Below are 55,985 nucleotides of genomic sequence, written 5' to 3'. Positions count from 1 at the left end.
GAACAGTGGGAGGGCCTGTCAGAACACCCCTCCCCGCTACAAACGCCGCCGAAGGGTGGCCTGCCAGTACATGGAACAGCAGGCACTGCCGCGGTTCCTTCCGCGGTGGTGTGCTGGATACATGAACACCACCACAGCCGTGCCGCCCGCCCGGGTCCGTCCCGCGGCGATCCTGGCGATCATCCTCGTCGCCTACTTCATGATCATCCTGGATGCCTCGATCATCTTCACCGGCCTGCCCAGGATCCAGGCGGAGCTGGGCCTGTCAACCACCGGGCTGTCCTGGGTGCAGAACGCATACACGCTGGTGTTCGGCGGCCTGCTGCTGCTCGGCGCCCGCCTCGGGGACATCCTGGGCCGGCGCCGGGTGTTCATCGCCGGCCTCGCCGTGTTCGCCGTCGCATCCCTCCTGATCGGGCTCGCCCCCAACGAAGCCTGGCTGATCGCCGCCCGGGCGCTCCAGGGCGTCGGCGCGGCCGTCGTTGCGCCCTCCTCGTTGTCCTTGCTGACGGCGACGTTCGCCGCCGGCCGGGAACGGACCCGCGCCGTCGCAGCCTACGGCGCCGTGGCGGGAATCGGCGCCAGCCTCGGGCTGGTGGTCGGCGGCGCCCTGGCCGAATGGGTGTCGTGGCGGGCTGGCTTCTTCGTCAACGTGCCCATCGGCGCCGCCATGATCATCGCCGCGGTTAAAACCATCCCGGAGTCCCCGCGCGCCACTGGCCGCTTCGACCTCCCCGGTGCCCTGTGCTCCACCCTGGGCATGGGCGCCCTCGTCTTCGCCATCGTCAACTCCACCGACGCCGGCTGGTCCGCCCCGGAAACCATCACCGCCCTCACCGCGGCCGCGGTGCTGCTGACCGCGCTGGTGGTCAACGAACGGAAAGCCAAGCAGCCCATCATGCCGCTGCACCTGTTCGCCAGCCGGGAACGGGCCGGCGCCTACGCCGCACGGCTTCTCTTTGCCGGCACCATGATCGGTTTTTTCTTCTTCACCACGCAGTTCCTGCAGGGCGTCTATGGTTTCAACCCCCTGCAGGCCGGAGTGGCCTTCTTCCCCATGACGGTGGTGAACTTCTTCGTCGCACTGGCCGTCCCGCGGCTCACGCACCGCTTCGGCAACGCCTTCCTGCTGGCGGCCGGGCTCGCCCTGACCCTGGCCGGCATGACCTGGCTCAGCACCATCACCGGCGAAACCCCGTACGTCACCGGCGTCGCGCTCCCCATGGTGCTGATCGGCGTCGGCCAGGGACTCGGGTTCGCCCCGCTCACCTCCGCCGGCATGGCAGGAGCCAGCGCCCACGACGCCGGAGCCGCCTCCGGGCTGGTCAACACCTCGCACCAGCTCGGCAGCGCCCTCGGTGTCGGCGTCCTCGTGGCGGTCTCTGCCAACGCGGGCTCACTCGCCGGGAGCGTCGCCGTCGCCTATACCGGCGGATCGATCATGCTGGCAGCCGCACTGCTCGTGGCCCTGGTGCTCATCGTTCCGGCCGAACAGGCCGCACGCCGCGCCGCCCGAACCGTGCCCTGACAGTCCCTGTTCAGCGGAACCGTTCTGCGGTTACCTGATCAGTAGGACCCGCAAACCACCCCCAACGAAAGGAAACACCCCCATGGCTACCTGGCTCATCACAGGCTGCTCCACCGGACTCGGCCGGGCACTCGCCCAGGCGGTGCTCGCGCACGGGCACAACGCCGTCGTCACCGCCCGGAACCCCGCGACGCTGGAAGATCTTGCGGCCGCCTATCCGGACACGGCCCTGGCCCTGCCGCTCGACGTTACCGACCGGGACCAGATCAGCGCGGTGGTGCAGGAGGCCGCGGCGCGGTTTGGGGGCGTCGGCGTGCTGGTCAACAACGCCGGGTACGGTTACCGCGCGGCGGTGGAGGAAGCGGACGACGCCGACATCCGGCAATTGTTCGACACAAACGTTTTCGGCGCGGTGGACATGATCAAAGCGGTCCTCCCGGGCATGCGTGCGAACAGGTCGGGGTCCATCCTGAACATCTCCTCGATCGGGGCGCGCATCACGCCGGCCGGATCCGGCTACTACTCGGCCACGAAGGCGGCACTCGAGGGCCTGTCCGGCTCACTGCGCAATGAGCTGCGGCCGCTGGGGATCAGCGTCACCGTCGTCGAGCCCGGCGCATTCCGCACCGACTTCGCCGGCCGTTCACTGACGCAGTCGGCCACGCCGATCGCGGACTATGCGGACACGGCCGGGAAGCGGCGCAAGGAGAACGACACGATGGACGGCACCCAGCCGGGGGATCCGGCCAAGGCCGCGGAAGCGATCCTGGCGGTCGTCGACAGCGGGAGCCCGCCGTCGCTGCTGGTGCTTGGACAGGACGCGTTCGGCGCGTTCGGCGCCGTCGCCGAGGCGGAACGCGCCGATCTGGACCGGTGGCGGGATCTCAGCCTCAGCACCGGACTCGAGGACTAAGTAAGTATCGGGGGCCGCACCCGCCAAATCAGGCGGGCGCGGCCCCTGCGATCAGCGCTTCACGGCAGGATCCGGCGCATATTCCTGCAGGGCCGGCAGGGCCCGGCCGTCGAAGCCCAACATGGCCTGGTTCTCCCACGCGTTGCCGGTGGTGGGGTCGGCGGGATCCCAGCCGTTGCCCGGAACCGCGGTCCAGGCCGGTTCCCAGGACACGACGCCGAGTCCCCGGCCGCCGGGCGCGGAGGCCACCACGTCCTGCACGGCCCGGAAGTTGGCCGCCTGTCCCGCGGGGGTTGCCGGGTAGCCCGGGACGAGCTGGCTCTGGCTGCGGATGACGTTCTCCCACGGATCAACGGGATCGTCCTCGAGCGTGAACGGGTAGGAGTTCTCGACGACGATCACGTCGCGGTCGTAGCGGGCGGACAGCGTGGTGATGGCGTGCTGCAGGTCGGCCATGGAGCCGTGCCAGTAGCCGTAGTAGGACAGGCCGATGGTGTCGAACTGGACGCCGCGCTTGGTGACCTCGTCGAACCACCAGGTCAGGCCGCCGATGCCGTTGTTGATGTTGGTCAGGTGCAGGATGACGTCCGTCTGGGCGCTGACGTCCTTGGCTGCGCGGGATCCGGCCGAGAGGAACAATGCGAGGTTGTCCCACTGTGCGCCCTTGACGTCGTCCTGCGGGAAGACGTCCCAGGTCTGGCCCAGCGGCCACAGCATGCCCGGGTTGATTTCGTTGCCCACTTGGACCGAGTCCGCCGCAACGCCGGCGTCCTTAAGCGCGGTCAGCACCTCAAACGTGTGGGCGTACACGGCATCCGCCACACCCTGCGGGCTCAGGCCCACCCACGCGGCCGGCATGCCCTGGGCGCCGGGGTCGGTCCAGCGGTCGCTGTAGTGGAAGTCCACCAGGACCTTCATGCCCGCGGCCTTGGCACGTTTGGCGGTGTCCACCACCTCGTTCGTGGTGTTGTAGCCATCAGCCGGGTCGACCCAGACCTTGAGCCGGACCAGGTTGGCGCCGGCGTCGGCGAAGGCCTGGACGGCGTCCACCTGCCGGCCGTTCGCGTCGAAGTAGACCGCACCCTTGTCCTCGTTCTTGGCCAGGTTGGACAGGTCCGCACCGCGGACCGCGCGCTGGACCGATCCCGGGGTGAGCGTGACGTCGTCCACGATGGCCCAGTCCCCGGCCGTGCCGCGGGTTTCGATGACAATCTCGCAGGAGGCCTTGGTGACGAACGCGTCGGCCGAGATCTGCAGCCAGGCACCGTCCTGCGCGGTGGACGGGAGTACGGTTTCGCCGTCGACCCCGCAGTTCTTCAGCCCGATCCGTGAGGCGCCGAGCGTCCCTTCCGCCTTGACGCGTGCTGACACCGTCCACCAGCCCGCGGCCAGGGTGCCGGTCTTCTGGCGCAGATTGACCGTGCCCTCTGCGCCGAGGCGCTGCATGAGTTGCGCGTTGCCCGCCTCCGCCGTTGTGGTGGTCGACGCCGGGTCGCCGGTGGCTTTCCAGCCGTTCAGTCCCTGCGAAAAATCTCCGTTCACGACGGCGCCTGCCGCCTGGGTGCCGAGCGTTTCGGCAACGGCCGGCGCAAGTCCGGCAGGCAGCGAGACCACCGCAAGCAGCGACGCCGCCACCATCGCGGATCGTCGTTTCCGGTTCCTGGTTTGGTGAGTCTCCGGGGTGTGCTTTTTCATGTCGTCCTCCCTGACGGAATGAATGGGTAACAAGGTCGCCGCGCTTGAACCAGCGCAGCATGACCGTGTGCGCTCCCAGTTTTAGCACACGCCAATGTGTTGCGGATAGAGGCTTTCAAAACCAAGCTTCGAAGAATGCTGTGCTTTGACTGTGATCGCTCCCAGCTTCCGATCGGGCTTGGGTTCGGATTTTGGCACCCGGCCGTTCGCTCGTGAATAGTCCAGTGCGCAGGCTGAACCTTGCAGGAGAATTCGGGATCCTATACCGATTTTTGCTAATGCGGAATTAAGGATCATTTGCGACGGCAACCATCAAGATTGGCTCAAGAATAAATCAAAGTTGACCGAGGATAAGCAAAGTTTCGGAATTACCAGCCACCCGGGAAATAGGCTCCTCAGCAGCAGTAATTGCGGCTTAAGCAAAGGGCCCGGCTAATCGCCGGGCCCTTTATTTATTTGGGGGAAAATTTGTCGAACTATGGGGATCTTTTGGGCCCGGGATTCGTCCCGGGGCCGGCGAGGAAACCACGCGCCTTCACTTTCATGGTCGGCGTCAGGCGGACGGCAGCGGCCGTCGCCGTTGCGGCTTCTTTGGCGCTTGTTGTCGGGTGTTCCGCCGCGTCGCCGGCGGCGACAACGCAGGAGCCGAAGACGGATTCATCGGTGACCGATTCCTCGGCGGCCGCGTCCGAGGCGAGCGCAGCGGCCAAAGCCACGCCGTCGCCGTCGGGCTCTCCGCTTGATCCCGAGACCCCCTTCGTTGTGGCGAACGGCGTCAGCGTCACCGCGCCGAAGACCCAGCCTGCCTTCGCTACCAAGGCGGTCGACCTGCTGGCCACCCTGCCCATCAAGGGCCGAGCACCCAAGACCGGCTACGACCGGGCGCTGTTCGGGCAGGCCTGGGCCGACGTTGACCGGAACGGCTGCGACACCCGCAATGACATGCTCAAACGTGACCTGACAGGCATCGCCTACACCAACAGCGTCCCGTGCAAGGTGCAGTCCGGAAAGCTGGCGGATCCCTACACGGGCACCAGCATCAGCTTTCTGCGGGGGACTGCCACCAGCACTGCTGTCCAGATCGACCATGTTGTTGCCCTGAGCGACGCCTGGCAGAAGGGCGCGCAGCAGTTGACCACGGAGCAGCGGACGGCGTTCGCCAATGATCCGCTGAACCTCCAGTCGACGGACGGCCCCACCAACATGAAAAAGGGCGACGGCGACGCTGCCACCTGGTTGCCGCCGAACAAGGGCTTCCGGTGCGAGTACGTCGCCCGGCAGATCTCGGTGAAGGCCACGTACAGCCTGTGGGTGACCCAGGCGGAGCACGACGCGATGGCCAGGATCCTGGGCGACTGCGCCGGCCAGTTGGCGCCGACCAACGAGCAGGCACCGGCTGCCGCCCCCGCTCCGGCACCCGAACCCGCACCCGCGGTGGCCGCCGCACCGGTGGCTCCGGCTCCGGTTGCGGCCGCACCAGCCCCGGTTGCCCCCGCCCCTGTTATTCCGGCACCGGCTCCCGCAGTTCCGGCCGCCGTCTACTTCGCCAACTGCACGGCTGCCAAGGCCGCCGGCGCGGCCCCGATCTTTGCGGGTCAGGCCGGCTACCGGTCCGCGCTTGACCGCGATTCCGACGGCGTGGCCTGCGAGAGCTGACCACACGACTTGAAATTTCTTCACACCATTTGCATCACCATCACAAACATCCCTGGGGGGAAAATGACAAACAATCCATATGCTCCTGCAGTCCAAAAAGGCCGCTGGAAACCAACCGTGCTTTTCTGGATCGTCGCGGCAATAGTGCTGCTGGTCCTGATTCCTTTCGCCATAGCCGGCGGAGTGGGGATGGCGATGTTCATTCTCGGCCTGGTTGCACTTCTCACGGGCCTTTATGTCTTGCTGTTCAAACGTCGGTCCTGGGTTGGCCTGCCACACCGGAAATCCGGTGGAATCGTGGCAATTGCGGGATTTGTCGCTTTGATTGTGGGCGTAAGCGTGGGTGCTGCTACCGCTGCCCCGGGCGGAAGTACCGAAAATGCTTCTCTGGCCAGTACATCCCAAAAGTCCGCAACGGCCACGCCCACGGCAACCCCGACGAACCCGGCAAACTCCGCTTGCCTTACCGCTGCTGAGACGCGCAAGTACAACAACCAGACGCTCATCTGCACGATGGGGAGCGACCAGCGCTTGGTGTGGATGACAGAGGCAGATTCCAAGCGCGTGGTGGCGGAGAAGGCTGCAGCTGACAAGGCGGCAGCCGAAAAGGCTGCTGCTGAGAAGGCTGCGGCAGAGAAAGCGGCCGCTGACAAGGCTGCGGCAGAGAAAGCGGCCGCTGACAAGGCTGCGGCAGATGCGGCTGCCGCGAAGCTGGCCGCCGAACAGGCTGCTGCCCAGAAAGCGGCCGCCGATCAGGCGGCGGCACAGCAAGCGGCGGCACAGCAGGCTGCTCAGCAGGCACCAGCTCCGGCTGCCCCCGCGGCGCCGGGCTACGTCACGCCCGGGGCGTTCTGCAACGGCACAACTGGCGTGAGCAAAACGGGCAAACCCATGGTTTGTGCCCCCGCCACCGACGGACGCATGCGCTGGCAGGGAATGTAGCCCCAATATCTCTGGGCAAACCGCCCTGCTCTTGTCTAGGCCCCGCGGTTCAATTCCGCGGGGCCCGCCGTCTTTCTCGTCAGACCGCCAGCGCTATCAAGGCCACCAGTGCAGGGACGGTGGCGCCAAGGGTGCCGGGGATGCTCTCGCCCTTCCGGGGGTAGTGGCCCAGGGCGTCCGCCAGCAGCATGGTGGAGCCGCTGAGCACCATGTTGGCGCAGCAGTAAATCACCAGCGTGTAGCCAACCACCACGTACCCCAGGTTCACCGCAACCACTCCGGCGATGACGCCCAGCCCGATCAGCAGGTTGCGGAACCCGGTGGGGATGGCCCACATCATCACGGCGGTCACGTTCTGGGCCGGCGTGCTGAGGAACTTCTGCGCCCCCGGCCGGTGCATGAAGAAGCTCTCCAGCGGGAACACGGCGATGTGGATCAGTGCGGCCAGCACCGCGAAAACCTGGGCTACGGCGTTCATGAGTGAAACGTACGACGGCGGCACCCGCCGCCGCGATCCCCTCACCGGGGGTTTGGGCAGACGCCCTCAATCCCCGGTTTGGGGGATTGCGGACCGCCCGTCCGGCCGGATACTGGAGGTATGTGGGAGGAGCGCGCCGAGCGTGCCCGGCGGGAGATCGCGGCCCTGGCCACCAGCGGACTGGACCTGGCCGATCTTTATGCGTCCGCCATGGCCGTGGTGAAACAGGCGGTGCCGTTCGAGCAGGCCTGCTGGGCCGCCGTCGACCCCGACTCCCTGGGCATGACGTCCGTGACCAACTGGCGGCCGTGGCCGGTGACGGACGAGCACGCCGCCCGTTTCGCGGAGTCGGAATACACCGGCCGGGAACCCAATACGTTCGCTGAGCTGCTGCGGCGCCCGCGGCCGGTCGCCCGGATTTCCGATGCCCCACACCGGGAGGTGGTCCGCAGCATCCGGATCAACGACCTGCTGCAGCCGCTGGGCCTGGACCACGAGCTGCGCGCGGCGTTCCGCGTGGACGACACATGCTGGGGAGTTGGCAGCCTGTTCCGGGAGGCCGGGCACGACTTCACTGACCGCGAAGTGGAATTCCTGGCCGCCGTGACGGCGACGCTCGCGGCCGCCAGCCGGATCGCGGTGAGGGCTGCGCACCAAGCTCGGCCGGCCGCCGTCGGGCCCGTCATTGTCCTGGCCGGACCGCACGGTGAACTGCGGGCAGCCACTCCCGCCGCCACCTCCTGGCTGGCCGAAGTAGAGGACGCGGCGCCCGGCCGGTTCAGCATGACGCTGTATGCCGTTGTGGCGCAGGCCCGCACGGCGCCGTCGGGGACGGCGCGGGCCCGGATGCGCGATGCCGGCGGCACCTGGGTGGTGCTGCAGGCCAGCCGCCTTATCACCGGCGACGACCCCGAACAGATGGTGGTCACGGTGGAACCCGCCACCACCCAGGATCTGGTCGGCATGCTGCTGGCGGCCTACGGGGCCACCGCCCGGGAGCGGGACGTCTGCCTGGAGGTCCTGTCCGGACGCGCGACGGCGGACATCGCCCGGCACCTCTTTATCTCCCCGCACACCGTGCACGACCACCTGAAGGCTCTCTTCGGGAAGGTGGGCGTGGGCAGCCGCGGCGAGCTGGTGGCCAAGCTGCTGGTGTGAAGAATGTCCGTCAGTTTTCGGCGAGACATTGTGTTTCGGCTGCTGGCGGCATTGAAGTTTGAGTCAAGAGTGTGGATGGCCTGCGGTTGCAGTCCGCCCCGCCATCCCTCAGCCGGCGTCGGTGGGGTTCTCGTCCCGCTTCATCTCGATCAGTTGGATGAGGTTGCCGCATGTGTCATCAAAGACTGCCACGACAGCGTTGCCGATGTCAGTCGGCGGCTGCGTGAACACCACGCCCTTGCTGGTCAGCCTGGCGTGCTCGGCCGCGATGTCCTCTACAGAGAATTGAGCGAGGGGGATGCCGTCTTCGGCAAGGGCGTCCCGGTACGGCTTGACTGCCGGGTGGCCCGACGGTTCCAGGAGCAGCTCAGGACCGTCAGGGGATTCGGGCGATACAACGGTGAGCCAAAAGTCTTCGCCGAGGGGGATGTCGTGGCGCTTCGTGAAGCCGAGCACGTCGGTGTAGAAGGCCAAGGCCGCCCGCTGGTCGTCGACAAACAGGCTCGTCAGGGCAATTTTCATTGTTCGGTCCTCTTTCTGGTGGTCCATCGGGTAGTGATCGCGGCGAGTGGCTCGGGGTTGAAGTAGTGGAACTTGGAACGTCCGCGCCGCTCCGTCTCGACAAGGCCGGCCGACTCGAGCACGCCGAGGTGCTGCGAGATCGCCTGGCGTGAATGGCTGAGGCCATGCCGCATGGTGAGCAGGGAGCAGATCTCGAACAGGGTCTGGCCGTCGCGCATCGACAGTTCGTCAAGGATGGTGCGCCTGGTCTCATCATCAAGAGCTCGGAACACATCGACCATGGAACCAATATAGGCAAGTGACGGCTTGCATATCAAGGGCAATTACCCGTTTTCGGATCGCGCGGGAGTCGGCCTCAGCCCAAGGAACGCAGGAACGCCGTCGTATCCTCGGCGACCCGCTCCGGGCACTCCCACAGCACCACATGAGCCACGTTGGGATACACCTTCAGTACCGACCCTGCTATCCGGGCCGCCAATGATTCCTGGTCGGCGCGTGGCAGCAGGTTGTCCTCGGCTCCCCACAGGATCAGCGTGGGCGCCAGGATGGTTCCCGATTCCGTGGGTGGTGTGGCCTCGACGAGGCCGTTCAGGATAGCCTTCCACGTGTGTGCAGGCATCCGGACCCCGTCCCGCACGCGGTCGTCGAGGTACCACTCCGGAACGTCGTGAAGCACGGGAAACCACGTCAGTGAATTCCGGACCCAGTCCTCGTCAATGGGGTCGGTGAGTTTATCCACTTCGTCGGCGAAAGCCAGCCGGCCCGTGAGGCTCAAAGGAGATCCCACCAGCACCAGCGCCGCGACCTTTTCAGGATGGACGACGGCGAGCTGCTGGGCCACGTAGCCGCCGCTGGAGGAGCCGACGACGGCGGCCCGCGGCACGTTGAGGGCGTCGAGGATCGCTGCGGCGTCGTCAGCCTGTTCCCCCAAGGAGTAGCCATGCTCCGGTTTGTCCGCCTCACCTTGGCCGCGGAGGTCCGGGGCGTAGATTCTGTAGCCGGTCAGCAGGGGGATCAGGCGGTCAAAGCTTCCGCGGGATTCGCCCCATGCGTGCAGCAGCAGCACCGGTTCGGCGCTGGCTTCGCCCTCGATCCGGCACGGAACCGTGATGCCGGTGCGGAGCTTGAGATCCCGGACTTCAGAGTCCATAACATCAGGGTACGCCGCGGGATCACGGCTTCGAAAACGGGTGCTTCTGCTGACCTTACGGATCATCAACCAGGGTGTAACGCCCCAGTAACGTGCCAATTCCTAGAGTCTTCCTGAACCAGTAATAGTCGCGCCTCCTTCGCGCAGACGGACACCATGTAGGTGCGTCATGAACTTCGATCCGCAGAAATTCTTTATCGGCCTGATGGACTTCTTTTCGATACTGCTGCCGGGCGCGCTCCTGACCTATTTGGTAGTCGACGAGGTGGGCCTGGTCGTGCTGGGGGACCGGTATGACCGGCTCGCCAGCGCGGAAGCCTGGGCGGCCTTTCTGGTGGCTAGCTATCTCGTGGGCCACCTGGTCTTCCTGCTGGGTTCATGGCTGGACGGGATCTATGACCTGCTTCGCAGCCGGACGCTGAATCGCCAGGTTTCGGATGTTGCCAACAGGGGGCGGTTACTGGGCTGGCCCGCACGGGTCTGTGTTGCGCTGGTGTTCAAGCGTGAGCGCAACCTGGCAGTGGACCGCGTCGTGAAGATCAAGGAACAGGCACTTGGTGCCCTGCAGGCGAAGGACGCCATCAACTCGTTCCAGTGGTGCAAGGCCCTGCTGAATGTCGAAAGCCGGGAGAGCCTGGCCGTGGTGCAGCGCTTCGAGGCTGATTCGAAATTCTTCCGGTGTTTCACGGTGGTGCTGCTCATCCTGCTTGCGGCGTGGCCTTTCCACCAGAAATGGACGCCCGCCGCAATCCCTGTTGTCCTTGGCCTGCTCCTGCTGGCGGTGTGGCGCTACATGGAGCAGCGCTACAAGGCCACCAACCAGGCGTACTGGGCCGTCATCACGCTTGAGGCCAGGAAGGGCAAGATCACCATCAACAAAGCGGTGCCGGCCGCCGGCTCTCCTCTGCTTGCGGGCGGTGTGGTGTCCCGGATGCGGCATGGCGAGGTCGAGTATCTGCTGGTGGAGGCGACAGGGGATCCGGCGCAGTGGGTACTGCCCAAAGGGCACGTCGAGGAGGGCGAGCAGCATCGCGAAACCGCCGTGCGCGAGGTCTTTGAAGAAACCGGCGTGTGGGCAGGCGTCGTCGACTTTCTGGACGATGCCGAGTACGTGGTGGATGGATCCGCGGTCACTACGCGCTACTTCCTCATGCGTGCATTGGGGCGCGGGCTGCGCAAGGACAAGGAACGGCGCGCTGAATGGTTGAGCCCGCAGCAGGCAGCAGCCCGGGCGACTTATCCGGAAACACGCAGGCTGTTGGAAGCCGCGGACCGGCGGCGAGCCACCAGCGACGCCGTTTAGGGTGCGACGGCGTGGGTGGCGGGCCGCGGGGCCCTCACTTTCGCGAGCAGCCAGACCGTCCGCGGGACCGGCCAGAGGACTGCCAAGGCGAGGATCGGCACCAGCGAGACGCCGACGTCGGGAAACTGCCGCACGATGACGAAGAGGTGCGTGTCGAACCGGGCCGGTGCGTAGATGAGGCACAGCCACAGGGCGAACCCGTCGAGGGCGAGGGCGACGGCGGCCCACGCCAGGGGTGCCCAGCGCCGCCGGGGCGCGGGATGCCCCCGGAGCAGGAACCGGAGAGCCAGCCACAGGCTCAGCAGCTCCGCCAGCAGAAGCACAAAAGAGACGGCCCAGCTGTAGCGCTGCAGCCAGTCCTCGAACACTACAGCCGGCACGGGGGAGTGCCCGTGGAGGACTCGCAGGAGGTTGGTGTCGATCGCCTTCAGCCGGGACGGGGCAGCGGTGTCGTTGCCGTTGATGACCAGGGCGACGCCGAGGCCGGACTCGGGAACCATCGCCAGGTAGGTGTGGCTGTTGCCCCATTCACCCTGATGTTCGACGAGCCGCGGCAATGCGCCGTCCGGGACAGAAGGTGCCGCGGGATCGGCGGATTCGAAGAGTGGCCGGGTGAACCAGCCCATGGCGTAGCCCTTGGATCCGTCCACCTGCACGCGCGGTTCGAACATCGCCGACACGCTCTGAGGCTGGAGGATCCGGGCGTCGCCGTACCGTCCGCCGTCGAGCAGCGCTGCCAGCTGATGCCCCAGGTCCTCGGCCGAGGCGTACAAAGTGGACGACGGCATTCCGGCGGTGGGTGCGGGCACGTCGGTCTTGAGCCAGAACGAACCGAGCCACCGCGAGTAACCGTCGGCAGCGTTGTCCGCGCGTGCGGCGGCCCGAGTCGGATGGCTGTGCGCCATCTCCAGCGGCCCGAAGACGTGCTGCTTGAGGTAGTCCCCGAACGGCTGGCCGGAGACCGTCTGGACCAGGACGCCCAGGATGTTGAAGTTGGCGCTCGCGTAGTGGAAGGCCGCGCCCGGTTCGCCGGCCAGCGGGGAGCCCGCGAGGGCCCGGACGGCTTCCTCGAGGGCTTCCGGGCGCTGATCGTCGGAGGCCTCGAAGGCCGTGTCCTTCGAGGACATGCCGCTGGCCTGGTGGAGCAGGTGGCGGACCGTGATCGCGGACGAGCGGCCGTCGTTCAGCGTGAACCAGGGCAGGTAGGTCTGCACCGGCGCATCCAGTTGCAGCTTGCCGGCCTCCACCTCCTGCATTACGGCGATGGCCGTCACGGACTTGCTGGTGGAGGCCAGCAGCACCGGCGTCTGGGCGGTCATCGGCCGCCCGGAGTCGTCGGCCTGCCCGAACGTGGCGGTGTGCACTGTCACGCCGTGTTGAACGACGGCGAGGGCGGCACCCGGGATCCCGACGGCGTCGAGCTGGTCCCGCAGGTAGGAGTCCAGCGTCCTGTAGGCCTGCTCGGGATCCGCGGTTTCCGAGGACAACGGACGAGCCGGCGACGGCGTCGCGGCGCCGAGGATCCCCATGGCCAGCAGGCACAACAGGAGCCAGCGCGAAGACCCCGAAACAGTTCGCATGCCCACACCCGCGTTCGGCTGACCGTTCCTTCACGGTAGGACCTGACCGGGCGGAAAACAATCAGTAAAGGATGCGCTGGTACAGGACGTGGTCCTGCCAGGCGCCGGCGATCCTGAGGTAGCTGGTGGCCAGCCCGATCTCCTCAAACCCTGCGCGTTTCAGGATCTTCTGCGACGCGGCGTTGTGGGTGAGCGTTGCGGCCTGGAGCCGGTGCAGCCCCAGCTCCTGCCGCGAGAAGTCAACCGCAGCGGCGATGGCCGCGGAGCCGATTCCCCGGCCGTTGTACTCCTTGTCCACCCAGTATCCGAGGTGGGCGCTGAGGAACGGTCCGCGGACAATGCCGGTGAGGGTGAGCGCCCCGACAACGCGGTCCCCGTCCAGCAGGACAAGAGGAACTTCGGAGCCTGCTGCGTGCTGGGCCAGTTTGGCGGCAATGACCCTGGCCTGTCCTGCCGTCGTAAAGAACTCGTCCGACCGTTCCGGTTCCCAGGGCGCCAGGTGGTCCCAGTTGAGCAGGTAGGCGTCCTTCATCCGCTCAGCGTCGGACGCGCCCAGGAACCGCAGGTGGACGCCGCCGGTCAGGGGATATGTCTTTCCAGTCACCCGGCGACTATAGCGGGCGGCCTCCAGGATGCGGGTCGAGCGCCCGGCCAGGGGGAGGGCAAGCGGCGGGTAGGATCGGAGGATTGCCGCAGGCCGGCCACAGTTTTGGGGGAAACACCGTGAGAATCATGCCACTGCGCCGCGCGTCCGCCGCGGCCTCAGAGACGCACTTCCAGCACCGTACAAACACGCGTATGCGCACCGCGGCCACCGCGCTGCTTGCCGCCGCCGCGCTCCTGCTGGCGCCCGCCGTCGGCGTTCCGGCGGCCGCCGACGACGGGACGATCAAGGGGACGATCGAGGGGACGATGATCGGCAATGGCGTCCAGCCGCTGGGAATCGCGGAGGGGCCGGACGGCACCCTGTACGTCAGCGATTACGACTGGGCGGGCGGCATCAGCGTCTACCCGCCGGGGGAGACGCTGCCCTCCCGCACCATCAACGCAGGGCGCTTCCCGACGTCGCTGGCGATGACCCCGGATGGAACACTGTACGTGGCTCAGTCCGATGACTCCGGGCAGGCCCAGATCGGCGTGGTGGGTCCCGGCGCGGATAAAGCGGACCTGGCCATCGAGGTGACCTCCGGTCGGCACTGGCTCACGGTGGCGCCGGACGGATCGCTTTACATAGTGAACCCGTCCGAGGGGTCCCTGTCCGTGGTCTTGCCGGGCGACGCCTGGGTCAAGCGCACCATCCAGGCCGGGCCGAATCCCGTGGAGGTGGCCCTGGCGAAGGATGGCACCGCCTACGCCACCAACGAGCTGGAGGGCACCGTCACGGTGGTCCCCGCCGGCGCCCCCGTCCCCTCACACACCATCGACGTCGGCGCGAAGGCCCATCCCCACGGGATTGCGGTCGCTCCCGACGGGACCGTCTACGTGGCAAACATCCTCACCAACGAGGTGGCCGTCATCGAGCCGGGCGGCAGCAGCGTGGCGCGGCGGATCCGGGTGGGCACCGCGCCGCAGGAGGTGGTGGCCGCTCCGGACGGAACCGCGTACGTGACCAACAGCCTGGACGATACGGTCTCGGTCATTCCCGCTGGCGCGTCGGCTGCGTCGGACACGGTTCCCACCGGTGACGATCCCGGCCGGATGCTTGTCCGGGCGGACGGCACCGTGGTGGTGGTGAACCGGGGCGGGAGGTCCCTCACTGTGATTCCGGCAGGACCGACGGGGCCGGTTTCACACGCGCCTGCCGAGGGCTCGGCAGATGCCGCGGCGGCGCCGCAAGCGGCTGCCGCGGATTCCGACGGCGGCACGCCGGGTCCCGGCCTCCCTGCGGTGGCCGCGGGGACGGCTGCGTTGCTGCTGGCCGGCGCCGCCACGCTCGTTGCCGTGCTGCGCAGACGGCGCTTAAGGAACCGGGCCGGCAGCCCGGCGTCGGCCTGGACTTTCGAGTAGTCCGTTCGCGGGGCAACCGGCGTGGAATAAGGGGACAAATGCCCCTCGGCAAAACGGGCCACCGCGCGTACGTTTGCCTCATGCAGAAGATATCGATCGATGCCCTGGCCCGCCAGCAGATCACGGCCGCCGTGGCGGCCCCCAGCGGGAGGGCGGCCGACACCGCCTATGGCGGGCATGAGAAGCAACTGCGCCAGACCGTCATGGCCTTCCGTGCCGGAACGCAGCTCAGCGAACACCAGAACCCCGGCGAAGCCACGGTCTTTGTGCTGAAGGGATCGGTCTGGCTCAAGGCGGGCGGCGAGTCCTGGCAGGGCAAAACGGGGGATCTGCTGATCGTCCCGGAAGGCCTGCACAGCCTGGAAGCCGACGAGGACTCCGCGGTGCTGTTCACGGTGGTCAAGACCGGCCGGTAGCGCCAGAGGCTATCCGAGCACCACTTGATTGATTTCCGCCAGCCGGTGAAGCGCTATCCCTGTTCGCTGCTCTTTGACCAACGGGTGGTCCACCGACGGGTCGAGCTGGATGAACGGAACCAGTCCCGGTTCCCTGTTGTGCACCAGGGCTGGAATCGACATCGTTGACGTCTCATAGGGCAGCTCGTTGCACAGCCACCCGAACATCGGCGCCAGGGACGCACGGGCCGGACTTTCCCAGTGGTGGGCGATCTGTTGCATGTTGTCCTCGCTCAGTGAGACCCACGCTGACCAGGCAAAGACGTCTCCGGGGGCGTCGGTAACAGGGATTTCGATGTGTCCCCTGAGGAAGTAATGCCAATCGCCTTCGATGTTGAGCACGCACATGTCGGCGTTCAGTTCGCCGCCTTCACGTGCCGCGGGAGGGGCCTGCAGCCAGGGATCCGGAGCCTGGGCTCCGAAGACCGTCGCGAGTCCGTCATGTTTTTGTGCGCAGATTCCGCATTTCCACATAGCTCTGCCCTGGCCGTCCATTGGTTCCCCCTAGTTCCAGTGTCACGCCTCGCTTCCCGTAGCCTACCTTCGCCCTGCGGCGAAGCTCAACGCATGAAAAAGCCCGGCAGCAGCGTCCATGACGCTGCTGCCGGGCCGGCATTGGAAGCGGCGGGGCTTAGCCCGTCACCCCATACGCCTTCGGCAGCTTCAGGCCGCGTTCCTCCATGAGGGTGCGCAGGCGGGTGGGGTAGTCGGTGATGATGCCGTCCACGCCCAGGTCCATCAGGCGTTCCATGTCCGCGGTGGTGTTCACGGTCCACGGGATGACGGGCAGGGCCAGGCTGTGGGCTTCGGCGATCATCGCGGGGGTGACGGAGCGGAACGTGGGGGAGACGACGTCGTACCCCTGCGCGGCTGCCGCCTGGGGAAGGGAACCGTCGTAGTCGTCGATGTCGATGCCGCCCAGGTTGGGGCTGGCGCCGGGCTGGCCCACGCCCATCCAGGCGTCGCCGCTGGAGAGCGCCACCAGCGGCAGCTCGGGCGAGATCTCCCGGGTGAGGTTCAGCGAGGACCAGTCGAAGGACTGCAGGGTGGTCCGGTCCGCCATGCCTGAGGCCTGGATTTCGGCCACCACGGCGCGGGTGAGGGACTCCATGCCGGCGCCGCCGATCTGGGTGTCTTCGACCTTGGTCTCCACGTTGAAGCGGACCTTGGCGGCGTTGGTGTCGCGGACCAGCTGGTAGACGTCCGTGAGCTCGGCGATCCGGTTGCCCTCGATGACGTCCTGTTCCGGGTAGCCGGGCAGCTGCACAAAGCCGCAGTCGAGCGTTTTGACCTGCGCGAGGGACAGTTCGGCCACGCGGTCGCCGACGTACGGGAAGTCGGGGTCGCCGGCGGTGGCGGGGGCGGTGTCCGCGCACTTGTTGGCCAGGATCGTGTCGTCGTGCCACACGATGACTTTGCCGTCCGCGGTCAGGTGGGTGTCCAGCTCCAGGGTGCTCACGCCCAGCGCCAGGGAGTTCGCGAACGCGGCCAGGGACTCCTCGGTCCATTCGCCGCGGCCGCCGCGGTGGCTCTGCAGGTCGAAGGAGCCGTTGCGCTCGTTCACCTTGATCGCGGACGTGGCGGTTCCGGCAGCGTTCGACGACGGCGTGCCGGCTTCGGCGTTAGGGCTTGCGACGGCGGGGCTTGCCAAGGCGGCGATCAGGGCGGCGGCTGCCGCTGCAGTCAGGACTGGGCGCATGGGTGGTTTCCTCCTGGGATGACGGGGACCGGCTGATGGCCGGTGACCCGACCACGCTAGGGAGGCCAGGTTGCGCGCCGGGTGCATGGAGTTGGAGGGGAGGTTCACTTGGAGCGGAGATCAACGCTGGGTTGTTCGGCCGGCTGTCCGCCGCCATAGACTCGGAGCATGCCAATCTCGCGCCACGACCGAAGAATCCACACTCAGCCGACCGCCCCCGGGCAGTACGGGGCCCACCTGTGAGCGGCGGTCTCGTCGCCCTGCTGGACGACATCGCAGCACTGGCCCGGATAGCGGCCGCCTCGGTGGACGACGTCGCGGCCGGAGCCGCCAAGGCGGGGGTCAAGGCCGCCGGCGTGGTCATCGACGACGCCGCCGTTACCCCGCAGTACGTGTCCGGCGCGGACCCGTCCCGCGAACTGCCGATGATCAAGAAGATCTTCTGGGGCTCGCTCCGCAATAAGCTGCTGATCATCCTGCCGGCCCTGCTGCTCATCAGCGCCTTCATCCCCTGGGCCATCCCGTTCATCCTCATGGCGGGCGGCACCTACCTCTGCTACGAGGGCGCCGAGAAGGTCTGGCACAAGCTCCGCGGCCACCACACCGCTGAGGAAGATGCGCCCGCGGTTGAACGCGGCCCGGAGGCCGAGGCCAAGGTCATCAAGGGTGCCATCACCACCGACTTCATCCTCTCCTGCGAGATCATGGTCATCTCGATGAACGAGGTGGCCCAGGATTCCTTGGTGTCCCGGGCGATCATCCTGGTGGTCGTGGCACTGGTGATCACGGTGGCCGTCTACGGGGCCGTCGCACTCATCGTCAAGATGGACGACATCGGAATGCACCTGGCCGCCAAGGATTCCGCCGGCTCCCAGCGCATCGGCGAGCTGCTCGTCAAGGGGATGCCCGCCGTGCTGGCCGCGATAACCTTCGTCGGGACAATCGCCATGCTGTGGGTGGGCGGCCACATCATGCTGCAAGGTGCACACGACCTCGGCTGGCACGCACCCTATGACCTGGTTCATGTCCTCGAGCACCCCTTCGCCGGGATCGCTGTGGTGGGCGGCTTCCTGGCCTGGCTCGTGAACACCCTGTGCTCGGCCGTCGTCGGACTCGCCTGGGGCCTCGTCGTCATGGCGATCGTGCATCCGCTGCTCAACGCACTGCCGTTCGGCAAAAAGAAGGGCGGGCACCAGGAAGGCGACATCCGCGCCGAACTTGCCGGCTATCGGCCGACGAAACGCGACGAGGACCGAGCCTCCTAGTCCAATAGGCGACCCTTGTGCCGTGAATCAGACGAAACCGAAGAGCGGCGGGAAGACCACCACCACGATCGCCGCCCAGGCCCCGTAGACCGGCAGGTACCGCGTCTGCCAGCGCTCGAGCTGTGCGAAGGCGCGCCGACCGCGCAGGAATCCGACGGCGAGCCAGGCCGCCCGGGCCAGGTGCACCAGCAGCAGCAGGTTCAGGCCGAGGGCGGCGATCTTGTTGGGGCTGAAACCGAATTCGGCAATGCGGGTCAGCATCGAGGTCAGCATCACGACGTCCACCGCGAGGGCCGCGCCGACAAGCACCAGCTGCAGGGCATCCGCCAGCCTGGGCGGTGTGAGCGGATCGCGGGCTGAAAGCGAGTAGAGCAGCAGGCACAGGACCAGCACCAGGATCGCGTCCATGAGGATCAGCAGGTCCCGGTTGACGTCGGCGAGTCCACCGGCAGCCGCGAAGACACCCAGGAGGGTCAGCAGCATAACGACCGTCAGGGGCGTGAACACCCGGGTGAGGACGGGGGCGATGTTCTCGACGACGTTCTGCTTGGCCTCGACGAGCCAGGCGGCGACGATGAGCGCCCCGGGCATGGCGAACGGCAGGATCCATTCGGTCAGGATGGGCTCCAGGTCGACGCCGACAACCCGCAGGGCCATGAACGTGAGCACCACCAGGACGGCACCGCCGAGCGCCAGGAGCGTGTAGTAGATCGCGAGCTCACCGGTGAACCTAGCGAAGTCCATACGGCGGCGGTCCGAACGCCACCTCCCGCCTGCATACGCCACCCCGGCCAGCAGCCACAGAACGATGGGGGCGTGCAGGATGGCGAGAAGCTCGGTGGAACCGCCCGAGGCGAAGGGATAGACGTTGACAACAACCGCCAGCGCGGCGAAGGGGACGAACAGCATCGCCGCCACCCTCGGAGTGAGCCGGCGGGTCCACACGAAGTAGCCGGCGAGGAACGGGAAGACCAGCAGGCCGAGGTTGCGCGCCAGGGTTGCGCCGCCGTCGAGCCAGGCCAGTCCGGCCTTGACCGCGATGCCGGCCCCGACGGCGAACGCGAGCACCACCGCCAGCTCGCGCCACCGTGGCGCCCCGCCGTCGTCGGAACCCTCCGGGACGAGCACGAGCTGCTTCCAGAGCCGGTCGGAGTGTTCGCGGGCAAATTCGCGCGAGACAGCGTCCAGGTTGCCCAGGCGTTTGATCGCGACGAGGAACGCTTCCTCGTCATCGAGCCCGGTGGCCTGGCGGTCGGCGATCTGCCCGCGCAGGTGGTCCTCCAGCTCGTCGATGTCGGCGGCGGAGATCGCCTGGCGGCGCTGGACGTATCCGCGCCACTGCCCGATCTGGGCCTCCAGTTCCGCGTGCTGCTCCATCATGCCCATCCCGCGGCCGGGGCGGGCGGCTGCTGGGCCGTCTGCCACACTTGGCGCAGTGCCGAGGCGACCACGGACCACTGCTCCTGCCGGTCGGCGAGAGCGTCCCGGCCCGCCGGCGTGATCGCGTAGTGCTTGCGCCGGCGCCCGGCCTCGGAGGTGCCCCACAACGACGACACGTAGCCGAGCCGTTCCAGCCGGTGAAGCAACGGATAGAGCATGCCGTCGGTCCATTGCATGCCCCCGCCCGAGAGCTCGCTCACGCGTTTGAGGATCGCGTAGCCGTAGAGGTCGCCCTCCGTCAGGATCCCCAGCACGAGCGGGGTTGCCGACGCGGCGACCAGGTCCTTATCGATGCGCATGGGCACCTCCTATACCTAGAACTGTAAGGCATTGGAGCATAGCAGTTCTAGGTATGCCAGGCGGCGGTCCGGTTAGTGCGTGCCTGCCCGCTCCTCGATGGGCCGCGGACTCTTCCACACCGACTCGCGCGGGCCCGGCGGGTACGCGGCCGTCTTTCCGCCCCAGGCGATCACGAGTGCTGCGATGACAGGGAGGGCCGCGGCGGCCGGGACCAGCAGCGGGCCGGCCACCACGAGGGCGGCGGAGCCGTAGAGGGCGCCGATGGTGATGCCCATCTGGATGGTCAGGACCGTGAGCCCGTTCGCGGCGTCCTTGTTTTCGCGGCCGGCGCGGAGGATTGCCGACTGGTTGTAGATGCCGATCGCGCCCAGCCCGGCGCCCCACACGCTCATCAGCACCAGCGCGAAGGCAAGGCTGCCGCCCACGAACGGCAACAGCAGCATCGAGACGGCGATTGCCGCCGTCGTAATCAAAAGCGAACGGCGCGGGTGCGAGTCAACGGTGAGTCCGGCGATCCAGATGCCAACCAGGCCGGCGACGCCCAGGACGGTGAGGGAGAGGGTGATGGCGTAGTCGGGCAGGCCGGCGTCGCGGATGTACGGGGCGATGTAGGTGAAGAGCGCGAAGTGGGCCAGGACCAGCAGCGGCCAGGCGATGGCCACGGGCTTCACGCCGGGCTGGGCGATGGCCGCGCGCAGGGAGGGCCGGGCGTCGCCGGCGGCGTGCCGGACGGACGGCAGCAGGAAGAATCCGAGGACGGCGAGGACCAGGCTGAAGCCGGCGAGGGCCAGGAACGACGCCCGCCAGCCGAGGAAGCCGCCCAGGGCGGTGCCGATCGGGGCGCCGATGGCCAGGCCCAGGCTGTTGCCGCTGAAGACGATGGCCAGGGCCTTGCCCACTTTGGCGGCCGGGACCACGCGGGCGACGTACGGGGCCATGGTGGTCCAGAGCAGACCGTGGGCGAGGCCGCCCACCAGCCGCGCGATCATGGCGGCGGTGAAGTCGGGCGCGAGGCCCACCATGGCATTGCTGAGCGCGAACGTCAGCACGAGCGCCACGAGCAGGGGGCGTTTCGGGACTTTGCCGAGCAGCCGTGCGGCGGGCACCACGGTGACCACGATGACGGCGGCGTAGGCGGCGGCGAGGTAGCCGGCCACCGGTTCGGAGACGGTCAGGCCGGTGCTGATCTGGGGGAGCAGTCCGGAGGGGAGCAGTTCGGTGGTGATGGCGGTGAAGGCGATGGTGGCCAGGACCATCATGGCGGCCAGCGGGAAACGCTGGGACGCCGGCGCGGAAGTCGCGGAGGACATGGGGGAGTTGTTCCATTCAAGGAGGAGGGGGCTGGAACCGGGCTCTGCGGGCCGAACAATTCCTCCATAAGTTTACCGGGTGAACGGGGTTGTTACGTGCAGTGTCGCAGCTGCCTTTCCCGCCTTATGGCCCCTTGTGTGTCTGCGGGAAGTGGTCAGACTGGAAGCATCGGGAAAGGAAATTTGGAATGCCCAAAGTGGAAGTCGTGGTAGATTCCCGCCTCCCACCGGCGACAGTACGGGAAGCGCTGTTGAACTTCGGCCCAAGTCGGCCGGATATCTGGCCGGGCATTCACGCGCCACTGTACGAGGTGTACGAAGTGGGGGACACCTACGCGGACATCAAGGAAGGGAACAAAGTTCCCGGCGGCGTGATCTGGGCCAAAGAACACTATGACTGGGCGAACCACGACACGGTGACCTGGACAGTCCGCGAGAGTAATTTCTGCGCACCGGGCAGTTACGTGAGTGCGAGGATCACGCCAAACGGATCGAATGGCTCACGGATTCACGTCACGTGGAACCGGACGCCAACGAGCTTGGTAGGACGGGTTGCAGCGTTCATGGTCGTCGCGACGCGGGGAGCCCCCGTGGCAAGCTCCCTCCGTATGGGTCTGAAGCGCCTGGAAGCAAACGGCGTCGGGTAGTACTTGCACTGCCGGCCCATACTTGAGCGTGCTCTCAGGCCATAAAAATGGAGCCACATTAATTCGGAGACAGGGATTGGTCCGGGGCAGCGTGCGGCGCCCTGTCGGAGGAGTGCATCATGGTCAAATCTGCAGAGAGCGTTGTCATCGCCCGCACAGCCGACGAGGTGTTCCACTATGTTGCGGACCTCCGCAATGAGCCTAAATGGCACGTTGACATTCACTGCACTCTGTCGACATTTTCTGAGTCTTAGGCTGAATACATGTCTAGTCCCGAATAAGGGATACCGTCGGAGCTTCGCTTCCGGGGCTGCAGGCCGCCGCACCAGAAATTCGGCGGCCGCCTGAACTTCGCAGCCTTACACGTGCTGTGCGTTGCCGGACATGACGCCCGCGGTCTGCCGTTCCGGCAACGCAGGGCGCTCTTGGAGAAACTCGCCACTGTCTGGTCTCCCCAGTGTCCGGATCGTCGAACGCGAAGCTCCGCGTCTCGACCGCCGTCTGGCGGCCACGGCAAGCCGTTACCGAGGAAGGTCGGCCAAGGCGGCTCAAGAAACGGGTCCCGTGCCACTGAGTGTCATCGTGCTCTCGCGTACAACGAGTGAGGGCCGCAGCAGCACCTGTTCGGGTTTGCTGTCCGGGCTGTTGAGCAGGTCCAGCAGCAGGCGGACGGTGTGCTTCGCGGCGGTTTCCAGTGGCTGCGCGATGCTTGTCAGCCCGGGCGTGACGACGCGGGCACCGAGGCTGTCGTCGTAGCCGGTGATGCCAACGTCGCGGCCGGGTTCGAGTCCTCGTTCCCGGCACGCGCGCATTGCGCCGATTGCCATGGTGTCGCTTGGACAGATGATCCCTGTCGGCGGTGTCTGCCGGTCGAGTAGTTCCCCGGCTAGCCGGCGCCCGGTCTCGACGTCGTCAGGGCCGCGCACAATCATCCCGCGCGTGGGGAGACCGTGCGAGCCCATGGCGCGCTGCCAGCCGGACTCGCGATCCTCGGCCAGGCCGGCCGATTTCTCCCAGCCGAGGTAGGCGATGCGTCGGTGGCCGAGGTCGACCAGGTGGTTCACCGCCTGCTCGAGACCGGCGGCCCCATCGACATCGACCCACCAGCAATCCGACATGGGCAAGCCCCAGGGCCTTCCGAACACGACGAATGGAATCTGGCGCTCGAGCAGGAAAAGCGGGAGTGGCAGGTCGTCGGACGACGGGCAGGTGATCACGAAGCAGTCGACAGTATTGCGACGGAAGGTCTCCTCTATGATCTGGGTCTCTTCCTCGTAGGTCTCGGCCGCGTATGAGAAGACGCCGTAATCTTCCTTACGCGCGGCCGCCGAGAGTTCATAGAGGTAGCTCGCCATCACACCGCCTACGTCACGATCCGCAGGGTACAGCCGGAAGCCGAGAGCTTGCGGGGAACGGGACCTGAGTGATCGGGCAGCCTGGTTGGGTCGATAGCCCAGTTCGTCGACCGCCTTGAGGACCTTGCGCAAGGTAGCCGGGCTGAGCCTGCCCGGGGAGCTCAGCGCAAAGGAGACTGTCTGCGTCGAGACCCCGACCCGCTCGGCAACCATGGCCATCGTGGGCCGCGATGGCCGGGGCTTGCTCCGACTGCCTTCATCCCGGCCGGAGCCGGCCCCCAAAGATGTTTTAGCGTTAAACTTCATTTTCCTATCTTCCTCCGTACTCTTCGTGACGTCAAAGGAAAGCATCCAAGCGCCCGCCTGGGCCGTGTCGGCCCGAATTCCCTGGCCGCTATAGAGAAGCCATCTTGGAGACCGCCACGAAAAGCCTTGACGAGCGTTGGCCTGCGGCGCTATGTTTCTGTTTATCGCTAAACAATGTTTAACGTTAAACAAGGGTTAAGGCTCGGCTCGTATCGTCGCAGAGGACAACGCAGCTGCCTGCCCGCTACCGGCGACCACCCTAGCGTCGGCCGCACCACGTCTGGCTCCGCATTCGACTCCGCCAGCTTGGCACCTCATTTGTTCTAGGCTTCGAAAGGAACGACTACGATGTCCAATTCCCTCTTTCCCTCAGATATTGGCCGCCGCAATGTCCTCAAGGCCGGCTTGTTCGCCGGTTTGGGCCTGGCCGCGGTTCCCTCCCTGGCAGCCTGCTCCGGCGGTTCCGCCGGTGCTTCCGGCGGAGGGTCCGCCGGCGGCCCCATCAAGTGGGCGGGTTGGGACGGACCGCCATCATCGGAGCGGTTCGTTCAGCTCTCCCAGAATCTGACGACGAAACTGGGGGTGCAGGTCACCTACCAGCAGGTTGTGGGTGACTATCTCTCAAAGCTGCTGTCGCAGCTCTCTGCCGGCGCCGCTCCTGACGCCTTCTACGTCGGCGACATCTATATGTCCAAGCTGATCGAGACCAAGCAGTTGCTCGACCTCACCCCGTACCTGGACAGTGGCAGCGCGGCGGTGAAGCTCGACGACTTCTACGAAGGTCTATACCCATGGTGCAGGCCTGCCGATGGCAGCCCCGGGTTGTTCGGGCTGCCGACAGACTGCAACCCGGCCGTTTTCTGGTTCAACAAGGATCTCCTGGCCGAGGCAGGTGTCACCACCGACCCGGCTACCCACTTCGATGCGGGCACGTGGACCCAGGACACACTCACGGACATGTTGGACAAGATCCGCGCCACCAACAAGAAGGGTCTGTTGGTTGGTTCCGGTTGGTTCGACTGGTTCGGGTGGATGAGCACCTTCGGCGGAACGCTCTTCGACGAGTCCGGGAAGGCCGTATTCGACGACGATGCCAGGTCTCAGGAGGCGTTGGCGTGGCTTTTCGAGCAGCTAAAGTCCGGGAACATCAGCTACTCGGGCTCCCTCCCGCAGGGTCAGAGCGGTGACACACTGTTCTACGCTGGCCAGGTTGCGACCTACAGCTCCGCCCGCTATGTCCTGCCGAACCTCAAAAAGCTCAAATTTGGCTATGACATGGCCCCTTTCCCGTCCCTGTCCGGCAAGGACATCATGCCGGTGCCTATCAACACGGCGGCAATGTCGGTCAATATCAATTCCAAGAATCAGGCCAAGGCACTTGAGTTCCTGGGCAACTTCGTGAGCGCTGAAGGACAGAAGTTCCGCCTTTCCGGCGGCGGCAACGCGGTCCCGTCAATCCGGGGCCTTGACGAGATCGTCACTGAGGACAATCTGCCCTCACACGGCAAACTGTTCAATGACATCGCGGCCAAAGGCTACGCCGTTCCCCGGGCGATCATCAGCAACCCTACGGTGGCCACCGAGCTCCCAAAGATGGTGGACCAGATGTTCAAGGCTGGCAACGAGACACCAAAGTCGTTCAGCGGCAAACTGGTCAAGCTGATCAACGGGGATTCTTAATGGCTGTCCTCACAGCCAGTTCCCGGACCCGGCCACAGCAGGGGTCCGGGAACGCTGGCACCCGCCGGCAGCGGCGCCGAAAGGACACCGTGGCTGGATATCTGTTCCTGACGCCGCAACTGCTGGGGATGGTGGTGTTTATGGTCGGCCCGCTGCTCTTCGCCCTCGTGCTGGCCTTCTACCGCTGGGACGGGTTCGGCACTCGCTCCTTCGTCGGCCTGTCCAACTTCGTCGATGTCCTCTCCGACCCTCGCATCCAGCAATCGGCCGTGAACACGGTCTGGTACACGGTGCTGCAGGTGCCGGGACTGATGATTACCGGCCTGTTCTTCGCCGTGCTGATGCAGCGCGCCGGCAAGCTGACCCCTGTGTACCGGGTGGCCTTCTTTGCCCCGGTCATCACCTCATCGGTCGCGGTCGCAGCGATCTGGCTGTGGCTGTTCAACCCCGACATCAGCCCGGTCAACAGCGCCCTGCGCGACATCGGGCTGCCCGCGCCGAACTGGCTGCAGGACCCCCTGTTCATCATCCCCTCCTTCGCGATCGTCGGGATCTGGCAGGCCCTGGGCTACCAACTGGTGATGTTCATGGCCGGCCTGCAGAGCATCGACCGCTCGTGCCTGGAGGCCGCCGAGATCGACGGCTGCTCGGAATGGCAGAAGCTGCAGCGGATCACCATCCCGCTGCTGTCCCCTACCATCCTGTTCCTATCGATCACCTCGATCCTCGGCTCGTTCCAGGTGTTCGACTACATCTATGTCTTCTTCGGCACCACAGCTCCGGACGCCGCCCGCACCATCGTGTACGAAGTCGTCCAGATCGCCTTCCAGGAGTTCAACTTCGGACAGGCCTCGGCTCTCGCCTTCCTCCTGTTCCTGGCCTTGCTGGCGATCACCGGTCTCCAGCTCACAGCACAAAAGAGATGGGTCCACTACTCCGAATGAGCACCTCCCCAGCCACCACCACACGCCCGCTCACGACCGCCAAAGGCGGTCCCCGCTCCCGTCGTCCCGTCCATCCCAAACTGCTGCTGCACGCGGTCCTGATCATCGGCGCGCTAGCAATGGCGCTGCCGTTCGCCTGGATGCTGTTTTCCGCGTTCAAACCCCTGACGGAAATCTTCACGCCGCCGCCCAAGCTCCTCCCCGAGGAATGGAACCTGGACGGCTTCCGTACCGCACTGGGCGGGGCCGACTTCGTTCGCGGGTTCTGGAACAGCACCTACATCGCCGTGACCGTCACCGTGATCTCCCTGCTCACCTCCGCGATGGCCGCGTACGCGTTCGCGCGGATCGATTTCTGGGGCCGCCGTTGGCTGTTCATGCTCTTCCTCGCGACCATGATGATCCCCGGCCAGCTCACGATCATCCCGCAGTACATCATCATGGGCGGGCTGGGCTGGGTGGACACGCACCTCGCGCTCATCGTGCCGCCCGCGCTCTTCAACGCCTTCGGGGTCTTCCTGCTGCGCCAGTACATCAAAGGCATCCCGGTAGAGCTGGAGGAAGCCGCCGAGATCGACGGCGCCGGCCGGATCCGCACGTTCTTGACCATTACCCTGCCGCTGCTGCGCACCCCGCTGACGGCGCTGGGGATCTTCACCTTCCTTGGCCAGTGGAACAACTTCTTCAACCCGTTGATCTTCCTGAACAGCACCGATAATTTCACGCTGCCGTTGCTGGTCAACCAGTTCAAGGGCCAGTTCACGTCCGATTGGCCCGCCCTGATGGCAGCCACGACCCTGTTGGCGGCACCGATGCTGATCCTGTTCGCGTTCGCGCAACGCCAGATCGTCGAAGGCGTCGCCCTGTCCGGCTCCAAATCCTGAGCCACAGCAGCAGTGCCGAGATACACGCATTGACGCGATTTCAGACTCGCATGGCTACGTAGTTTTTTTGTTCATCACGTACTTAGATATGGCGGCATTGATCGCCAGGAAGAAGGCAGCGCATGAGTGCCGACATCACTTTGATCGATGGGTCCACATTTGCCATAAGCGGTGCAGGGGGAGACATCACCGACAGCTCCGCTGTACGGGGCATGTTTGTGCAGGACGTCCGGGTCCTCTCGCGCTGGCGGCTCACTATCAACGGGAAAGCGCCGGAACGCTTGTCAACCGTTGCCGGCGAGCCGTTCGAAGCGAACTTCATCGCCAAGGCCGCCCCGAAGCCAGGTGCCGAGCCCACGCTTGTCCTCGAGCGGTACCGGACTGTAGGGACCGGCTTGCGGGAGGATTTGAAGGTGCGCAACTATAGCCCACAGCCAGCCGAATTCAGCCTCGAGATGGAGGCCGACGCCGACTTCAGAGGCCGGTTCGACCTCGGCGGCAGGCGAATGGGCGGTGAGGGTGACCGGCCGCCGATCGTGTCCGCGAACGGGGACGAGCTGCGGATTTCGAGGGTCGTCAACGGAACAGCCCATGAGGTGCAAATAGTCGCCGAAGGAGCGAACGCCATCTCCGGGAAGCTGCTGTTCCAAGTGAGCATCCCGGCTGGCGGCACCTGGACGGCATCCGTGCATGTTACCGCGTCCACTCCAGGATCCGGCATGGAACCAGGCGCGCTGGCCGACCGGCACGCGGCCCCCAAGCCCCCCGGCACAGGACTTGCAGCCTGGAGGAGCGCCTATCCGGGCTACACGACCTCTTGGGCCCCGCTCCAGCGGGCGCTCTCGTGCTCCGAGCGGGACTTGGGCGCCTTACGGATTACCGTTCCGGGACGCCCGGAGATGGAAGCAGTCGCAGCCGGGGCACCGTGGTTCATGACTCTGTTCGGGAGGGATTCGCTTCTGACGAGCTTGATGATGCTGCCGTTCAACCAGTCCCTTCCCCTCGGAACGCTCCGGGCTCTCGCCGGCTTCCAGGGCCGCAAATCCGACCCGGTCACCGAAGAGCAACCCGGACGGATCCTGCACGAGATGCGCTCGGCCGGATCGGGCTTTCCGCTTGGGGACGGCCGCATCTATTACGGAACTGTCGATGCGACCCCACTGTTTGTGATGCTGCTCGGCGAACTTGAACGCTGGGGCGCGGACAAGGACGAGATCGACGACCTCCTGCCCAGCGCCGACGCGGCTCTGGAATGGATAGAGCGCTATGGCGACCTTGACGGCGACGGGCTGGTCGAATACGAAGTCCGTCTGGAGCCCGGCCGCCTGGCGCACCTGGCCTGGAAGGACGGCAGTGCGGATGCAATCCATTTCGCCGATGGCACTCCCGCAGAGGGTCCGCTCGCCCTGGCCGAGGTGCAGGGATACGTTTACGCCGCATATCTGGCACGGGCAGAGCTAGCGCGCAGGCGAGGAGACAGCGACACCGCCACGCAATGCGCCGAGAAGGCGAAATCCTTGAAGGAACGGTTCAACGAGCGCTTCTGGCTGGCTGACCGCGGATATTACGCAGTCGCACTGGACGGCCGGAAGCAACCTGTAGACAGCCTGGCATCGAACATGGGTCATTGCCTGTGGACTGGAATCATTGACACGGACAACGCACAGGCCGTGGCCGACCACCTGCTCTCATCAGACATGTTCACCGGGTTCGGCGTTCGGACGATGGCGAAGTCGACGCGCTCCTACAACCCGGCCAGCTACCAGCACGGCGGAGTCTGGCCCCATGACAACGCCCTCATCGCCGCTGGCCTGATGCGGTACGGATTTGTCTCGCACGCCCAGCGCATTGCGGAGGGGCTCATCGATGCTGCAGATTTCTTCTCCGGGCGGCTGCCAGAGCTCTTTTGCGGCTTCGACCGCTCCGAATTTGCTACTCCAGTGGAATTCCCTGCAGGCTGCTCACCGCAGGCATGGGCCGCAGCCGCTCCGCTGCTGATCGTACGCACCCTGCTGCGCCTTGAACCCAACATGCGCGACCAAACGCTGACCATAAGCCCGGTGCTTCCAGATGCCTGCCCGGACCTGGAACTAACCAACATGCCGCTAGGCAGATCGCGCCTGACGGTCAGCGCTCGGAGAGGCACCCCCGTCGCCGTGAACGGGCTGCCGTCCCACATCGAGCTGATCACAGAACCGGCAGCCCCCACAGAACCCTACGCAGTGGCCTCGTCTGCGGCCCGATAACCAGGGACGGACAGAACCTCTACCGGCAGCCGTGCAGGCTCGTACATGCCAACCACGCTTGGACGACCCTGCACGGCAGCAGGTGTTCAGAGCCTCCAACTGATCTCGCCAGCGATGGACTCCGTCGACACCACCTCCGGGCCGTCCACCCTCTACGTCGGACGCACTGCATGCTGACAGGCCCCCTGCCAGCGTGCCGTGCACGGCACTCATTAGCGGCCGAATAGACCGTCGCGCCCGAAGTCGCTGCACATTAGCCTCCCGCTTAGACCGCTTCTCTGAAAGGCAATCCTGTCGCCATGGACACAGCAAGAACTACCGCAGGACTCTTGGCCGACTACAAGGACCCCTCGATCCCCACCGCCGATAGGGTCGAGGGCGTTCTGTCTCGGATGACGTTGGCCGAAAAGGTCGGCCAGATGCTCCAGCTGGACGCGCGCGGGGACATCGAGGACCTCGTTTGCGTCAAACTCGGCGGGTCCCTCCTGCATGCCTCGCCCGAGACCATGCTGAAAACAGCCGACCTCGTCGCCAAAACACGCCTGCAGATCCCGTTGCTGATGGCCGATGACTGCATTCACGGACATTCCTTCTGGCCCGGCGCCACCATCTTCCCCACGCAGCTTGGCATGGCCTGCACGTGGAACCCGGACCTTATCGAACGGGGCGCACACGCAGCGGCCGTGGAGATCGCAGCCACGGGGCTGCACTGGACCTTCTCCCCGGTTCTGTGCATCAGCCGGGACCTGCGCTGGGGCCGCGTGAACGAAACGTTCGGCGAAGACCCGCACCTCATCGGGGAACTTGGCGCCGCGATGATCCGCGGATACCAGGGTGAAGGACTCACAGACCGCTCAGCCGTGCTAGCCACCGCCAAGCATTTTGTCGGATACTCCGAAACCCAGGGCGGCCGGGACGCCAGCGAGGCCGATCTCAGCCGGCGCAAGCTCAGGTCCTGGTTCCTGCCCCCGTTCGAGAAGGCCGTTCAGGCCGGCTGCCGGACGTTCATGCTCGGCTACCAGGCCATCGACGGGATTCCCATCACAGCCAACGGCTGGCTGCTCAACGAAGTGCTCAAAGATGAGTGGGGTTTCACTGGAACCCTGGTCACCGACTGGGACAACGTGGGCCGCATGGTGTGGGAACAAAAGGTGTGCGCCACCGACACGGAAGCAGCCTGCGTCGCGGTCGAGGCCGGCAACGATCTGATCATGAACACTCCGCAGTTCTTGACTGCCGCCCAACAGGCAGTTCAGGACGGGCGGCTCAGCGAAACACTCATCGACGACGCAGTGCGCCGCATCCTGACCCTGAAGTTCGACCTCGGCCTCTTCGAAGACCCCCGGCTCCCCGACCAGGACGCCCAGCAAGCACTCATCGGATGCCAGGCGCACACGGCCATCAACCTGAACATGGCCCGTAAGGCCCTGGTCCTGCTCCGCAACGATGGCACCCTTCCGTTGGCCGGCGGACTCAACGCCGGCTCCGATGGCCGCGCCCAGCACCACGGCGCCAAAACTATCGCGGTCATCGGTCCGAACGCCGATGACCCGCACGCCCAACTCGGCGACTGGGCCGGAGCGTCCGGGCAGGTCGACTGGATGCCGGACGGCCACCCCGGGGAACTCATCACCACCGTGCTGGACGGTTTCCGGGAATTCGCACCCCACACCTGGACGATCACACATTCCCGGGGCGCCGACATCGGCGAAGTCCTCCCGGACCCGGCCGGAACCACTTACCCGGACGGCCAGCCGCGGCCACCGCTGTTCCAAAGCGCGTCCGTCAACGGAGCGATGCAGCTCGACGCGATTGAGGCCGCCAACGAGGCTGACTTCATTGTTGCCGTGGTCGGTGACACCGTGGCCCTTGCCGGTGAAATGAAGTCAACAGCAACCCTGGACCTGCAGGGAGGCCAGAACGCCCTGCTTGAGGCACTGATCGCCACCGGAAAACCCGTTGTTGTGGTCCTGATCCAGTCCAAGCCATCAACACTGCCCGACGCCGTCCTGAACGGGGCTGCCGCCATCATTGAAGCCTTCAACCCAGGGATGCAGGGCGGCCGGGCGATCGCCGAACTCGTCCTCGGGCTTATCGAACCCAGCGGTCGGCTGCCTGTCACGTTTGCCCGCCACGCCGGACAGCTGCCGGTCTACTACAACCAGCTGCGCGGGCAGCACGGCAAGCGCTACGCCGACTTAACTCAGGATCCCCTCTTCGCCTTCGGTGAAGGCCTCAGCTACACCACCATCGAATATTCGGACCTGCGGCTCGAATCCGATCGAATCACGTCCGACGGCACGATCAAAGCCCAAGTCACGCTCACCAATACAGGGAATCGCACCGCAACTGAAACAGTTCAGGCCTACATCAGAGACAACGTCACCAGTGTCACCTGGGCAGAACAGGAACTCAAAGCATTCGCCCAGGCGACCATTGCACCAGGGGAATCCACCGACGTCGACATCTCGATCCCGGCCACCGAATGCTCACTGGTCAACGCCAGCGGCCAGCGGGTCGTAGAACCAGGAGCGTTCGACCTGCTCGTCGGCCACAGTTCACGCGACACTGACCTGCTTCGCGCCCCTTTCACCCTCACCCAATGACGCCACACGCCACCCATGGCCGATCGCAGTCCTGTCGAGGGCCGCGCGCTGGACACTTGTTAGCCGCGAGAGTCACAAGGAGTGGCCATCTGGAGATGAGACGTGTGGACCCCGCAGGAACTTGAACCATCGTGACCGGCACTCAAGCGGAGAAAGGTCGATCCCGTACCAGGCAGTGGTCTATCAAATGGACAGAACGTCCTCGCTGCAGGCACCTGTCAGGAGAAGATGTGCATCCACTTCGAGAAACAGACATAACCGTTCAAACGGAGATAGCGCCCACAGGGACTCCCCAGGATCTGTGCCCCAAACCCACGTGAATTTACCCCCACTCGGACCTCTCACCGCGCTCGACAATCCCAGCATATTGACTGCCCGTAGCCCGAGGAATAGCGTCTGCTTTAGCGGGGTCATCCACCCCGTTTCCACGGGATATGGGGCCGGATCTGGGCCGCTCCTGCACGGCGATGGAGCCAGGTGAGGACGATTCTGTGTGGACGCCAGCTGACGGCTTTGAGTGCACCCGGCGCGATGAACAGCCGATGGGATAGGAATCCAGGAAAGGAATGACCATGCCGAAATATATGTTTGAAGCAACCTATGTGGGTGACGGAGTCAAGGGGCTCATGCAGGAAGGCGGCACCAAGCGCCGTGAGGCCCTGACGGAGGCCCTCAAATCTGTAGGCGGCTCGCTGGAGAGCTTCTACTACGCGTTTGGCTACTACGACGTCCTTGGCGTTTTTGAGGTGCCGGACGATGCGAGCGCTGCAGCACTGTCGCTGCTGATCAATTCGACGGGGAACGTCAACGTCCGGCTGAAGCCGCTCCTGACGGTCGAAGACCTCGACGAGGCCGCCAAGAAGACGCCGACCTACCGGGCCCCGGGACAGTAAGCCCCGGGTCAGTAAGGGAGCCTGGCACCATGGCCAGCGGCCGGCGTCGTGAAGTACGACGCCGGCCGCTGGCTGTGCGCGGGCGGTGACCTTCGGGTCCTCCCGGCAGCGGGCCCGGCTCAGACCAGCTGAAGGCTGTCCGCCACCACCCGGCCGCGGTGGATCACGGTGCGGCCCGGCAGCCGGTCCATCACGGCGGCCGTCACGGTGCCTCCCTCCACCAGGACCAGCTCGGCCGGGTCACCCACGTCCACACCGGGCCGGTCCGCGACGGAGGCGAGCCGGTTCGCCGCCGGGTCGATGACGCTGGAACCGCCCACGGTGGCCACAGCCACGCAATGCTCAATCAGCTCATCGGCCCGGAACTTGCTGGTGAACGCCAGCTGCCACGTGCGGTCCAGCATGTCCGCATTCCCGTACGGGGACCAGTAGTCGCGCTGGCCGTCCTGGCCCAAGCCGACACGGATCCCGGCGGCAGCCAGCTGCTGCAGCGGAAGCGGGGCGCCGGCCGGTGCGATCGTGGCCATGGACACGTCCAGGGAGCCCATCTCCTCGATCAGCTCCTGGAGCTGGCCGGCGGGCAAGTCCGCGAGCCCGTAGCCGTGCGAGATGGTCACCAGCCCCTGCATGCCCAGCGCCTTGGTCCGCTCCAGGATGAGTTGGGCGCTGAACAGCCCCAGCTGGCTGGGTTCGTGCAGGTGGATGTCCACCGGGAGGCTGTACTTTTCGGCGAGGCCAAACACGATGTCCAGGTGCCGGACGGGGTCGCGGTCCAGGGCACAGGGGTCGATCCCGCCCACCACGTCGGCCCCCAGCTTGAGGGCCTCCTCCAGCACGTCGGCGCTGCCCGCCTCCCGGAGCAGGCCGGCCTGCGGAAACGCGATCACGGCGACGTCGGCCCGGTCCCGGTGCGCCTCACGGGCCGCAAGGACGCCCTCGAACCGCTCCAGCCCGGCGTCGACGTCCACCTGCGCGTAACTGCGCACCCGGGTGGTGCCGCGCTCGATCATGGCCCCCAGCGTGAGGGTGGCCCGCTCGGCCACGGAGGCTTCCGCGCCGCGCCAGTTCTGCCGATCGTTGAGCATCATGTTCCACACGCCCGGCGCGCCGGTGTGCGGGCGGAACGGCAGCCCCAGCAGGGTGGAGTCGAGGTGGACGTGGACGTCGGAGAACGACGGCAGCAGGATCCGGCCGCGACCCTCCACCACCTGCGCGCCGGCAGCAGAGCCGGCGGGGCCGCCTGCCGGAGCAGCCCCCTCCGGCGTGACGGGCCCGACGGCGGCGATCACCCCGCCGTCGAGCGTTACGTCAGCGGCGTCCCCGCCCCAGGGGCGGACGTTGCGGAGAACCAGGGTCATTTCTTCAGTCCTGTCGTGGAGAAGTCGTAGAGGCCGTCGGCGCGCTGGGTCCAGTCCAGTTTCGTGTCCACGGCGAAGTTGTTGGCCGGAACGTACAGCGGGATGTAGTAGCCCTGGTCGTTGCTGAGGCCCAGGAGCTCTTCAAAAACGGACAGCCGGTCCTGGCCCTCAACACCGCGCTGCTTGACGGCAAGTTCGGCGGTGCGCGGGTCCTGGGCGTAGTTGTTGTTGCCGGCCTTCTCGTAGAAGTCGGTCAGCGGCAGATCGCCGTCCACGGTGGACGGTGCCCAGGTGTTCAAGTAGATGCCTTTCATCTGCCGGTTGCGGACTTTCAGTGTATGGCTGGCCTGGTCAGCGCCCACCAGGTTGACCTTGATCCCGGCGGTGGTGAGGTAGCCCTGGATGGCCTGGGCCACCTCGCCGCTCAGCGGGATCCGGCCGTCGAGGGCGTACTCAAGGTCGATGCTTTCGCCGTTGTACCCGGCTTCAGCCAGCAGCTTCTTCGCCTCGTCAGGGTTGTAGCCGCCGTCGGACAGTCCGCTGACGAAGCCCTCAACAGCAGGGGCGAGCATCTGCGTGGCCGGTTCGCCGAGGCCTGAGAGCACCGTGTCCACGATGGCCTTCTTGTTGATGGCCATTCCAATGGCCCGGCGGATTTTGGCGTCGGCCAGGACACCGGCTGTGGAGTTGACGCCGAGGAACACCACGCCGTTGGACAGCTCGGACTGGACGGTCGCCGCGCCGGACCCCTTGACCGGCCCCACCTGGGCGGGGCTGATCTGAGCCACGTCCAGCGAACCGGAGAGGACGCCGTTGACCCGGGACTCGTCCGAGGCCACCGGCACCAGGCTGACCGCGTCCAGCTTGGCGGGCTCGCCCCAGTACGAGTCGTTGCGCACCAGGTCGTAGGCCACGCCGCGCTGGATCTTCTCGAACTTGAACGGGCCGGACCCCACCGGCGCTGCCGCGAAGGCCTCCGGACCCATCGCGGCGTAGGCCTCGTCCGGGACGATCGAGATCAGCGACGTGTTGCGGGGGAAAGCGGAGAACGGGGCTTTCATGGTGAAGCGGACGGTGAGCTCGTCGACCTTTTCCACCGAGGCCAGCGAGCTGAGGTAGCCGAAGTTTTCCGAGGTGGGGTCCTGGAGGATGCGGGTGAAGGAGAACACCACGTCATCGGCGGTGAGCGGTTCGGCGTTGGTGAAGGTGACGCCTTGGCGGAGCGTGAAGTCCCAGGTGGTCAGGTCCGCGTTGGGCGTCCATTTGGTGGCGAGCTTGGGTTCCAGCGAGCCGTCCGCGGTGATCTTCGTGAGCTGGTCGAAGGTGTTGAAGAAGACGGAGAGGACCACCAGGCTGCCGGTCTTGACCGGGTCCATGGAGGTGGGGTCCGTGGGCAGGGCAGCAACGATCCTGCCGCCAGTGCCGGCTTCGGCGGAGGAGTTGGAGCTGGATTCGAAGCCGCCGGCGCAGCCGGTGAGCATCAGCGCGGAGGCGAGGCCCACGGAGAGGGCCGGCAGAGCGCGGCGGAACGGTGAGCGGGCAGGGGACATCGGCATGGGTTCTCCTGGAAGGTGTGGTTGGCCGGTGCGGCCGGGGGCGGGAGGGATGAGTGGGGCTGCGGGTGCCTAGGAGTGGACCAGCAGGCAGGCGGACTGGTGCACCGGGCGGACGGGGAAGTCCGCCTGGGTGGGCACCGGGGGAAGGAGCTGGGGTACGACGGCGGCGCACGCGTCCGTGGCGATCGGGCAGCGGGTGCGGAACGAGCAGCCGGACGGCAGGTTGGCGGCGTCCGGCAGGTCGCCGCGGAGCACGATCCGTTGCCGGGTTGCGGCGGCTGCCGGATCCGCCACGGGTGCGGCGGACAGCAGCGCCCGGGTGTACGGGTGCTGGGGGTTGGTGAACACGTCGGCCACAGGTCCGGTTTCCACGATCCTGCCCATGTACATCACGGCCACCCGGTGGCTGATCTGCCGCACCACCGAGAGGTCGTGCGCGATGAACAGGTAGGACAGGCCCAGCTCGGCCTGCAGGTCCTGGAGGAGGTTGATCACCTGTGCCTGCACGGAGACGTCCAGGGCGGACACCGGCTCGTCCAGGATCAGCAGTTCGGGTTTCAGCGCCAGGGCCCGGGCAATGCCCACCCGCTGGCGCTGGCCGCCGGAGAACTCGGAGGGCCGACGGCTGCCCATGACCTCGGTGAGCCCCACCTGCTCGAGCAGCCGGTCCACCGCGGCGGCGGTGTACTGGCCGTTGATCCGCAGCGGCTCGGCGACGATGTCATGCACGGTCATCCGCGGGTCCAGGGAGGAATAGGGGTCCTGGAACACCATCTGCATCCGGGCACGTTCCTGCCGGCGGCGGCCGTTCAGCAGCCCGGCGAGGTTCCGGCCGCCCACCGCCACGGTGCCGGCGGTGGGTTTGTTGAGGCCCAGGATGGTGCGGACCAGGGTGGATTTGCCGCAGCCGGATTCACCCACCAGGCCCAGGGTTTCGCCGGGGGCAACGTGCAAGGAGACGCCGTTGACGGCCTTGAGGGTGCGGCGGCTGAACAGCGGGCCGCGGGCCGGGAATTCGACCATCAGATCCTGGACGGTCAGGACGTCCAGGAAGGGCGGGGCGGGGGTGTCGGTTCTCATGCCGGTTGTCCTTTCAGCAGGTTTAGGGTGCTTTCGCCGGCAAAGTGGCAGGCTGCGGCAGGACCGGCGGGATGCGCCGTTCCGTTGGGGAGTGCCATTCCCCGGGGGAGTACCGGGCCGTCGGCGCCGGGCGGGGGAGTGGGCAGCAGCGTGAGCACCGGCCGGGCGGCGGCGCATTCGTCCCGGCCGCCGCCGACGTGGCAGCGCGGCTGGAACGCGCAGCCGGCGGGCCGTTCGGCGGCTGCCGGGGGCGAACCCGGAATCGCAAAGGCCCGTCCGCCGGCGGTACCTTCGCCCAGGATGCTGGCCAGCAACCCGGCGGTGTACGGGTGGGCGGGGGAGCTGAACAGCCGGTGCACGTCCGCGGTTTCCACCACCCGGCCGCTGTACATCACGGCCACCCGGTCCGCGGCTTCGGCCACCAGTCCCAGGTCGTGCGTAATCAGGATCATGGCCGAGCCCGCCCGGCGCCGGGCTTCGGCCAGGACGTCCATCACCTGGGCCTGGACCGTGACGTCCAGTGCGGTGGTGGGCTCGTCGGCGATCAGCAGGCCGGGATCGTGCGCCATGGCCATGGCGATCATGGCCCGCTGCCGCATCCCGCCGGACCACTGGTGCGGATAGGAGGCGGCGCGTCCTTCCGGATCGGGAACGCCGACGGCGGCCAGCAGGCTGTGCACTTTGTCTGCGGTCTGCCTGCGGTTCAGGCCGGAGGCGTGCAGCTTCACGGCTTCGGCCAGCTGGCGTCCCACGCGCTGCAGCGGGTTCAGGGCTGACATGGGGTCCTGGAACACCATGGCCAGGTCCTTGCCGCGGAGGCGGCGCATCTCGGATTCGGGCACCTGCGCGAGGTCCCGGCCGCGGAACAGGATCCGCCCGGAGGTGATCCGCACGCCCGGCGGCAGCAGGTCCATGATGGCCAGGACCGTCAGGCTTTTGCCGGAGCCGGACTCGCCCACCAGGGCGAACACCTCATCTTGGTGCACCTCGAAGCTGACGCCGTCCACCAGCCGCACAGGACCGTCGTCGCCCGTTACCTCGATGGTGAGGTCCTGCACTGACAGCAGCGGGCCGGGGTTGGTGGTGCTCATGCTGTGCGTCCTTTCCGGAGGAGTGCGCCGGTGGTGCCTTCGGCGGTGAAGCGCTGGCTGGTGAACTGGGCGCCGGCCACGGTCAGGAACATCACGATGCCCGGCAGGATGGCCAGCCAGGGGTTGGTGCCCAGGTACTTCTGGCCCTCGAAGATCATGGATCCCCAGCTGGGAACGGGCGGCTGGACGCCAAGGCCCAGATATTCGAGCGAGGACTCGATGAGGATGATCGTGGCGATGTCCGTGGCGGCGATGATCAGGGTCTGGGAGAAGACGTTGGGCAGGATGTGCTTGCGGATCACCCAGCCGTGCCCGCCGCCCTGGGTGAGCGGCGCCAGGACGAAGTCGCGGGTCCGCAGCGACCGGGCCAGGTTCCGGCTGACCCTCGCGTAGCCCACCCAGTAGGTCAGGCCCAGCGTGGCGATGGTGACCGTGGCGCTGGGGCCGGTGACGGCTGCGACGGCGATCAGCAGCAGCACCACGGGCATGGCCAGGTTCACGTCGGCCAGGGTGGTGATGGCGGAATCGAGCCGGCCGCCGAAGTAGCCGGCCGCCATGCCCAGCCCGGTGCCGATCACCGCGTTCAGGATGACGACGGCGAGGGCTATGCCCAGGGTGACAAAGCTGGCCAGGGACAGGCGGCTGAGCATGTCCCGGCCCAGGGAGTCGGTCCCCAGCAAATGGGCGGGATCGGTGAAGGGCTTGCGCATGGCGGCGGAGAGGTCCTGGCCGAAGGGGTCGTAGCCCGGGAGCAGGGCGCCGCCGGCGGCGAGCAGGAGCACCAGGCCCAGCATCACGCAGCCGGCCACGAAGGCGGGGGCGGCGGCGCCGCGCTTGCCGCGGCGGGTGGCAGGCCGCCGTCGTGCTTTACCTTGCTGGTCCCGTTGGGGGCTGTTGCTTTCGCTGGCGGCGGCGGGAAGCGCTGTGGGGTCGGTGGGCAGCAGTTGCTGGGTCATGCCAGGCTCACTCTCGGATCGATCTTGGCGGCGAGCAGGTCCACGGCCAGGTTCACGGTGACGAAGATCAGGGCCACCACCAGCAGTCCGGCCTGGACGATGGGGAAGTCACGCTGGCTGACGGCTTCGGTGAGCACCTGGCCGAGCCCGGGCCAGGCGAAGACGGCCTCGACGACGACGGTTCCGCCGAGGAGGGAGCCCAGGTTCAGGCCCGCCATGGTGAGCACCGGCAGCACGGAGTTGGGGAGCATGTGGGAGAACAGGACCCGGGCCCGGCTTTGGCCTTTGGCGAAGGCGGTGCGGACGTAGTCCTGGCCGGCCTGGTCGCTGAGGGCGGCGTCGATGAGCCGGACGTAGAGGACGAACTGGCCGGTGGCGATGGTGAGGACGGGCAGCACCAGGCTTGCCGGGCTGGTCCGGCCGAGGGAGGGCAGCAGGCCCAGCGCCACGGAGAAGAGGAGCACGGCGAGCAGGGCGAAGAAGAAGTCCGGGACGGAATGGCGGAGTGAGCCGCCCCAGATGAAGAGGGAGCGGAGGGTCCGGCTGCCGGTCAGCTGGATGGCGGTGGCGGCCAGGACGGCCAGGAGGAGGCCGAGGAGGAAGGACCAGAAGGCAAGTTCGAAGGTGGCGGGGAGCCGTTCGGCGATCAGCGCCAGGGCCGATTCGCGCTGCCGGTAGGAGATGCCGAAGTCGCCGCGGAGCACGTTGCCCAGGACAGCCAGGTACTGCACGTGCAGGGGTTCGTTGAAGCCGAGGGCGCCGTTGAGGGCGTCCACCTCCGCGGCTGTGGCGTTGTCCGGCAGGAGCAGGCCGGCCGGTTTGCCCGTGGCCCGGCCCAGGATGAAGGCGAAGGTCAGCACGCAGAAGAGGGTGAAGACCGCTTGGCCTGTGCGTTTGATCAGGTACTGGGGCACTGTGCCCCCTCTCAGGAAGTTGTTGTTGCTTGCCCCTCGAACGGGGGTTCCGATGACAGCGTAAGGGCGGGTTTTGGGCTTTCGGCTGAGTTGACCGGAACGTCATCGAGGTTAAACATGTTGGAAACTTTTGAATACCAAATAACGCATTATTGGTGCTGGAAGTGTTGAAAGTGCATGCTTGGAATACCAAAAGGCATTTTCGGACCGAAAAAATGAGGAGGAGCGATGGCAAACCCCGAGCCTTCAGAGCCGGAAGCCGGCCTGTCCGAACGGGTGGCCGAGGCGTTGCGGGAACGCATTATTTCCGGTCGCCTTCCCGGCGGCAGCAAGCTCAATGAGCGGGAGCTGTCCGCGGAGCTGGACGTTTCCCGCATCCCCCTCAGGGAGGCCCTGCCGCTGCTTGAGGCTGAGGGGTTCATCCACTCGGAAGTGCGGAGGGGCAGCTTTGTGCACACCTTCACGCTGCGGGATGCCGTGGAGGTTTTTGACCTTCGCCTGAGGCTGGAGCCGTTCGCGGCGCAGTGCGCGGCGCTCCGGGTGGCGGGCGGCGCCAGCGCGGAAGACCTGCTGGCCTCGCTCGAGTATGCCCGGACCGGTGTCCCGGGGGAGCAGGCGTCCGGCCGCAACTCGGACCTGCACGAGGAGATCGTGCGCCTGGCGGACCACGACCTGCTGCGCCGGCTGTCCAGCCTGCTCAACGGCCGGGTCCGCTGGCTGTTCCGCCTGACACCGGAACGGGACACGCATGGGATGTGGGAGGAGCACGCCGAGCTGGTGCACGCGATCGCGGAGGGCCGGCCTGCGCTGGCCGAGGCCCTGGCCGGTGCGCATGTGGAGCGGGGGCGGCATGCCTCCCTTCCGCACCTCAGCGGGCGGCTGCCCAGCGAGCCAGTGCCCCGGCGTGCGCGCAAGACCCGCAGCCCTGCCTAGCTACTTCTTTTCGGTCCACTCCTTCCCACGACCCGACCCGAGGTGACCATGACACTTGTTCTTACTGCTTCAGTCCTTGAAACCCTGGCTGACATGCCGGCCACTATTGCCGCCGTCGAGCACGCTTTTGTCGCGATCGCGGAAGGCGGGGCCTGCCAGCCGGCGCCCACCTCCCTGCACCTGCCGTCGTCTGACGGGCGCTTCATCCTGATGGCCGGGCTCGGCGATGCCGAGGGGCTGGCCGGGGTGAAGCTGCTTGCCGACATTCCGGCAAACCGCGACGCCGGGCTGCCCACCCAGCGGTCCAGCATTGTGCTGTCGGACCAGCAGACGGGGGAGTGCCTGGCCCTGCTGGACGGCCGGGTGCCCACGCGGGTGCGCACGGCTGCCGCCAGCGCGGTGGCCAGCAAGCATTTGGCCCGGCCGAACAGTTCGACTCTTGGTCTGATCGGTGCCGGTGCGCTCGCGGTGGCGCATGTGGAGGCGATGCTTTCGGTGCTGCCGATTGACACTGTGGTGGTGTGGTCGCGCAGCGCCGCAACAGTGGAGGCATTCCGGGCGAAGATCAGCCACCTGCCGGTGAAGGTGGTGGCCGCCGGCGGGATCCGGGACGTGGTGGAGGCAGCTGATGTGCTGTGTACGCTGACGCCGTCGGTGGAGCCGCTGGTGAAGGGCGAGTGGTTCCTGCCGGGGCTCCATGTGAACGCCGTGGGCGCCCGCCCCCGTCCGACGCACCGGGAGATCGACTCCGAGGGCATGGCCCGGTCCAGCCTGTTCGTGGACAGCATCGCGACGGTGACCGAGAAATCCGGCGACCTGCTGATGGCTGTCGCTGACGGGGCAATTTCCGTGGGCGACATCCGGGGCGAGCTGGGGCAGGTTGCGGGCGGCCAGGTCCCCGGCCGCCGGGACGACGGGGACATCACCCTGTTCAACTCCGTGGGCATCGGCATGCAGGACGTGGCCATCGGGCGGCTGCTGTACGACGCCGCGGTTCAGCAGGGGCTTGGGGTGCGTGTGGACATGGCGGGGTGAGTGCCGCCGTCGTCCGGAAGCGTACGACGGCGGCGCTTGGGTCGGGCGGGCCGGCGGGTCGGGCGGCGGCCACAGCACACCTGTATCCTGACAAGGCAGGTTGAATGGCTACAGCGGCCATCAACCACGCTCGGTTCGCGGCCGGATGACGGTCCGGAATCCTGGGCCGTCGCCCTCCACGTCGTGGATCACCGCCGCAATCGTCAGTCGCCGATCGGCTCCCCTGACGCTTGGAACGGATCCTTATCACTACCGATACACCAGCTCCCGTGGGAAGCCCGACGCCGGCCCTCAAGCCCGAGCGCACAGCTGCGGTGGCTGATCCCGCCGTCGTGACCTGGGCCGAGGCCGGTGTCAGCAGGACCGCGCAGTGGCGTTCGGCGAACGGCAGACCGGCGCCGACCCGTGTCGAAGTGGTCACCGACTCCCTCACAGCCGATGATGCGAACCGGGTGGCGTCCCAGGGGATCGCGATGCTCTGGCACGGTGACTTCCACAACGCACGGCAGATCCTCAACGCGCTGGACCGGCGGGTAGGCGCCGGAAAGAAGATCGCAGGAACGCCGGCCGAAAAGTTCTACCGGCACCGCCAGTCCGCCTCGCACCGTGCGCGCATCCTCGGCCTGCTGCTGATTCCCCTTGATCCGGGCCCGGTGGTGCCGCTGCGCCGCGCACCGGACATCCGGGAAGCCGCTGCCGAAGCCTACGGTGACATCGGCGAATCCTCCGTGGTGTCCCTGCAGGAGCTGGTGGGGGCCATCGGCGCCCACGAGTGGCGGCGGAAGGGCGTCTACGTCGATGCCCTGCAGGACCGCATCCACCCGCACTATGGGACGTTCTTCCCGACGCGGAGTGAGTACGTGGACCTCGTGGCCGCCGCACCGCTGCCCTCCGACACGCTGGCGTTCGACGTCGGCACCGGCACGGGTGTGCTCGCTGCCGTCCTCGCGCGCCGTGGTGTCCACCGCGTGGTGGCCACGGACAATGAACCGCGTGCCGTCGCCTGCGCCGCTGAGAATTTCCGGAACCTCGGCGTCGAGGACCGTGCCGAGGCCGTCCTGACCGACATGTTCCCGCCCGGCCGGGCACCCCTCATCGTGTGCAACCCGCCCTGGATCCCGGCCACGCCGCATTCGTCCCTTGACAACGCCGTCTATGACCCCGGGAGCAGGATGCTGTTCCGCTTCCTGAACGAAGTCCCCGACCACCTGGAGCCGGGCGGTGAGGCCTGGCTTGTCCTCTCCGACCTGGCCGAGCACCTTGGCCTGCGGACGCGTGACGATCTGCTGGCCGCCATCGAGGCGGCCGGGCTGAAGGTGGCGGAACGGCTGGACACCAAGCCAACGCATCCGAAGGCATCGGACCGCGACGATCCCCTGTTCGAGGCGCGCGCAGCCGAGGTCACGTCGCTGTGGCGGCTTGTTCGCCGATAGTCCGGGGCATGAGGCGGAGACGACGGTTCACCTCGCCCAAGCGGCCGCCGTCGGGAATTACGACGGCGGCGCGTGGGCTGGGTGCCGAGCTATTACTGAAACTCCGATCCATATTGATGATCTGGGAGGTAAAAGCAGTCAGACATAAAGTGGATTTCCAGGGTGTTTGATGACCGCACGTCAAAGGACAGGAAGATATACCCGCCGTCCGTATGTGCCAATTCGAGCCGATCAACCCCGTTGGTGAAGTGGTTATCGCCAGGCTTCCATCCCTCGGCTGTCATGTGCTTGAGGACGTCATCCAGAAGTTGAGTCTGGTCCACCTCGCCGCTGAGCTCGATCCACCTCCAATCATCGGACTTCCATTCCCCGTCGTGGCTGTTGTCCTTAGGACGCGCACAGCTGGATAGCTCATCGGGGGCATCCGAAGTCAGGACGGATGCTTCCGGATACATTGCCTGTATTTCATCCACTGCGGAGCTGATCATCGGCTTGACCTCCCTCAACGTTTCGCTCTGGTCGGTGCGTAGTACTGGCACGCAGGAGGTCAAAGCTGGTGCCAAGACCAATGCGCAGAGGGCTGCAATAAGACCGCTTTTCATGTGTCCTTTCGGGTGGCTATACGGGCCTGATTGCTTCAGCAGTATGGATGGCTCCGTGAAGCGTAGAGAAGTGGCTCGTGGCCGGATCTGGTCAGCGCTGCAGGCCGGCCCTGATCTGGATAAGGGTGAGGTCCAGCAGCGGCGTGGGAACGTTGAGCTCCCGGGCCCTGCCGGCGAGGTCGCCGAGGATGTGCTCGGATTCCGAAGGCAGTCCTGCGGTTAAGTCCCGGTACAGGGAGGACGTGAAGGCCGATCCCGGCTGGGTGAGTATGCCGACCGCCTGTGCATGAGCGGCGTCGGAAACGGGGTGGCCTGCCGCGGCGGCCACGGCTTCGGTTTCGCTGATGGCCTCCAGGATCCTGGACTCACCGCCGGCCTCGAGGATCCGTCCCACTGGCGCCCGGAACAGGCAATTGACGATCCCCGCCGCAGCGATGAATGCCCACTTGTCCCACAGTGCGCCCATGACGTCGTCCACTACCGAGAAGTCGACGCCGGGCACGTCCAGAGCCTCAGAAGCCTCCGGTGGGACAGGGTTTCCGTTCAGCCCGCCCACCATGAGGGAAGTGAGGGGCATCTGCTGGCGGACCACATCGCCGTCGAGGGTGGCGACGATCCGGGCCAGGCCGCCGAGCACTTGGCCCGGGAACAGCTGCTCAAGCCGGTCCACGTGGGCCATGCCGTTGAGGATGGGAACGATGCTGGTTCCAGGCCCGACGAAAGGGCCCAGCTCGCCGACGACGCCCTCGAACGCGGTGGCTTTGACCGTGACGAGGATCAGATCGAAGGCCTCTGACCCGTCCGGTGCGGTGATGGTTTTTACCGGGTTCGTCCGGTCAGCGGTGGGGGAGATGAAGCGCAACCCGTCGCGGCGGAGGATCTCCTGCTTGCGCGGCCGCACCAGATACGTGACATCCCGTCCCGCTTCCTGCAGGAGCGTTCCGAACGCCCCGCCCGTGGCTCCGGCTCCGACGACGAGTATCCGCATGGGTGCGTACCTTTCCGGTTATTCAGGGATGTTGAACGGGCACAGGAGCCAGGGAACAGCTAATGAGGCTTCGTATCCGATGTTCCAAGGCTATGCGGTTTCAGCAGGACCCATGGGCTTTCGGTCAGGCATTGGGAGCCGTACTGGTTCACGTGGTCGACCGGCGGTCACGGCACACCGGTACCCTGACAAGGGCAGGTTGAATGGCTCCAGCGGCCATCAACCAAGCTCGGTTCGCGGCCGTCCTGACGGACATGTTCCCGCCCGGTCGGGCACCGCTCATCGTGTGCAAGCCGCCCTGGATTCCGGCTACGCCGCATTCGTCCCTGGACAACGCCGTCTATGACCCCGGGAGCAGGATCCTGTTCCGCTTCCTGAACGAAGTCCCCGACCACCTGGAGCCGGGCGGTGAGGCATGGCTTGTCCTCTCCGACCTGGCCGAACACCTTGGCCTGCGGACGTGTGAGGATCTGCTTGCCGCCATCACGGAAGCTGGGCTGAACGTGGTGGAACGGCTGGACACCAAGCCAACGCATCCGAAGGCATCGGACCGCGACGATCCCCTGTTCGAGGCGCACGCGGCCGAGGTCACGTCGCTGGGGCGGCCTGTTCGCAGGTAGTTCGAGGATCGTTGGAGAGATTCATACTACGGCTTGGTTACTACGACGTCCTTGGCGTCTTGCCGCGTCGGACCATGCGAGCGCCGCAGCACTGTCGCTGCTTATCAATTCGACAGGGACGTCAACGTCGGCCTGAAGCCGCTCCTGACGGTGGTGGACATCGACGATGCGGCAAGTAAGGCGCCGTCCTACCGGGCCCGGAGCAACACAGCAGTTTAAGACTTGCCAGCGGCTGGCGTGGTGAATTACGACGTCGGCTCGGTGGCTTTGCGCGGCAATGTTGCTGCGGGTAACTGACGGCCCTGCGGAGGCATAGCGGTGTGCATCGTCCTAGTCACGGCATACGCGTATCGGTTGGCGCCCTTTAGGGTGTAGACATGGGGTCTGATTCACCCTGTCTACTCGGCGATTACTCTTCGTGACTTTCTTCGTGTTCCCGTTGCTTCTAGAAGGTTTGTGAGGTCGCGCATGTCGAGGAATCCGGCCACATCGATGGAACCATCAGGAAGGACGCGTATATCAATACGGTTGGCGGCAATCTCTGGGCGATAGGAGCTGTATCGATCGGAGATGTGGATGAAGCGTTGGTTTGTGGAACCGACCAATGCTCGGTCTGTTTCCTGGTTCCATGCCTGATAGGGGCCGTCGACGAGCAGGTCGATCGAAGCAAGAAAGCTCTTGGTGTCTTGACCCCTGCCCCGGAGTGTCTCGTACTCGTAGCCGGAGAAAACGATGACTCCGAGCCCAAGTTCTTGCGCCTTCCTGGCCAGCGTCGCTCCAGCGGCAGGCTGGTCAAACGGCTCACCGCCGATGAGCGTAAGACCCTCTACTTGGCTAGCTAAGGCACCTAGAACGATGTCGCTGGCCGTCATGTCGCGTCCGCCGCTCTGGCTGAAGAGGTGCGGATTGATGCACCCCGGGCAGCGGATGGTGCAGCCCTGGAACCAGACGGCGCTGCGCAACCCTGGGCCCTCAGCGGTTGTACCGTGCAGGACTCGGGCAACGCGCAGCACGTTGGTGGTCAAAGGTCGAGTCGACGGGACGCTTGGTTGGCGCTTCGCCGGGTCGGCTGCGGCGGGGCCTGGCCGGCTGCGCTGGACCCGTCCCCGAAGGCAAGCTTTTGCCGGTGTGGGATCAGAAGGTGCGGCTGTACTTGGGCCTGGGACATGAGCTGCTCAAAGGAACTGAACTGTCCTCGACTTGTCCGTGCCTCCACAATACGTTCGGCGGTGGCGTAATCGATGCCCAAGGCAGCCAGGTCCTGGGCCGATGCGGCGTTGACGTCAACGGTGGCCAACGGCGCACTTTGAGGTGTAGGGAAGTGGGTCGGCGGGGCGGGTTGGGCAGCGGGAGTGGGAGTTGTGGGGACGGCAGACCTGAAGGCAGCCGCCGCAGCAGCGTGGGGGTCAGAACCTGTGTGTGTGTTGACCGGCGGAGCGGAGGTGCCAGCCTGGGCGTACCACTTGGTATCGCCCGCGTGGGCCTTCCACACCAGCCACTTCCGGTTTGTAATGAATGAGGCCACGAGTCCGCCGATGAACGTAAGGAACCACGTCCATCCCCAGATGGTGCTCGCGGTGGAGGTGATGGGTGCTTCTTTTGTGCCGCTCTCAAAGAATCCAGTCGCCACCATAAGGCCGAGCCCAAGTACCAGGAATCCAATTCCCATCTGGATCCAAAGCTTGTTCTTGGCTTTCACCCCGCGGATGAGGAATACGACGCCTGTGAGGAAGCCAAAGGAGAGGATGCTCCAGAGGACTCCGGCGCTGTTGCGCATGCGCCACGTACGTGAACACAGTTTCTCTTCGGGCGTCATCGTCCGTTGTCCCCTTCGTGCTGTAGTTCTTGAGTTGCGGTTTCTTGAATGGTGGCGGTCTGGAAGTACGCAGGTGTCAGGCGGGAATCCGCGATGACTGCGTCAGGCAGGAGGGCCTGAATAGCTGCCAGTTCGTCCGCACACGTCGGGCCCGGGCCGCTGGCCTCGGCGGTGATGGATCCGGAGGCTGAAACGGTGACGGTTATGAACTTTTTTTGCATCATGTCGCCTGTTCGAAAACGAGTTGGACTTCGCCGTTGGCAGCGGTCTGCGAGACCAGGGTCATCCCCATCTCGGCGGCCCGGGCGTGCAGAGACGCGATTGTCCTCTGCTGTAGGAGCGCTCCCACGCTCATGTCCAAGGCGGCCAACATGTTGTCCGTAATTTGGTCCTCGGCGTGGTCGACCCGTCCAAGGAAAACCTCGCCGATCCGCTGAAAAGTGATCCGTCCGTAGGGGCTGTCACCCGTCATACGGCCTTCGGCGACGCTGAGTCTGGTGGCGCCCATGGCCAGAAGCGCGTCGTGCAGGAGCTGCTGGTCAGTGATCCGAGTGGTTTTGCACTTTTCGCATAGATCAGTGCGGCCGGCTTCACGGATCGCGGCGATCGCGGCGATCCCGATGGGGATGAGGAGAACTTCAAGGCTCATGGCTGCCCTAGTCCCCGAAGTCGATCTGCCGGCCGCCGCGCCAGGAGTTGACGTCCGCGGTGGCTGCCGAGCCTATTGTGGAGTAATCGCCCCGGGAGCTGGTCGATGTAGCTGCCACGGCCCGCTGGGAGGCCCATTCGCGGACCCCGTTGATCTGCTCCGCTTGGGTGACTGACAAGGGGACCGTGTTGCTGATCGCCCGGCGCAGGTCTTTTTCGCTGAGCTTCCGGCGCTCGGAGAAGGCCTCGAAGCAGGCACTGACAACTGCTTCTGCGATCTCGGCCCCGGAGAACCCTTCTGTTTGTTCCGCCAGGAAGCCCAGCGAAGCGTCGGTGATTTCAAAATCCCCGCTGGCTTCAGATTCGGGAACTAGCCTCTTCTCTAGCTGGATCCGCCAGATGTGGACGCGTTCCTCGGTGGTTGGGAGATCGACGAAGAAGATCTCGTCGAAGCGGCCCTTGCGGAGGAATTCCGGCGGAAGGGAATCAATTTTGTTCGCGGTGGCGATGACGAAGACCGGGTTTTTCTTCTCCTGCATCCAGGTAAGGAACGTCCCGAAGACGCGTTGGCTGGTGCCGGAGTCTCCGCTGCCGCTCGAACCGAAGCCTTTCTCGATTTCGTCGATCCACAGGATGGACGGGGAGACTGCCTCGGCCAGCCTGAGGGCTCCCCGCATGTTCTGTTCGCTGGAGCCCACGAGACCGGAGAAGACGCGGCCGACGTCGAGGCGGAGCAGGGGTAGTCCCCAGAGCGTGGCCATACAGGTCGCGGTTAGGCTCTTGCCGCAGCCGGGGATGCCGGTGATGAGAACACCTTTTGGTGCTGGGATGGACCAGCGCTGTGCTTCGGGCAGCCAGGAGCCGTTCCGCTTCTCCAACCATTTCTTCAGATTTTCCAGCCCTCCGACGTCGTTCATCGTGCCCTCTGGCGTGATGAACTCCAGCAGCCCTGACTTCCTAATGGTCTGGCGCTTTTCGTCGAGGACCAACGCGATATCCGAAGCGTCCAGCCGGCGGTCTGAGGCAATTGCGCGGGCGAAGGCGTTCTCCGCCTCGCCCAGAGTCAGACCCTGTGCTGCCTGGATTAGCCTTTGGCGTTCGTCCGTGTTCAGGTCAACGACGATGGAAGCGGCGTTCGCGCTGACTATCTCATCGAGCACACCTTCGATTTCCCCTGCTGTCGGCAAGGGAAGATCAACAACGGTTACTTCCTTCTCCAGATCCGCTGGCAGCGTTAGGGCTGGCGAAACGATGATGAGGGTGTGCGGGACTTCTCCGGTACGAAAGGCGGTCGCGGCGTCCTGGACTGCCCGCACCATCGTCGGCTCCGCCGGCCGCCCCTGCGACCCCAGGAAGTGGTGGAGATCGAAGAACACGAAGATGGTGGGCTCTGGTGTTTTGGTGGCCTCGACGAGGGCAACATCCGGGGCGGTTGGCTTTCCCGCCTGGCCAGGTGCATGCAGTCCCCTGGAAACCGTGTAGGCAGTGACCCTGCGTTGACGGCGAAGGTCCGGGCTGACAGCTACGGCTTCAGCAGCAGCGATCACCCTGTCACCTTCGTGGGTCTCCACGAGAAGGATCGGATGCCGAGCCCGGATCAGCTCTGTCAGAGTGGCCCCGAACTTCAGCGGCATTTTGGAATTCATGTCGACCCCCAACGTTACTTTTGTCACAACTGGAGGAAGCATATCCCAGCCAAGCAACACCAGTAGCGCTTCGAACGGGCGTGAATGCCCGGCGTCCGTCGGCAAGTAGCCCAGAAAAGCAAAGGCGTGAATGTCCGTTGGAAGGACAGGGGACGCTGCGCCTTCTGAAGGAACTGACCCGAGGTCACATGATCAGCTCCTCGGGACAAGTCGCCGCGACTCTGGAATATGACCTACCGCGCAGGATTGCCTCAAGATTGCCCCAGGTTTACCGTCGCCGTTGACTACCGAAGGATAGTGTCTCTTCGGGGGAAATCGACGACGCTGCTGATGCGTCAGAGGTGCTACTCCGACCGTTCCACGAAATGTGTCTAGGAGAATCGTGAAATACCGCAGCATTGCAGCGCCGCTACTCTTGCCTATCGTTACTTTCGGAATCTACTCCTTGGTTTGGAGTGTGAAAACGAAGAATGAAATGAATAAGTACGGCACGGCTATACCCACCGCGTGGTTGCTGCTCGTGCCCATCGCCAATATCGTCTGGCTGTGGAAATATTCAGTGGGTGTCGAGGTTTTCACGCGTCGAGGTATGGGGCGTCACGCGGCGTTTTGGTTGATACTCCTTCTCGGTACCATCGGCCCCGCGATCGTGCAGCACGAATTCAACCGGAAGATCGCACCGGCCGCGGTCGCCGTTCCTGTTACCTCCTGACGCGGCACGCCCTGTAACCGGAAGCAGGAGCTGAATCGGGTCAGCATGACAACGTAGCCATCTAACGGCCGTTGACTTGTGAATGCTTCTACCCCGCCACCGCCGCCTTCGCCTCCTGCTTGGCCGCCATCCATTCGCTCATCCACGGAGCGCGGACGCTGGACGTGATCCGGCAGTCGGCCACGAACGTTCCCTTCGCGCCGGCGTCGATCCAGTCCGTGAGCGCGGAAAGGTCCGCCAGTGACCGGATGATCGCCGACTCGGCACCGAGTGCGCGGGCGATGCCGCTGAAGTCCACCTCGGGGATCAGCATGGGCTTTTCGGTCAGGCCCTGGGAGCCGTACTGGTGGATTTCGGCTCCGTAGGCGGCATCGTTGTAGATCACCACGACGGCGCTGCTGGCCGCACCGATGAGCGATTCGAGGTCGGACAGGCCCATCAGGAAACCGCCGTCGCCGGAGGCCAGCACCAGCGTGCGGCCGTCCTCCACGGCGCGGGCCGCCCCGACGGCGCTGGCAAGGCCCAGCCCGATCGCCTGGTAGGCGGTCCCCACCATCACCAGGTCCTGCGGCCGCGGGATGCGCCAGTACATGGGTGCCCAGCCGACGAAGTGCCCGCCGTCCTGGACCACCATGCGGCGCTCCGGCAGCACGGCATCCAGTGCCGTGGCCAGGGAGCGCGGGTCCAGCCGGCCGTCCGGGGTCTCGTCGGAGCCCGGGTGGTGCGCCGGTCCTTCGGCCAGGCGCCTGCGGGCTTCCGAGCGCCAGGCTTCTCCGTGACCGGCGTCAGGCGAGGCCGGGCCATCCAGCATCCCCAGGATGCGTCCCGCAGCAGACTTCACGTCCGCGCTGACGAACGTATCCACCCGGGGGTGCGTGGGCTGCAGGGCGGCATCGATCTGGATGACGGTGGCGTCCGGGCCGAGCAGGTGCCCGAACCGCATGGTGAAGGGGCTCAGGCTCGCCCCGGCCACGAGGACCACATCGGCCTCACCCATGAGACCGGCCGCGGTGTCCGTGCCGAAACCGCCGGCGACGCCCAAGTACCCCTCGCCTTTGAGAAGGTTGAGCGCCAGGGCGGTTCCGGCGGTCAGTGCGCCGAGGCGGTCGGCGAGCTCCCGGAGCTCCGGGCCTGCTCCGGCGAGATGCGCACCGCGGCCGGCGAGGAGCAGCGGCCGCTTCGCCCCGGCGAGCAGGCGGGCCACCTGCCCCAGGCCGCCGTCGACGTCGTCCGTCACCTGCGGTGCCAACGGCGCCGGAAGTTCCTCGTCCCCAGCCTCGAGTGCCGCGAGGTCGTAGGGGATGGCAATGACGACGGCGGTGCGCCTGGTGAGTGCGTACTCCACCGCCTGCTGCGTAATGGCGCCCGCGGCGTCGCGGGTGACGGTGAAGGTGGCCGCGCCGAGGCCTGCGGCGATGGCCGCCTGGTCCACGTCCTGGGGCCGGACGCCGCTGGTCGGGGCGTCCCCGGTGACCAGCACCACGGGGATCTGGGCCTGGACCGCCTCCGCGAGGGCGGTGAGTGCGTTGGTATAGCCGGGGCCGTAGGTGGTGGTGCCCGCTGCGAGACGTCCCGAGGCCCGGTAGTAGGCGTCGGCCGCGGCGATGGCGGCGCCTTCATGGCGGACGGCGGAGAAGCGGAGGCCCAGCTTTTCCGCGGCGTCCAGGAAGTAGACGTTGCCGTTGCCCATCACACCGAAGACATCGCTGAGATAGCTGCTGAGAACCTGCGCCACGCGGCCGGAGACGGTAAGTGAAGTCATGCAGGAATCATCTGGCTTGGTTTCCAGATAGGCAACAGAGATGAGTTTGACTGGGATATTTGGCAGGGCAGTGCGGGCATTAGTGAAAATATGCCCACCTGTGGCGCGCATCACCTGCGTTTACTCCGAGGGGCGCGATTCCTGCTCCGTCAGCCGGCTCAGGAGACCGTCGTAGCGTGGCGGCATCAGTTCAACCACGGAGATGGCCGTGCTGGTCCGCTGGATTCCGTCGATGGCCAGGATCTGGTTGGTGATGCGGTAGAGATCGGCCGTACTGCGTGCCACCACCTTGGCCATCAGGTCCGCGTCGCCGGTGGTGGCGTGCACCTCTATGACCTCCGGGATGGCAGCGAGCCCGTTTTCCACCGCTCCCGCCAGGGTCTGGCTGATGGCCAGTGAGAGGAAGGCCATCAGGTCATAGCCAAGGGCGGCGGGGTCCAGCCTGCGGCTGAAGGAGCGGAGGGCGCCGCTGCGCTCGAGCCGTGACAGCCGGGCGTGGACCGTGTTCCGTGCGACGCCGAGCGTCCGCGAGAGTGCCAGGGCGCTGGCTTCGGGGTCCTTGTCGAGGGCGAGGATGATCCTGCCATCGAGGGAATCCAGGGTGCGAGAGTTCTGGATGGTCATATTTTCACCACAGTCAGTAGAAGTTAAGCAGAAGTCCCAATGGGTTGAGCGTATCTTGCATTGTGGGCCGGGTCACAACCATGATCGGTCCTCATGACCCGTGATCAGCTCCTGACCGCACCGGACCGCGCGCTCCCCGCCCTTCGCGGCGCGGTGGCCGGACTTCCGCCCTACGTCCCGGGCCGGCGCAGCGCCGGCCTGGACATTGCAGCCCTCGCCAGCAACGAAAGCCACTACGAACCACTGCCCGCTGCCGCCACTGCGGTGGCCGCGGCGGCCGGTACGATGAACCGCTACCCGGACAGTGCCGCCGTCGAACTCCGCGAACGGCTTGCCCGCCACCTCGGCGTCACGGCCGGAGAGGTGGCGGTGGGACCCGGCAGCGTCGGCGTCCTCCAGCAGATCATCACCGGCCTGTGCGACGCCGGGGATGAGGTGATCTTCGCGTGGCGCTCCTTCGAGGCCTACCCCATCCTGGTTGAGCTGGCAGGGGCCCGGCCGGTCCGCGTTCCGCTGGACACCGAAGAGGGCCACGACCTCGATGCCATGGCCGCGGCCGTCACTGCCCGCACGAAGGTGATCCTGCTCTGCACCCCCAACAACCCCACGGGCGTGCCGATCAGCCACGAACGTGTGGAGGCATTCCTGCAATCCGTCCGTTCCGACATCCTCGTGGTGATCGACGAGGCCTACGTGGAATACGCCGAAGCGGGGAGCGGCCCCGATTCCCTGGCGCTCTACCGCCGGTACCCGAACGTCTGCATCCTGCGCACGTTCTCGAAGGCGTACGGACTCGCCGGCCTGCGCGTGGGCTACGCCGTGGCGGCGCCGACCATCGCTGAGGGACTGCGCCGGACCGCCCTGCCCTTCTCCGTGAGTGCGCTGGCCCAGAAGGCAGCCATCGCGTCGCTGGACGCCGGGGACGAGATGGAAGCGCGGGTGGCCGCGGTCAAGCAGGAGCGCGCCCGGATGGCCGCGCAGCTCGAAGCCCAGGGCTGGAAACTGCAGCCGAGCCAAGGCAACTTCCTGTGGATCCGTGCCGATGACAACCTCCAGGCGACGCTGGTGGCCGCGTTCGACGCCGCCGGCATCCTGGTCCGGGCGTACCAGGGCGACGGCGTGCGGATCACCGTTGCCGCCCCCGGCTCCAACGACCGCGTACTCCGGCTCCTTGAAGCCCACGCAGCTTGACAATCGACTTTCCTGTTACGCCAATCCGTTCCACCTACAACCAGAGGAATCCCCATGGAACAACAGACAATGACGTCTGGCCGCGCACTGGGCGCGGCACTCAAACCCCGCCAGCTCACCATGATGGGGCTCGGAAGCGCCATCGGCGCGGGCCTGTTCATCGGCTCCGGCGCCGGCATCCAGGCCGCCGGCCCGGCCGTGCTGATCTCCTACCTCGTGGCCGGCACCCTCATCATCCTGGTGATGTGGGCGCTCGGTGAGATGGCCGCCGCCAACCCGGACAGCGGTGCCTTCTCCGTCTATACCGCCAAGGCCTACGGGCCGGTGGCCGGTGCCACGGTGGGCTGGCTCTGGTGGCTGCAGCTGGTGGTGGTCATCGCGGCCGAAGCCCTCGGCGCGGCAGGCCTGCTGTCCACCATTTTCCCGGCCCTGCCGGTGTGGCTGATGGCGTTCGTGTTCATCGTGGTGCTCACCGCCGTGAACCTGACCAGCGTGAAGAACTTCGGCGAGTTCGAGTTCTGGTTCGCCCTGCTCAAGGTGGCAGCAATCGTCGGGTTCCTCCTGGTGGGCGCTGCCCTGCTCTTCGGCTGGCTGCCGGGCGTGCAGTCCCCGGGCCTGGCCAACTTCACCGGTGCCGGCTTCGCACCGAGCGGTTTCGCCGGGATTGCCACGGCACTGTTCGTGGTGGCTTTCGCGTTCGGCGGCACCGAGATCGTGTCCGTGGCCGCAGCCGAGACCGCCGAGCCGGCCCGCAGCGTGAAGAAAGCAGTCAGGACCGTCCTGTGGCGCATCCTGGTCTTCTACATCGGTGCGATCTTCGTGATCGCGGCGGTGGTTCCGGTGGGTTCGGCGGGGCTGAAGAGCCCGTTTGCCGCCGTGCTGGACGCCGCGGGCATGCCCGGCGCGGCCACCGCTATCACCCTGGTAGCCGTGGCAGCACTGCTCTCCGCCCTCAACGCCAACCTCTACGGCGCCTCCCGCATGGCGTTCTCCCTTGCGGAGCGGGGCGAAGCACCACGCTTCCTTGCGTCCGTGTCCAAGGCCCGGGTCCCGGTTGTCGCCGTCCTGGCCAGCGTCGCTTTCGGCGTGGTCACGGTTGTGCTGGAGCTGGCGTTCCCCGAGAAGGTCCTGCCCGTCCTGCTCAACATCGTGGGCTCGACATGCCTGCTGGTGTGGACGTCCGCGCTGCTGGCCCAGCTCGCGCTGCGCCTCCGCGCCGACCGCGACGGGACAGAGCTTCCCCTGCGGATGCCCGGCTTCCCGTGGCTCACAGTGTTTGGTCTGGTCATCCTCGCCGCGATCTTCACGGTGGGCTTCATCGGCGAGGATTCCCGTCCCCAGCTCCTGAGCACGTTCGGGCTCGTGGCGCTCCTGGCGGTGGCGAACTGGGTCCACCACCGCTCGGGCAAGGTTGGGCCGGTTGTCGAGGCTTCGGATGATGCCAAGCAGCCGGCGCTCGTCGACTAATCAGGTGCTTTGAACCCACTTCGCGGGTTCAGGGCAAACGTCGGGCGCGTCCGGCTTTGGCCGGCCGCGCCTTCCTCCCCGTCAGCGACGGCCTGTTGCGCGGCTGCGGTCCGGGCGTGTGACCCACTCCATAGTGTGCGGTTCCGGCTGATTACCCGGGCTGGGAATACGGACGGTCCCAGAAATCCCTGTGTATTCAGGGATTTCGGGGGTTAGGGACCTCCCCTGGTGTGGATTTGTCGTGGGGGTTCCGGCCGTGTATTGTTTTCTGAGTCGCCGCCGCTGATGCGGAAAAAATGCGACAAACCCCCTTTCTTCAACAGCCTGGAAATGGCACGCTTTGTAGCGTGCCGGATGCGGGTGGGGCCGGTTCGCCGGGGCAGGTAATCGCGGAAACGCCGATTTGCAAAGCTCCTGAAGGCCGGGTAAGTTTGAGAGGTTGCTCCGGAGCGATCCACGGCCGTTTGATTGGTTGTGGTGGTGCCGGGTGTGTCTGTTGTTTGAGAACTCAATAGTGTGCCAAGTTTGTTGATACCAATTTATTGTATTGAATTGGTTGAATTGACCAGGTTATGCCACCCCGTGGTGTGG

General features: G+C 66.1%; 51 protein-coding genes. 23 read left to right on the top strand and 28 right to left on the bottom strand.

The genetic code is table 11. The annotated features are described in order from the left end of the window. Positions 1–121 precede the first annotated feature (121 nt). Both ABV518_RS21750 and ABV518_RS21745 read left to right on the top strand, forming a co-directional pair. A complete protein-coding gene (locus ABV518_RS21750) occupies positions 122–1,528 on the top strand; it encodes an MFS transporter (protein ID WP_367771547.1) in 1,407 nt (468 codons plus the stop codon). An 82-nt stretch (positions 1,529–1,610) separates the two neighbouring features. Then, positions 1,611–2,441 (top strand): oxidoreductase, encoded by an 831-nt coding sequence (locus ABV518_RS21745; RefSeq protein ID WP_367771545.1) that lies wholly within the window; start codon positions 1,611–1,613, stop codon positions 2,439–2,441. 51 nt (positions 2,442–2,492) lie between these two features. Here the strand turns inward: ABV518_RS21745 and ABV518_RS21740 are convergent, their stop codons facing one another. Further along, positions 2,493–4,136 (bottom strand): arabinogalactan endo-beta-1,4-galactanase, encoded by a 1,644-nt coding sequence (locus ABV518_RS21740; RefSeq protein WP_367771542.1) that lies wholly within the window; start codon positions 4,134–4,136, stop codon positions 2,493–2,495. Between the two features lie 663 nt (positions 4,137–4,799). On the opposite strand from ABV518_RS21740, the gene ABV518_RS21735 reads away from it, so the two are divergent. Further along, positions 4,800–5,792, top strand: coding sequence for a DUF1524 domain-containing protein (locus ABV518_RS21735; RefSeq protein ID WP_367771539.1), 993 nt, complete (start codon positions 4,800–4,802; stop codon positions 5,790–5,792). 20 nt (positions 5,793–5,812) lie between these two features. Here the strand turns inward: ABV518_RS21735 and ABV518_RS21730 are convergent, their stop codons facing one another. Further along, the gene (locus ABV518_RS21730; protein WP_367771534.1) at positions 5,813–5,995 is read right to left on the bottom strand and encodes a hypothetical protein; all 183 of its coding nucleotides are present in this window, start codon (positions 5,993–5,995) and stop codon (positions 5,813–5,815) included. Between the two features lie 337 nt (positions 5,996–6,332). Here ABV518_RS21730 and ABV518_RS21725 point away from each other — a divergent pair, with 337 nt between their 5' ends. Next, entirely contained in the window at positions 6,333–6,734 is a 402-nt protein-coding gene (locus ABV518_RS21725; protein ID WP_367771531.1) for a hypothetical protein, read from the top strand. 79 nt (positions 6,735–6,813) lie between these two features. On the opposite strand, the gene ABV518_RS21720 is transcribed toward ABV518_RS21725, so the two are convergent. Further along, positions 6,814–7,212 (bottom strand): DUF1304 domain-containing protein, encoded by a 399-nt coding sequence (locus ABV518_RS21720; protein ID WP_367771528.1) that lies wholly within the window; start codon positions 7,210–7,212, stop codon positions 6,814–6,816. Between the two features lie 120 nt (positions 7,213–7,332). On the opposite strand from ABV518_RS21720, the gene ABV518_RS21715 reads away from it, so the two are divergent. Continuing rightward, positions 7,333–8,370, top strand: coding sequence for a response regulator transcription factor (locus tag ABV518_RS21715; protein WP_367771525.1), 1,038 nt, complete (start codon positions 7,333–7,335; stop codon positions 8,368–8,370). A gap of 108 nt (positions 8,371–8,478) precedes the next feature. On the opposite strand, the gene ABV518_RS21710 is transcribed toward ABV518_RS21715, so the two are convergent. From ABV518_RS21710 to ABV518_RS21700, 3 genes are all read right to left on the bottom strand, one after another. After that, positions 8,479–8,892, bottom strand: coding sequence for a VOC family protein (locus ABV518_RS21710; RefSeq protein WP_367771522.1), 414 nt, complete (start codon positions 8,890–8,892; stop codon positions 8,479–8,481). Then, positions 8,889–9,173: an ArsR/SmtB family transcription factor gene (locus tag ABV518_RS21705; protein WP_367771519.1), complete on the bottom strand. Its 285-nt coding sequence runs from the start codon at positions 9,171–9,173 to the stop codon at positions 8,889–8,891. The genes ABV518_RS21710 and ABV518_RS21705 overlap by 4 nt, the downstream gene beginning before the upstream one ends. 74 nt (positions 9,174–9,247) lie before the next feature. Beyond that, positions 9,248–10,042 carry an alpha/beta fold hydrolase gene (locus tag ABV518_RS21700; RefSeq protein WP_367771516.1) on the bottom strand — a complete coding sequence of 265 codons (795 nt, stop codon included), beginning with the start codon at positions 10,040–10,042 and terminating at the stop codon, positions 9,248–9,250. 169 nt (positions 10,043–10,211) lie between these two features. On the opposite strand from ABV518_RS21700, the gene ABV518_RS21695 reads away from it, so the two are divergent. Beyond that, on the top strand, positions 10,212–11,345 hold the full coding sequence (locus ABV518_RS21695) for an NUDIX hydrolase (RefSeq protein ID WP_367771513.1): 1,134 nt from the start codon (positions 10,212–10,214) through the stop codon (positions 11,343–11,345). Here the strand turns inward: ABV518_RS21695 and ABV518_RS21690 are convergent. Beyond that, on the bottom strand, positions 11,342–12,925 hold the full coding sequence (locus ABV518_RS21690) for a serine hydrolase domain-containing protein (protein WP_367771510.1): 1,584 nt from the start codon (positions 12,923–12,925) through the stop codon (positions 11,342–11,344). The genes ABV518_RS21695 and ABV518_RS21690 overlap by 4 nt on opposite strands. 61 nt (positions 12,926–12,986) lie before the next feature. After that, a complete protein-coding gene (locus tag ABV518_RS21685) occupies positions 12,987–13,529 on the bottom strand; it encodes a GNAT family N-acetyltransferase (RefSeq protein WP_367771507.1) in 543 nt (180 codons plus the stop codon). Positions 13,530–13,657: 128 nt separating this feature from the next. Here ABV518_RS21685 and ABV518_RS21680 point away from each other — a divergent pair, with 128 nt between their 5' ends. Next, entirely contained in the window at positions 13,658–14,932 is a 1,275-nt protein-coding gene (locus ABV518_RS21680) for a YncE family protein (protein ID WP_367771585.1), read from the top strand. 80 nt (positions 14,933–15,012) lie between these two features. Beyond that, on the top strand, positions 15,013–15,348 hold the full coding sequence (locus ABV518_RS21675; RefSeq protein ID WP_367771504.1) for a cupin domain-containing protein: 336 nt from the start codon (positions 15,013–15,015) through the stop codon (positions 15,346–15,348). A 9-nt stretch (positions 15,349–15,357) separates the two neighbouring features. Here ABV518_RS21675 and ABV518_RS21670 read toward each other — a convergent pair whose 3' ends face one another. Further along, the gene (locus ABV518_RS21670) at positions 15,358–15,861 is read right to left on the bottom strand and encodes a DUF2199 domain-containing protein (RefSeq protein ID WP_367771501.1); all 504 of its coding nucleotides are present in this window, start codon (positions 15,859–15,861) and stop codon (positions 15,358–15,360) included. A gap of 157 nt (positions 15,862–16,018) precedes the next feature. Next, a complete protein-coding gene (locus ABV518_RS21665) occupies positions 16,019–17,086 on the bottom strand; it encodes a glycerophosphodiester phosphodiesterase family protein (protein ID WP_367771498.1) in 1,068 nt (355 codons plus the stop codon). A 239-nt stretch (positions 17,087–17,325) separates the two neighbouring features. Here ABV518_RS21665 and ABV518_RS21660 point away from each other — a divergent pair, with 239 nt between their 5' ends. Then, positions 17,326–18,351, top strand: a complete 1,026-nt coding sequence (locus tag ABV518_RS21660; protein WP_367771495.1) for a DUF808 domain-containing protein — start codon at positions 17,326–17,328, stop codon at positions 18,349–18,351. A 27-nt stretch (positions 18,352–18,378) separates the two neighbouring features. Here ABV518_RS21660 and ABV518_RS21655 read toward each other — a convergent pair whose 3' ends face one another. The 3 genes from ABV518_RS21655 to ABV518_RS21645 form a co-directional block, all read right to left on the bottom strand. Further along, positions 18,379–19,731: a permease prefix domain 1-containing protein gene (locus ABV518_RS21655; protein WP_367771492.1), complete on the bottom strand. Its 1,353-nt coding sequence runs from the start codon at positions 19,729–19,731 to the stop codon at positions 18,379–18,381. Next, positions 19,728–20,090, bottom strand: a complete 363-nt coding sequence (locus ABV518_RS21650; RefSeq protein WP_141139692.1) for a PadR family transcriptional regulator — start codon at positions 20,088–20,090, stop codon at positions 19,728–19,730. The genes ABV518_RS21655 and ABV518_RS21650 overlap by 4 nt, the downstream gene beginning before the upstream one ends. 72 nt (positions 20,091–20,162) lie before the next feature. Next, complete coding sequence (locus ABV518_RS21645; protein WP_367771490.1) at positions 20,163–21,401, bottom strand: MFS transporter; 1,239 nt, start codon at positions 21,399–21,401, stop codon at positions 20,163–20,165. 188 nt (positions 21,402–21,589) lie between these two features. On the opposite strand from ABV518_RS21645, the gene ABV518_RS21640 reads away from it, so the two are divergent. Beyond that, complete coding sequence (locus tag ABV518_RS21640) at positions 21,590–22,048, top strand: hypothetical protein (protein WP_367771487.1); 459 nt, start codon at positions 21,590–21,592, stop codon at positions 22,046–22,048. A 548-nt stretch (positions 22,049–22,596) separates the two neighbouring features. On the opposite strand, the gene ABV518_RS21635 is transcribed toward ABV518_RS21640, so the two are convergent. Continuing rightward, a complete protein-coding gene (locus ABV518_RS21635; RefSeq protein ID WP_367771484.1) occupies positions 22,597–23,709 on the bottom strand; it encodes a LacI family DNA-binding transcriptional regulator in 1,113 nt (370 codons plus the stop codon). Positions 23,710–24,057: 348 nt separating this feature from the next. On the opposite strand from ABV518_RS21635, the gene ABV518_RS21630 reads away from it, so the two are divergent. The 6 genes from ABV518_RS21630 to ABV518_RS21605 all read left to right on the top strand — a co-directional run bounded on the left by ABV518_RS21630 (position 24,058) and on the right by ABV518_RS21605 (position 32,962). Then, a complete protein-coding gene (locus ABV518_RS21630; protein WP_367771481.1) occupies positions 24,058–25,389 on the top strand; it encodes an ABC transporter substrate-binding protein in 1,332 nt (443 codons plus the stop codon). 89 nt (positions 25,390–25,478) lie between these two features. Then, positions 25,479–26,333, top strand: a complete 855-nt coding sequence (locus ABV518_RS21625; protein WP_367771478.1) for a carbohydrate ABC transporter permease — start codon at positions 25,479–25,481, stop codon at positions 26,331–26,333. Further along, the gene (locus ABV518_RS21620; RefSeq protein ID WP_367771475.1) at positions 26,330–27,217 is read left to right on the top strand and encodes a carbohydrate ABC transporter permease; all 888 of its coding nucleotides are present in this window, start codon (positions 26,330–26,332) and stop codon (positions 27,215–27,217) included. The genes ABV518_RS21625 and ABV518_RS21620 overlap by 4 nt, the downstream gene beginning before the upstream one ends. A 122-nt stretch (positions 27,218–27,339) precedes the next feature. Beyond that, on the top strand, positions 27,340–29,463 hold the full coding sequence (locus ABV518_RS21615) for a glycogen debranching N-terminal domain-containing protein (protein ID WP_367771472.1): 2,124 nt from the start codon (positions 27,340–27,342) through the stop codon (positions 29,461–29,463). 299 nt (positions 29,464–29,762) lie between these two features. Next, complete coding sequence (locus ABV518_RS21610) at positions 29,763–32,069, top strand: glycoside hydrolase family 3 N-terminal domain-containing protein (RefSeq protein ID WP_367771469.1); 2,307 nt, start codon at positions 29,763–29,765, stop codon at positions 32,067–32,069. A 572-nt stretch (positions 32,070–32,641) separates the two neighbouring features. Further along, on the top strand, positions 32,642–32,962 hold the full coding sequence (locus tag ABV518_RS21605) for a GYD domain-containing protein (protein ID WP_367771466.1): 321 nt from the start codon (positions 32,642–32,644) through the stop codon (positions 32,960–32,962). A 119-nt stretch (positions 32,963–33,081) separates the two neighbouring features. Here ABV518_RS21605 and ABV518_RS21600 read toward each other — a convergent pair whose 3' ends face one another. The 6 genes from ABV518_RS21600 to ABV518_RS21575 all read right to left on the bottom strand — a co-directional run bounded on the left by ABV518_RS21600 (position 33,082) and on the right by ABV518_RS21575 (position 39,917). Continuing rightward, positions 33,082–34,320 carry an amidohydrolase family protein gene (locus tag ABV518_RS21600; RefSeq protein ID WP_367771463.1) on the bottom strand — a complete coding sequence of 413 codons (1,239 nt, stop codon included), beginning with the start codon at positions 34,318–34,320 and terminating at the stop codon, positions 33,082–33,084. Continuing rightward, positions 34,317–35,876 (bottom strand): ABC transporter substrate-binding protein, encoded by a 1,560-nt coding sequence (locus ABV518_RS21595; RefSeq protein ID WP_367771460.1) that lies wholly within the window; start codon positions 35,874–35,876, stop codon positions 34,317–34,319. The genes ABV518_RS21600 and ABV518_RS21595 overlap by 4 nt, the downstream gene beginning before the upstream one ends. Positions 35,877–35,945: 69 nt before the next feature. Further along, entirely contained in the window at positions 35,946–36,956 is a 1,011-nt protein-coding gene (locus tag ABV518_RS21590) for an ABC transporter ATP-binding protein (protein ID WP_367771457.1), read from the bottom strand. Beyond that, on the bottom strand, positions 36,953–38,047 hold the full coding sequence (locus ABV518_RS21585) for an ABC transporter ATP-binding protein (RefSeq protein ID WP_367771454.1): 1,095 nt from the start codon (positions 38,045–38,047) through the stop codon (positions 36,953–36,955). Before ABV518_RS21585 ends, ABV518_RS21590 begins: the two co-directional genes overlap by 4 nt. Continuing rightward, positions 38,044–39,003 carry an ABC transporter permease gene (locus ABV518_RS21580; protein ID WP_367771451.1) on the bottom strand — a complete coding sequence of 320 codons (960 nt, stop codon included), beginning with the start codon at positions 39,001–39,003 and terminating at the stop codon, positions 38,044–38,046. The genes ABV518_RS21585 and ABV518_RS21580 overlap by 4 nt, the downstream gene beginning before the upstream one ends. Beyond that, positions 39,000–39,917 (bottom strand): ABC transporter permease, encoded by a 918-nt coding sequence (locus ABV518_RS21575; protein ID WP_367771447.1) that lies wholly within the window; start codon positions 39,915–39,917, stop codon positions 39,000–39,002. The genes ABV518_RS21580 and ABV518_RS21575 overlap by 4 nt, the downstream gene beginning before the upstream one ends. Positions 39,918–40,145: 228 nt before the next feature. Here ABV518_RS21575 and ABV518_RS21570 point away from each other — a divergent pair, with 228 nt between their 5' ends. The 3 genes from ABV518_RS21570 to ABV518_RS21560 all read left to right on the top strand — a co-directional run bounded on the left by ABV518_RS21570 (position 40,146) and on the right by ABV518_RS21560 (position 43,318). Continuing rightward, the gene (locus ABV518_RS21570) at positions 40,146–40,850 is read left to right on the top strand and encodes a GntR family transcriptional regulator (protein ID WP_367771444.1); all 705 of its coding nucleotides are present in this window, start codon (positions 40,146–40,148) and stop codon (positions 40,848–40,850) included. A 48-nt stretch (positions 40,851–40,898) separates the two neighbouring features. Next, a complete protein-coding gene (locus ABV518_RS21565; protein WP_367771441.1) occupies positions 40,899–41,885 on the top strand; it encodes an ornithine cyclodeaminase family protein in 987 nt (328 codons plus the stop codon). A 269-nt stretch (positions 41,886–42,154) separates the two neighbouring features. Further along, complete coding sequence (locus tag ABV518_RS21560) at positions 42,155–43,318, top strand: methyltransferase (protein WP_367771439.1); 1,164 nt, start codon at positions 42,155–42,157, stop codon at positions 43,316–43,318. 92 nt (positions 43,319–43,410) lie between these two features. On the opposite strand, the gene ABV518_RS21555 is transcribed toward ABV518_RS21560, so the two are convergent. Together ABV518_RS21555 and ABV518_RS21550 are read right to left on the bottom strand one after the other, a co-directional pair. After that, entirely contained in the window at positions 43,411–43,920 is a 510-nt protein-coding gene (locus ABV518_RS21555) for a hypothetical protein (RefSeq protein ID WP_367771437.1), read from the bottom strand. Positions 43,921–44,011: 91 nt separating this feature from the next. Further along, on the bottom strand, positions 44,012–44,908 hold the full coding sequence (locus ABV518_RS21550) for a ketopantoate reductase family protein (RefSeq protein WP_367771434.1): 897 nt from the start codon (positions 44,906–44,908) through the stop codon (positions 44,012–44,014). A gap of 203 nt (positions 44,909–45,111) precedes the next feature. Between ABV518_RS21550 and ABV518_RS21545 the strand changes: the two genes are divergently transcribed. Continuing rightward, entirely contained in the window at positions 45,112–45,528 is a 417-nt protein-coding gene (locus tag ABV518_RS21545; RefSeq protein WP_367771431.1) for a hypothetical protein, read from the top strand. Positions 45,529–45,926: 398 nt separating this feature from the next. On the opposite strand, the gene ABV518_RS21540 is transcribed toward ABV518_RS21545, so the two are convergent. From ABV518_RS21540 to ABV518_RS21525, 4 genes are all read right to left on the bottom strand, one after another. Further along, positions 45,927–46,553 carry a 4Fe-4S single cluster domain-containing protein gene (locus tag ABV518_RS21540; protein ID WP_367771428.1) on the bottom strand — a complete coding sequence of 209 codons (627 nt, stop codon included), beginning with the start codon at positions 46,551–46,553 and terminating at the stop codon, positions 45,927–45,929. Then, a complete protein-coding gene (locus ABV518_RS21535; protein WP_367771425.1) occupies positions 46,550–47,305 on the bottom strand; it encodes a ComEA family DNA-binding protein in 756 nt (251 codons plus the stop codon). Before ABV518_RS21535 ends, ABV518_RS21540 begins: the two co-directional genes overlap by 4 nt. A 259-nt stretch (positions 47,306–47,564) precedes the next feature. Then, positions 47,565–47,993 (bottom strand): hypothetical protein, encoded by a 429-nt coding sequence (locus tag ABV518_RS21530; protein ID WP_367771422.1) that lies wholly within the window; start codon positions 47,991–47,993, stop codon positions 47,565–47,567. 7 nt (positions 47,994–48,000) lie between these two features. After that, positions 48,001–49,638, bottom strand: a complete 1,638-nt coding sequence (locus ABV518_RS21525) for an AAA family ATPase (protein ID WP_367771419.1) — start codon at positions 49,636–49,638, stop codon at positions 48,001–48,003. A 382-nt stretch (positions 49,639–50,020) separates the two neighbouring features. On the opposite strand from ABV518_RS21525, the gene ABV518_RS21520 reads away from it, so the two are divergent. Continuing rightward, on the top strand, positions 50,021–50,350 hold the full coding sequence (locus ABV518_RS21520; RefSeq protein WP_367771416.1) for a DUF4234 domain-containing protein: 330 nt from the start codon (positions 50,021–50,023) through the stop codon (positions 50,348–50,350). Positions 50,351–50,438: 88 nt separating this feature from the next. Here the strand turns inward: ABV518_RS21520 and ABV518_RS21515 are convergent, their stop codons facing one another. Together ABV518_RS21515 and ABV518_RS21510 are read right to left on the bottom strand one after the other, a co-directional pair. Then, the gene (locus ABV518_RS21515) at positions 50,439–52,112 is read right to left on the bottom strand and encodes a thiamine pyrophosphate-binding protein (RefSeq protein ID WP_367771413.1); all 1,674 of its coding nucleotides are present in this window, start codon (positions 52,110–52,112) and stop codon (positions 50,439–50,441) included. 120 nt (positions 52,113–52,232) lie between these two features. Then, positions 52,233–52,736 (bottom strand): Lrp/AsnC family transcriptional regulator, encoded by a 504-nt coding sequence (locus ABV518_RS21510; protein WP_367771410.1) that lies wholly within the window; start codon positions 52,734–52,736, stop codon positions 52,233–52,235. 93 nt (positions 52,737–52,829) lie between these two features. Between ABV518_RS21510 and hisC the strand changes: the two genes are divergently transcribed. Both hisC and ABV518_RS21500 read left to right on the top strand, forming a co-directional pair. Then, entirely contained in the window at positions 52,830–53,927 is a 1,098-nt protein-coding gene (hisC, locus tag ABV518_RS21505) for a histidinol-phosphate transaminase (protein ID WP_367771407.1), read from the top strand. 54 nt (positions 53,928–53,981) lie between these two features. Beyond that, positions 53,982–55,394: an amino acid permease gene (locus tag ABV518_RS21500; RefSeq protein WP_367771404.1), complete on the top strand. Its 1,413-nt coding sequence runs from the start codon at positions 53,982–53,984 to the stop codon at positions 55,392–55,394. The last annotated feature ends 591 nt before the right edge of the window (positions 55,395–55,985 follow it).

Origin of the sequence: Arthrobacter sp. HS15c (genome assembly GCF_040812005.1) — a bacterium.
GTDB lineage: Bacteria > Actinomycetota > Actinomycetes > Actinomycetales > Micrococcaceae > Arthrobacter.
The sequence above is the reverse complement of the archived record's forward strand: the minus strand, read 5'-3'. Positions and strand labels throughout refer to the sequence as shown.

Coding starts and splice junctions, on each gene's coding strand:
- ABV518_RS21680 (WP_367771585.1), top strand. CDS start 13,658: ATGCCACTGCGCCGCGCGTCCGCCGCGGCCTCAGAGACGCACTTCCAG.
- ABV518_RS21695 (WP_367771513.1), top strand. CDS start 10,212: ATGAACTTCGATCCGCAGAAATTCTTTATCGGCCTGATGGACTTCTTT.
- ABV518_RS21595 (WP_367771460.1), bottom strand. CDS start 35,876: ATGCCGATGTCCCCTGCCCGCTCACCGTTCCGCCGCGCTCTGCCGGCC.
- ABV518_RS21645 (WP_367771490.1), bottom strand. CDS start 21,401: ATGTCCTCCGCGACTTCCGCGCCGGCGTCCCAGCGTTTCCCGCTGGCC.
- ABV518_RS21715 (WP_367771525.1), top strand. CDS start 7,333: ATGTGGGAGGAGCGCGCCGAGCGTGCCCGGCGGGAGATCGCGGCCCTG.
- ABV518_RS21635 (WP_367771484.1), bottom strand. CDS start 23,709: ATGAAGTTTAACGCTAAAACATCTTTGGGGGCCGGCTCCGGCCGGGAT.
- ABV518_RS21610 (WP_367771469.1), top strand. CDS start 29,763: ATGGACACAGCAAGAACTACCGCAGGACTCTTGGCCGACTACAAGGAC.
- ABV518_RS21650 (WP_141139692.1), bottom strand. CDS start 20,090: ATGCGCATCGATAAGGACCTGGTCGCCGCGTCGGCAACCCCGCTCGTG.
- ABV518_RS21720 (WP_367771528.1), bottom strand. CDS start 7,212: ATGAACGCCGTAGCCCAGGTTTTCGCGGTGCTGGCCGCACTGATCCAC.
- ABV518_RS21740 (WP_367771542.1), bottom strand. CDS start 4,136: ATGAAAAAGCACACCCCGGAGACTCACCAAACCAGGAACCGGAAACGA.
- ABV518_RS21500 (WP_367771404.1), top strand. CDS start 53,982: ATGGAACAACAGACAATGACGTCTGGCCGCGCACTGGGCGCGGCACTC.
- ABV518_RS21630 (WP_367771481.1), top strand. CDS start 24,058: ATGTCCAATTCCCTCTTTCCCTCAGATATTGGCCGCCGCAATGTCCTC.
- ABV518_RS21665 (WP_367771498.1), bottom strand. CDS start 17,086: ATGCGCCCAGTCCTGACTGCAGCGGCAGCCGCCGCCCTGATCGCCGCC.
- ABV518_RS21550 (WP_367771434.1), bottom strand. CDS start 44,908: ATGCGGATACTCGTCGTCGGAGCCGGAGCCACGGGCGGGGCGTTCGGA.
- hisC (WP_367771407.1), top strand. CDS start 52,830: ATGACCCGTGATCAGCTCCTGACCGCACCGGACCGCGCGCTCCCCGCC.
- ABV518_RS21515 (WP_367771413.1), bottom strand. CDS start 52,112: ATGACTTCACTTACCGTCTCCGGCCGCGTGGCGCAGGTTCTCAGCAGC.
- ABV518_RS21725 (WP_367771531.1), top strand. CDS start 6,333: ATGACAGAGGCAGATTCCAAGCGCGTGGTGGCGGAGAAGGCTGCAGCT.
- ABV518_RS21640 (WP_367771487.1), top strand. CDS start 21,590: ATGCCCAAAGTGGAAGTCGTGGTAGATTCCCGCCTCCCACCGGCGACA.
- ABV518_RS21615 (WP_367771472.1), top strand. CDS start 27,340: ATGAGTGCCGACATCACTTTGATCGATGGGTCCACATTTGCCATAAGC.
- ABV518_RS21690 (WP_367771510.1), bottom strand. CDS start 12,925: ATGCGAACTGTTTCGGGGTCTTCGCGCTGGCTCCTGTTGTGCCTGCTG.
- ABV518_RS21605 (WP_367771466.1), top strand. CDS start 32,642: ATGCCGAAATATATGTTTGAAGCAACCTATGTGGGTGACGGAGTCAAG.
- ABV518_RS21530 (WP_367771422.1), bottom strand. CDS start 47,993: ATGAGCCTTGAAGTTCTCCTCATCCCCATCGGGATCGCCGCGATCGCC.
- ABV518_RS21580 (WP_367771451.1), bottom strand. CDS start 39,003: ATGACCCAGCAACTGCTGCCCACCGACCCCACAGCGCTTCCCGCCGCC.
- ABV518_RS21585 (WP_367771454.1), bottom strand. CDS start 38,047: ATGAGCACCACCAACCCCGGCCCGCTGCTGTCAGTGCAGGACCTCACC.
- ABV518_RS21600 (WP_367771463.1), bottom strand. CDS start 34,320: ATGACCCTGGTTCTCCGCAACGTCCGCCCCTGGGGCGGGGACGCCGCT.
- ABV518_RS21590 (WP_367771457.1), bottom strand. CDS start 36,956: ATGAGAACCGACACCCCCGCCCCGCCCTTCCTGGACGTCCTGACCGTC.
- ABV518_RS21710 (WP_367771522.1), bottom strand. CDS start 8,892: ATGAAAATTGCCCTGACGAGCCTGTTTGTCGACGACCAGCGGGCGGCC.
- ABV518_RS21565 (WP_367771441.1), top strand. CDS start 40,899: ATGACACTTGTTCTTACTGCTTCAGTCCTTGAAACCCTGGCTGACATG.
- ABV518_RS21655 (WP_367771492.1), bottom strand. CDS start 19,731: ATGATGGAGCAGCACGCGGAACTGGAGGCCCAGATCGGGCAGTGGCGC.
- ABV518_RS21705 (WP_367771519.1), bottom strand. CDS start 9,173: ATGGTCGATGTGTTCCGAGCTCTTGATGATGAGACCAGGCGCACCATC.
- ABV518_RS21675 (WP_367771504.1), top strand. CDS start 15,013: ATGCAGAAGATATCGATCGATGCCCTGGCCCGCCAGCAGATCACGGCC.
- ABV518_RS21730 (WP_367771534.1), bottom strand. CDS start 5,995: ATGAACATCGCCATCCCCACTCCGCCGGCTATGGCGAAAGGAATCAGG.
- ABV518_RS21570 (WP_367771444.1), top strand. CDS start 40,146: ATGGCAAACCCCGAGCCTTCAGAGCCGGAAGCCGGCCTGTCCGAACGG.
- ABV518_RS21750 (WP_367771547.1), top strand. CDS start 122: ATGAACACCACCACAGCCGTGCCGCCCGCCCGGGTCCGTCCCGCGGCG.
- ABV518_RS21525 (WP_367771419.1), bottom strand. CDS start 49,638: ATGAATTCCAAAATGCCGCTGAAGTTCGGGGCCACTCTGACAGAGCTG.
- ABV518_RS21670 (WP_367771501.1), bottom strand. CDS start 15,861: ATGTGGAAATGCGGAATCTGCGCACAAAAACATGACGGACTCGCGACG.
- ABV518_RS21700 (WP_367771516.1), bottom strand. CDS start 10,042: ATGGACTCTGAAGTCCGGGATCTCAAGCTCCGCACCGGCATCACGGTT.
- ABV518_RS21510 (WP_367771410.1), bottom strand. CDS start 52,736: ATGACCATCCAGAACTCTCGCACCCTGGATTCCCTCGATGGCAGGATC.
- ABV518_RS21545 (WP_367771431.1), top strand. CDS start 45,112: ATGGCTCCAGCGGCCATCAACCAAGCTCGGTTCGCGGCCGTCCTGACG.
- ABV518_RS21745 (WP_367771545.1), top strand. CDS start 1,611: ATGGCTACCTGGCTCATCACAGGCTGCTCCACCGGACTCGGCCGGGCA.
- ABV518_RS21555 (WP_367771437.1), bottom strand. CDS start 43,920: ATGAAAAGCGGTCTTATTGCAGCCCTCTGCGCATTGGTCTTGGCACCA.
- ABV518_RS21620 (WP_367771475.1), top strand. CDS start 26,330: ATGAGCACCTCCCCAGCCACCACCACACGCCCGCTCACGACCGCCAAA.
- ABV518_RS21535 (WP_367771425.1), bottom strand. CDS start 47,305: ATGCGCAACAGCGCCGGAGTCCTCTGGAGCATCCTCTCCTTTGGCTTC.